The following is a 57,671-nucleotide window of genomic DNA, read 5'->3' as shown; positions in this document are numbered from 1 at the left end:
CGCTTGCCGTGGGTGCGCGCAACGCAATCAGGCGTGCGGTCTCCTCGTCGATCAGGTCTTCCAACGCGTCGATCGCCTTGTCGCTCTTGCGCACCTCTTGAGCCAGTTCTTCGTCGCGGGTTTCAAGTGCGCGTGCCGCGCTCATGATGGCGGCCTCGACCAGGCCGCCCATTTTCATGATATGCGCCTGGATCGCTTCGAGATCGCGATCGAAAACGGATGCAATATGTTGTTCGCTCATTGTCAGATACCTGTGCTCAGCCGATACGGCCAGTAATGTAGCTTTCCGTGCGCGGATCGACCGGATTGGTAAAGATCTGCCCGGTTTCGCCGAATTCAACCAGATTTCCCAGGTGGAAGAAGGCCGTTTTCTGACTCACACGCGCCGCCTGCTGCATCGAGTGGGTGACGATCACCACCGAATACCGCGAGCGCAACTCGTCGATCAGTTCTTCGACCTGTGCGGTCGCAATAGGATCAAGGGCTGAACATGGCTCGTCCATCAGCAGAACTTCAGGTTCGGTGGCAACGGCGCGCGCGATGCACAAGCGCTGCTGCTGGCCGCCGGACAGACCGGTACCAGGCGCATCCAGACGATCTTTGACCTCATCCCAAATTGCACCGCGGCGCAGGGATTTTTCCACGATTTCATCCAGTTCCGACTTGTTTCTGGCCAAGCCGTGGATACGCGGGCCATAGGCCACATTGTCATAGATCGACTTGGGAAACGGGTTCGGCTTCTGGAAGACCATGCCAACCTTGGCCCGCAGCTGCACAGGGTCGACGCGCTTGTCATAGATGTCTTCGCCATCCAGCAGGATATCACCTTCTACGCGGCAGATATCTATGGTGTCGTTCATTCGGTTCAGGCAGCGCAGGAATGTTGATTTGCCACAGCCCGACGGGCCGATGAATGCCGTGACGGTTTTGTCTTCGATCTCAACATCCACGTCCTTGATGGCATGGGTGGCGCCGTAATAAACCTGAACTTTCTTGGCGTTGATCTTGATGTCTTTGGAGTCCACGGCTCTCTCCACTCGTGTCATGTCGTTCATTGTTGCCCCCAATTACCAGCGGCGTTCAAAGCGGCGGCGCAAGATGATTGCGATGATGTTCATGGTCAGCAGGAACATCAAAAGTATGATGATCCCACCCCACGCTTTTTCGTAGAAACCCACGTCGGCGCGTGCGGCCCAGGTGTAGATCTGGGCAGGCATGGCCGAGTTCGGCTCGGTAAACCCGGCAAGGAAGCCGTCGGGATAGCCGCGAGCGACAAATCCCACCATGCCGATCAGGAGCAGCGGTGCGGTTTCACCCAGGGCTTGTGCCAGACCGATGATGGTGCCGGTCAGGATACCCGGTGCAGCCAGTGGCAGAACGTGATGGAACACGGCTTGCATTTTCGACGCCCCTACCCCAAGTGCCGCATCGCGGATCGACGGAGGAACTGCCTTCAATGAGGCCCGGGTCGAGATGATGATTGTCGGTAGTGTCATCAGGGTCAGAACCAGACCGCCGACCAACGGTGCCGATTGCGGCAGATGCATGAATTGGATGAACACCGCCAGCCCCAGTATACCAAAGACGATGGACGGAACCGCAGCCAGGTTCGAGATGTTTACCTCGATCAGGTCAGTGAACTTGTTCTGCGGTGCAAACTCCTCAAGGTAGATCGAGGCAGCCACACCAATCGGCAGCGACAGGCCCAGCACCACCACCATCATGAAGAACGACCCAACGACCGAGGCACCGATGCCGGCACCGCCCGGGTTGTCCACGCCCGAGTCAGCGCCGATGATGAACGGCCAGTTGAACGCTTGTTTGATAATACCAGCCTCTTCCAGCGCATCGACCAGATCCAGATCGCTTTTTTGCAGAAATCTGCTGTCTTGAATGGTGTCACGGGACACGCGCCCTTTGAAATACCCGTCCACCCGGCTGGAAGCGGTCAGATCGAACTTGATGGGCTCATTCAGTTTGCCAGGGTTTTCGGCATAGAAACTCCGGATCGTTCCACCAACCTTACCAAGAAGGCGTTCGATGGCAGCTTCGTCAAAGTCGACGCTGATCCCGCGCTCAGACAATTCCTTGCTCAATTGGGTGACGAACAGATTTGAATAGGCCTTTGTCTTGAACAAGGTCCCTTCGGCCTCGTCCCGCTGCGGTTCGGTCAGCGTGAAATCCACGCTGACGACCGTGCGTTGGAAGGCCGGGAGACCCTGCGACAGGATCGAGGTGAACAGAACGACCAGAAAGAACAGGCCGGTTCCAATTGCGGCGAGCCCGTAAGAGCGAAAGCGTTTTTCGGCTCTTGCTCGTTTCTGTGTGCGCTCATCAGTAGCCGTGAGTGAGATAGTATGGCGACCAGTTTCGGGGCTTTGCATGCTGGCGTCGGTCATTCGTACTGCTCCCGGTACTTGCGCACGATATAAAGGGCAAAAACGTTGAGCCCCAATGTGAGGATGAAAAGCGTCATGCCAAGTGCGAAGGCGACCAGGGCCTCGGGCGAGGCAAAGTCGGCGTCTCCAGTCAACTGACTGACGATCTTGGCTGTCACGGTTGTCATGGCTTCAAACGGGTTCAGGCTAAGGCGGGCTGCGGCCCCTGCCCCAAGAACCACGATCATGGTCTCACCAATGGCGCGTGATGCGGCCAGAAGGATCGCACCCACGATGCCGGGCAATGCGGCGGGCAGAACAACCTGACGGATGGTTTCTGATTGCGTGGCGCCAAGGCCATAGGACCCATCGCGCATGGCCTGCGGGACCGCGTTGATAATGTCATCGGACAGAGAAGACACAAACGGGATCAACATGATCCCCATCACCAACCCCGCGGTCATCACGGCGGTACCCGCTTTCATCCAACCCAGGCCACTGTCACCGAAAATGTCCAACAGCAGTGGGCCAACGGTCAACAGCGCGAAGAGACCGTAAACAATGGTTGGAATCCCGGCCAATACCTCAAGCAACGGTTTGGCTACAGATCGCAGGCGGGGCGAGGCGTATTCGCTGAGGTAGATCGCGGCAAACAATCCGATCGGCACGGCGACCAACAGCGCCACAATCGAAATGTAAAGCGTACCCCATAGCAACGGAAGGATGCCGAGTTCGGACGAACCGCCGCGACCCGAGAAGCTGGGCGCCCAGGTCATGCCAAAGAAGAAGTCAGACGCTGGGTATAGCTTGAAGAATTCCCAGGTGTTGAAAACCAGCGACAGGACAATGCCCACTGTTGTCAGAATGGCAATCGAAGCGGCAGCCAGTAGAAGTACACGAACACCCTGTTCGACAACGTTGCGCGCGCGATACTCGGCATTGGTTTGCAACCAGCCAATTACAGCGCCGATCACAGCGACCGCGAGAACGGCAACGGACATGATCGCATAGCCGGTCGCGCTCATGGCCCGATAGCTTTGAGCCGCGCGCAGAACAGGCTGAGTGATCTCCGACGTCACCACCTGCCCTGCATCCTTCAGGCGTTGGGTCACATCGATGACGTCTACTTGTGCATCACTGGCGGCACTCTCGGTCAGATTTCCCTGAGCGACCGCGTTGTCCAGACCGAAGGCTGTGCGACGCACCTCGGCCATAACCAGACTGCGGGAGGAGCCTTCCTTGATAGCCGATTCCGGGATCATGCCCGAGACTTGCGAGTTAACAAAGAACGGCTGCACCAACAGCCAGGCAATCAAGAGACCAAAGGCAGGAACAAGTATCTTCAGCGTAACGTTTGCACCATAAAATGATGGCAGCGAATGCAGGTTCCGACTGTCACCACCGGCGCTTTGCAAGGCGCGTGCGCGTCCAAGTACATAGCCGACTGCTGCGACCGCCGAAACGATCAGAATGAGCCATAGTATCGGCATGAAACCCCCGTTACTCTCGATTGCGGATAGAGAAAGAGACAATGAAGGGGCGACTGATCCGTCGCCCCAGTAGCATTACATCAGCGTCAGGTTTAGCTGCCCGAACCCATGGTTACTTCGTTTGCGATGGCGTCCTGAGTTTTTGTCAGTTCGGGATCTGCAACAAGGCCATAGTTGGCCAGCGGTCCCGAAGCGCCTGCGATTTCGTCATGGGTGAAGAATTGAGCGTATTCCTTCAGGCCGGGGATCACGCCGATATGCGCTTTTTTCACGTAGAAGAACAGCGGGCGTGAAACCGGGTATTCGCCGGTCGAGATGGTTTCGGTCGTCGGCGCGACACCTGACATGGTGCCTACTTTCAGCTTGTCGGTATTGTTCTCATAGAACGCCAGACCGAAAATGCCGATGCCGTTCGGGTTGGTGTCGATACGCGCCAGGGTCTCGGTATAGTCACCGTCGATGTCGACCGACTTGCCATCGGTACGAACGGCCAGACACGCATCTTCCGCATCGTCTTCGCTCATGCCGCCAGAAATCATGGCTTCCATGGCGCCGGTTTCTTCACAACCGATCAGCAGGACTTTTTCTTCGAACACTTCACGGGTGCCGTGCTTGGTGCCCGGGATGAAGCCAGCGATTTCAACATCAGGCAGTTCCGCATTGAACTCGGCCCAGGTGTTGTAAGAATTATCAACAACTTCGCCGTCCTTCAGAACCTTCGCGCCCAGAGCATTGAAGATGTCGGACGGTTCAAAAGCATTGAAAGCAGGGCCGGACTGCTGGCTTGCGAATACGATACCATCATAACCGATGCGGACTTCCATGATGTCGGTCACGCCGTTTTCTGCACAGGCCTTGATCTCTTTTTCGCGGATCGCGCGCGACGCGTTTGCTACGTCGATGGTGTTTTCGCCAACGCCTTCGCAGAAACGTTTCAGACCAGCCGACGAACCACCGGATTCAACAACCGGGGTCGGGAAATCTGTGTTTTCACCGAACAGTTCCGCAACGATCGAGGCATAAGGCAGAACGGTCGACGAACCGGCAACCTGAACGTTGTCACGAGCTGCAGCAGTGGTCGCCGAGACGGCAGCGATAGCCAGCGCAGATGCCGACAGTTTTACAAAGGACATTTCAGTCTCCCTGAAAAGATATGCTTGATCACCCCCATGATGATCCCGAAGGCACCCTTAGGGGTCGTGCGTAAGCCTTTTGTGACAAGCGTGTAACGCTTTTATGACAATGCGGGATTTGTCACGTTTTTTTGTCAAAAACTCTTGTGAGTGAGACGGATGAAATTCGAAAGACTGGTGCCGATCTAACCGCCTATCGCGGCAAAATCACAGTAAATACAGCGCCTTTGCCTAACTCGCTTTCAACGCGCAACCGACCGCGATGGCGATTGACGATGTGCTTTACGATCGCAAGGCCCAAGCCTGTTCCACCCAGCTGTCGCGATCTGTGACTGTCGGCACGATAGAATCGCTCGGTCAGGCGCGGCAAGTGGACCGTATCAATTCCAGGCCCTTTATCGATGATTTGAACCCTGACGGCCGGACCACGCATTGCGGTGTCACGATCCGAGGACACGACGTTTACAGCGACAGTGCCGCCGCTGGCACCGTATTTGATCCCGTTTTCCACCAGATTGGTAAATACCTGCCGCAGCTGGTCGCTATCTCCGGTCACGCACAGCGATTCAGCCGGGATATCCAACGACAGAACGACACCTGCGTCTTCCGCAATGGGGCGCAGAGAGTTCAGAATGGACTGCAGCAATCCCCCAAGCTCCAATTGTTCCTTCGGGCGAATCCTCTCTTGGCTTTCAACGCGGTTCAAGGACAAAAGATCCCCGACCAACCGGTTCATCCGGTTGGCTTCCTCGAACATAATCTCAAGGAACCGGTCGCGCGCGGCTTCATCATCTCGCGCCGGACCACGCAGGGTTTCGATAAACCCCATCACCGCAGTTAGCGGCGTTCGCAATTCATGGCTGACATTGGCGACAAAATCCCGCCGCATCTGGTTGGCGTCTTCCAGATGGGTGATATCCTCAAACGTGGCCAATACCACCCCACCCGACACGGCGCCCATTTCGTTCACATACCTGCAGTGAACTTCGAACGTTGTGTCCTGCGCGCCGTCATTGGAAAGGTGCCGGGTTTTCTTGGCATCTTTGGTCAAAAGGCTTTGCTCGATTGCCTCCAGAACCTGCGGCTGTCGCAGGATCGTCGCGAAATGACGCCCTACGACATTCTGTCCAAGCAAGGTGTTCGCATCAGTATTGGCAGCAACAATCCGTTCGGTCTGATCCACCATCAGAGCCGGCATCGGTATTGCGGAAACGAGTTCACCAAGTAGATCAGCAGACATGTTCAAAACCCAATCGACCCTGACGTCCTACGAAACGGGTTTTAAGGTTTCACGAAACAGACGCATGTTTTCCTGATAATGCATCGCACTCCATGTGATCCGTTGTGCTGCCGCGTCATCCAGTTGGCGCACGACTTTACCTGGAGACCCCATGACAAGCGAATTGTCAGGGATTTCCTTGCCTTCGGTGATCAGGGCCCCTGCCCCGATCAGGCAATTGCGTCCGATTTTGGCGCCGTTCAGAACAATTGCGCCCATCCCAATCAACGAGTTTTCGCCAATGGTACAGCCATGCAACATCACCTTGTGCCCGATGGTACAGTTCCGACCAATCGTCAAAGGATAACCGGCATCGATATGCATCACGCAGTTTTCCTGAACGTTACTTCCTTCACCAACACGGATTTCTTCGTGATCGGCACGAATCGTGCAACCGAACCAGACGGAAGAGCCCTGCTGCAGAACCACCTTGCCGATCAGATTGGCGTCGGGTGCGACCCATGTGTCTTCGTGAATTTGCGGCACGTGTTTGCCCAAAGCGAAAATGGTCATGATAGGCCCTCGAATTCATTCTGCAGCTTGCGTACGTGCTGTTGCAGCGTGGGCTGCTGAATACGGCGCATCCGTTCCGCACTGACGATGGTCTTCAGCTTCTCTTCGGTCGATTCCAGGTCATCGTTGATCAGGACATAGTCGTAATAGCCCCAGTGACTGATCTCATCCCAGCTTTTCAGCATCCGTCTTCCGATAACGTCATCACTGTCCTGTCCGCGGGTTTCCAGGCGGCGGCGCAGCTCTGGGATTGACGGCGGCAGAATGAAGATCGATAACGCGTGTTTGCCCAGATCCGAATTACGGATCTGCACTTCGCCCTGCCAATCGACGTCGAAAAGCACATCCTTGCCGGTGTTTATCGAATTTCTAACCGGGTCCGCTGGCGAGCCGTAGAAATTACCGAACACGTGGGCATGTTCCAGCATCTGGCCATCCGCGACTTGTTGTTTGAACGCGTCTTCGGACAAAAAGAAATAATCGCGCCCGTGCTCTTCCCCCGGACGCGGGGCGCGCGTCGTCGCCGAGATCGAGAATTCCAGATCCGAATCCCAGGCCATCAGCCGCTTGGCCAGTGTGGATTTGCCTGCTCCGGACGGAGAAGACAGAATGATTAATAGGCCTCGGCGATCTACCATTTCAGTCGTTCCCATGATTATTCTACGTTTTGCACTTGCTCGCGCATCTGATCGATCACCGCTTTGAGCGCGAGCCCAATGGAAGTCAGATCCGAGCTTTGCGCCTTGGAACACAGCGTATTGGCTTCGCGGTTGAACTCCTGCATCAGAAAGTCCAGCTTGCGCCCCACCGCCCCGTCCTGCCCCAGCAATTCTCGTGCTGCATCAACATGGGCGCTCAGACGGTCGATTTCTTCCGTGATGTCAGCCTTGACTGCGATCACTGCAAGTTCCTGCGCGACACGATCAGGGTCCGCACCCTGTGCGTTCTCCAGCACCCGCGCCAGATTCTCGCGCAAAGCCTGGGCCATTTTGTCCTTGCGTTGTTCAGCAATTTCCGCCGCCTGAGCCGTCAGTTCCGCAATCTGATCCAATTGCGTGTTCAAAACGATTGCCAACGCTTCACCTTCAGTCCGACGCATATCAACAAATGCCGCCAGCAAGCCGCTGAATTCGGATGTCAGATGCGCAACCAACGGAGCAGGATCGTCAGCGTCGGCACCTGCATCCATCATGCCCTTTAGGGCAAGAAGATCCGAAGCCCGCGACGGCGCCAACGTGATACCGCGCGCAGCGGCAAGCTCTTGTGTTTGCTCAAGAGCAGCCAGCGCGGCAGCCATTGCGGCTTCGTTCAAGGCCAGTTCAGGTGCCGCGTCTTCGCGGTTCAGTCGCATGGACAAGGTGACATTTCCACGACTCAGAGACTTGGACAATGTGGCCCGCAGCGCAGCTTCGAGGCCCGTAAGCCAGTCGGGCACGCGCAGACGCATGTCCAGACCCTTGCCGTTTACGCTGCGCAGTTCCCACGTCCAGCTGTGCGGGCCGTGGGTTCCTTTACCCGAAGCAAACCCGGTCATGGATCTTATCATCACTGCCCTTTCCTAAGTACCACCGTGTCGAACGTTTGCCGCACCTAATGCCATTGGCAGGTGCAGGGCAAGAGTTTGCTGATACTGCAATTGTTTGGCGCAAGTTAACCATTCGTTAAAGAATTACTCCAAAATTGAATCAACCCGAGTCAAACTGCCCGTGGCAATAGCTTGCAGGCCGCCGATGCTCTCGTTGCATTGCATTTTATGAAATAGCGGTCATTTGGCGTTAGGGTGATGAAAATGAAAACCTTTTTCGGGATTGGTTCCGGGTCAGAATTTGGAAAGATCGTCGCAATGGATCGCTTTGACAGTGGGCGCAGCCTTTCGCCGATCCGCCAGGCCGAAGCGTACTGGACCGCATTGTTGAGCGGTGACAGTGTTCCGATGCGGTCCCAAATCGACCCGCGCGGTCTTGATAACGTTCTTGAGTTCACGTTCATTCTGGAACGGATCGCACCCGGACTGGCCAGGTTTCGTCTAGCAGGCAGTCACATGAACACGCTTGCAGGGATGGAAGTCCGGGGAATGCCGCTGACTGCATTCTTTCAGCCCGACGACCGATCACAGCTACAAGACGTGCTCGAGCAGGTATTCGCAGCGCCCGCTGTCGTGGAACTGGGGCTGGTCTCTGGTGGAGCGCTGGGCCGAACCCGGATGCAGGCACGCATGATCCTATTGCCGCTGAAAAGCGATCTGGGGGACGTCAGTCGGGTACTAGGTGTCATGATTGCCGATGGCGCAATTGGAAAAACGCCACGCCGGTTCTCAATTTCGGACACGCGGATCAAACCGGTCTCGGAAATTCAAGTCCCGGCACCTGCTACACCACACCCCGTCGAAGGCTTCGCCGAAGAACAGACTGGTTTCAAACCCGCGGTCAGACACTTGCGTCTGGTCGTGTCACGCGACGACTAAAAAGAACCAGTGCTTAGAATGTAAGAACAGCGGACCTGATGGCCCGCTGTTCTTACATTTTTTATACGCGCTTAGCTTGCAGCGCGTTTTTTGCCATTGCGGCGCAGGTTGGTCAGTTCTTCGGCAACCAGGAAGGCCAGCTCCAGCGACTGTGATGCGTTCAGTCGCGGGTCACAGGCCGTATGGTAGCGGTCTGACAGGTCTTCTTCGGTCACAGCCCGAACGCCACCGGTGCATTCAGTGACATCCAGCCCGGTCATTTCGAAGTGAACACCGCCAGGGATCGTGCCCTCGGCCTGATGCACACCAAAGAAGTCGCGCACTTCGCGCAGGACCGAGTCGAACGGGCGGGTTTTGTACCCTGTAGCCGACTTGATCGTGTTACCGTGCATCGGGTCGCAGACCCATGTCACCTTGGCACCCTCTTCTTTGACGGTCTTGACCAGACGCGGCAGATGTTCACCAGCCTTGCCCGCGCCGAAGCGGGCGATCAGGGTCAAACGGCCTTCTTCGTTGTTGGGGTTCAGTTTGGACATCAGAACCTTGAGGTCTTCTGCAGTCGTTGTCGGGCCGCATTTCAGACCGATCGGATTCTGAACGCCGCGACAGAACTCGACATGTGCGCCATCAGGCTGGCGCGTACGGTCGCCGATCCAGATCATGTGACCAGAGCCTGCCAGCCAGTTGCCCGAGGTCGAATCCAGACGGGTCAGCGCCTCTTCGTATTCCAGCAACAACCCTTCGTGGCTGGTGTAGAATTCAACGGTCGAAAACTCGTGCGTGGTATCTGCAGTGATTCCAGCTGCTCCCATGAAATCGATGGAATCCTGAATGCGGTCGGCAATCTCGGAATACTTCTGCACATCCTGTTCATCGGCAAATCCCAATGTCCAGGCGTGCACCCGGCTCATGTCCGCGAATCCACCGGTCGAGAAAGCGCGAAGCAGGTTCAAAGTCGCCGCCGCCTGCGTGTAGGCCTGCAGCATCTTGTTGGGATTCGGTGTCCGTGCTTCGGGCGTGAAGGCCAGCTCGTTGATGATGTCACCACGGTAGCTGGGCAGCTCCACACCATCCACCACCTCGGTCGGGGCACTGCGAGGCTTTGCAAACTGTCCGGCCATTCGGCCAACTTTGACCACCGGCACCTTGGCGCCATAGGTCAGTACCATTGCCATCTGCAGCATCACCTTAAAGGTGTCACGAATTGCATCTGCACTGAATTGTTCAAAGCTTTCAGCGCAATCCCCGCCTTGCAAAAGAAAGGCTTCGCCACGACCGGCAGCACCCAATTGTTGTTTGAGACGCCGCGCCTCACCGGCAAAGACCAGCGGGGGATACTGTGAAAGCTGAGCCTCGACCTTGGCCAGAGCGGCCGCGTCGGTATACTCTGGCATCTGAACCCGGGGCTTGTTGCGCCAGTTCGATTTTTGCCACTCGGTCATAGCTTTGATCTCCGCTGAAGTTTTCAGGTGGCCTCTATACAAAATGCAAGGAAGAGTGACCATATCCCATTTGCGCCTCTTGACTGCGCAAACAAGCTTTGATCATGGTGGCTGTCAAATAAGCTGTTGGATGAGCTATGATCCGGCAGCGAAGTAAGGACATCTCGCCATGCAAGAGCAACGCCAAGTTGTCACGGTGGAAGACACTGAGGCTCCACCCCGGAATTTCGTTTTTGTCCTATTGGACAAATTCTCGCTGCTGTCGTTTGCTTCGGGGCTTGACAGTCTGCGCATTGCCAACCGCATGGCAAACAAACAGCTCTATACCTGGAGGCTGCTGGGCGAAGGCGGGGAATCGGTGACCTGCTCTGCCGGGACCGAGTTCAAACTGGACAGTGATCTGGAAGAGCTACAGCGCGACGACGTTATTCTGGTCTGCGGTGGTGTGGATGTTCAGGCGGCCACCTCCAAACGCGTCCTGAACTGGCTGCGGCGCGAAGCGAGACGTGGCTTGCGGATCGGTGGTCTGTGCACCGCAGCCTATACTTTGGCCAAGGCCGGGTTGCTGGACAACAAAAAAGCCACGATTCACTGGGAAAACTCGGACAGCTTCATCGAGGAGTTTGATGAGGTTGAGCTAACCAAAGCCGTTTTTCAGATCGATGGCAGCCGTATGACGACTGCGGGCGGCACCTCTTCGATCGACCTGATGCTCAAGCTGATTGCAGATGATTATGGCGAGGACCTGGCCAATGCGGTGGCGGATCAGATGATCTATTCCTCGATCCGCACCGATCAGGATACACAGCGCCTGTCGACGCCGACCCGGATCGGCGTACGGCATCCGAAACTGAGTCAGGTCATCCTGATGATGGAAAAGAACATCGAAGAGCCGATCTCGCCATCGATTTTGGCCACGGATGTGGGTATGTCGACCCGCCAACTAGAGCGCTTGTTCCGCCGATACCTCAGCCGTTCGCCCAAGCGCTATTACATGGAACTGCGCCTGCACAAGGCCCGAAACCTGCTGATGCAGACGGACATGAGCGTGATCAACGTGGCCCTTGCCTGTGGTTTCGCCTCGCCTAGCCATTTCTCAAAATGTTACCGCGCACATTACAACACCACACCCTATCGCGAACGTGGCGCGCAAAGCGGACGGTTGTCGGTTTAAGGTCCGAACTCAAAGGTCTTTCTGAAAATAGTGCAAGTAAGGCCGCAGCATGGGCTGCTCCAAGTAAGTCGTTGTCTTGATTGGGGTGTCCAATTCCACAAAGCCAAGCTTTGGGTATAAAGATCGCATTTCAACATTTGGTGTGAGAGTATCCGCGATAAGCCGTTTCAGCCCCATGTCTCGGGCGGCCTGTTCCCGTGCCTGGATCAATGCGCGCCCAGTACCGGTGCCCCGCGCTTTTTCGGTTACAAATACACGTTTCAATTCACCGGTTTGTTGATCGAAACGCTTCATCATTCCACATCCCACCATTTCGCCATCGCGCTGTCTTGCGACAATCAGGCATCCGTTCGGAGGCATGTAGCTATCAGTATTCGCCCAGAACTCCGCAAGCGCGCTTTGTGGTGCAGCCGAATCCAGCTCGAACCCCATGTCCTGCATTCTTTGAGCGATAAGCGCGTAATATTGCTCCAAAATCACATTTAGCTCAGATATCGGTGGCATGCTTGTGCATAACTCAATCTTGAAATCACCCATCGATAGACAATACCCAATCCCAATAGCCCGGTGAACAGAGCGGCCGTAAAGATCGACACGTTCTGAAGGGATAGTACAGTCTATTGTCTGCTTGCGCAGGTCAATTTGGGACAGACATCCTGTAAACCGCCCCCTGCCCGACCGAAATAAACCAGATCGAACCGTCAGGTGCTTCCACGATATCGCGAACGCGTTCGGTCTGAGGCGCTTTGATTTGCTCAACCTCGCGCCAGGGTGGACCTTCCAGACGCGCAATATAGTCGAACTTCAAGGATCCTACGAACATGCTTCCTTTCCATTCAGGCCAAAGCTTGCCCGAGTAAACGAGCAGCCCCGAAGGCGCGATCGACGGGTCCCAATAATGAACAGGTTGTTCCATTCCATCCTTGGACGTGCCCTCGCCGATCTTCTTGCCGGAATAATGCGTGCCATAAGAAATAACCGGCCAACCGTAATTCCGACCTGCGCGGGGTTGATTGATCTCGTCCCCGCCGCGCGCGCCATGTTCCGAAATCCACAGCCGGCCACGTGCGTCCAGCCCAGCTCCTTGAGGGTTTCTGTGGCCAAACGACCAGATTTCCGGTCGTATGTTCGACTGTTCGACAAACGGATTGTCTGCCGGGACAGTCCCATCCCGATTGATCCGAATGACCGAGCCCATGTGGTTGGATCGATCCTGCGCATTATCCGGCTGACCGCGGTCGCCAATCGTCACAAACAATGTTCCATCGTTCGCTTCAACCACGCGGCTGCCAAAATGGCGTCCTCCGGACCCGCCCGGAGACGCCTCGAAAATCACCCGCAGGTTGGTGAGGCGCTTGCCGTTTTCGGACAGGCGCGCGACTGCCACGGCGGTACCCGCGCCACCGCTTTGCGGTTTTGAGAAGGTCAGGAAAATCTCGCGGCTTTGATTGAAATCTCGCGGGATAGTGACGTCCAGCAATCCGCCCTGCCCCGATACTGCAACCTTAGGAACGCCCGATACGGCTTTCGCCTTTCCATTATGTACATACAGCAGTTCCCCCTCTCGTTCAGTGACGAGGAAACTGCCGTCTGGCAGGATACCAACTGCCCAAGGTGTATCCAACCTGCCAACCATTTCTGTTAGTTCAACATCCCCGGCAGCGGTCGACAAAGCCTGAGCACAGGCGCTACCGGCACAGAAGGTGAGTAACAGAATCGCAGCCGCTTTCAGCATGTTGGTCCCTTTCCGTGAAAATCACAGGTAAACCCTAACAAAACAGTTAGAATTCCAATCGGTAAAAGCACGTTTGCGTTAGGACTTTTCTTTTCCGAACAGCTTGCCTAGGTTCTTGGTCAGAACGAACACGTTCACAACAGGGAGTAACCATATGAAAAAGCTGCTTACTGCAACTGCAGCAACCGCTTTGCTATCGGGCACCGCCATGGCCGAAGACATTTCGCTGGGCGTTTTGTTCGGCTTTACCGGCCCGATTGAATCGCTGGCACCGGCAATGGGTTCGGGCGCAGAGATGGCGATGAGCGAAGTCACCGAATCCGGGAAATTGCTGGATGGATCCAAAGTAACCGCGTCGCGCGCTGACACCGGCTGCATTGACAACGGTCTGGCCACTTCGAACGGCGAACGTATGATCGCAGACGGAGTTGCCGGTATCATCGGCGGCGATTGCTCGGGCGTTACCGGTGCGATCTTGCAGAATGTCGCGATTCCGAATGGCATGGTCATGATCTCACCTTCGGCGACCTCGCCCGGTCTGTCGACCATGGAAGACAACGGCCTGTTTTTCCGCACCGCACCGTCGGATGCGCGGGAAGGTCAAGTGATGGCAGATATCCTGAACGATCGCGGCATCACCTCGATCGCTCTGACCTACACCAATAACGACTACGGCAAGGGTCTGGCGGACGCGATCCAGTCCTCGTTCGAGGCCGCGGGTGGCGAAGTCACCATCGTCGCCGCGCATGAAGATGGCAAAGCCGACTACTCGGCTGAAGTGGGTGCGCTGGCGTCAGCTGGTGGCGACATTCTGGTTGTTGCGGGCTATCTGGACCAGGGTGGTCTGGGCATCATCCAGTCGTCTCTGGACAGCGGAGCGTTTGACACGTTCGGCCTGCCCGGTGGTATGATCGGTGACTCGCTGCCAGCGAATGTCGGCGCCGACCTGAACGGTTCGTTCGGTCAGATCGCCGGTTCGGGTGGTGAAGGTGCAGAAAAGTACTTTGCAATGGCCGAAGCCGCAGGTTTCGACGGCTCGTCGCCCTATTCGCCCGAATCCTATGACGCTGCCGCTCTGTTCATGCTGGCGATGCAAGCGGCCGGCTCGACCAACCCTGCCGACTACGGCGGCAAGATCCTGGATGTCGCGAACGCTCCGGGTGAGAAAATCTATCCTGGTGAGCTGGCCAAAGGTCTGGAATTGCTGGCCAACGGTCAGGACATCGACTACGTCGGCGCGTCCGGTGTCGAGCTGATCGGCCCTGGCGAAAGCGCAGGTTCCTATCGTGAGATCGAAGTGACCGACGGCGAGAACAAGACTGTCAACTTCCGTTGATCAGGCTCTAACGGCTATAAGAATAAGCAGCCCGGGCCTTGTGTCCGGGCTGTTTCAATGAAAAAAGGCCGCACCCCGGAAAACGGGGATGGGAAAAGAACGCCGAAAACGGCGGCTAGGGGAAAAGATGATCGTCGTCGAGGGCGTGCACAAGCATTTCGGCGGGTTTCATGCGGTGGATGGGGCATCGCTGGAAATCCAGAAAGGGTCGATCACCGGCCTTATCGGGCCTAACGGGGCTGGGAAAACCACTCTGTTCAATGTGATCGCGGGTGTTCTGCCGCCGACCAGTGGCAAGGTCTTTATGGACGGTGAGGATATCACCGGCCTGCCCCCGCACGAGTTGTTTCACAAAGGCCTGCTACGCACGTTCCAGATCGCACATGAGTTCTCGTCGATGTCCTGCCGTGAGAACCTGATGATGGTGCCGGGTGTACAATCGGGTGAATCGCTTTGGAACACCTGGTTTGGTCGCAAGCGCATCGCCGATGAGGAACGCGCGCTGAAGGCCAAGGCCGACGAAGTGCTAGAATTCCTGACCATCGAACACCTGGCCGACCACAAGGCTGGTCAGGTCTCCGGCGGGCAGAAAAAGCTGCTGGAACTGGGTCGTACCATGATGGTCGACGCCAAGATCGTGTTTCTGGATGAGGTCGGCGCGGGCGTGAACCGCACCTTACTGATGACCATCGCCGACACGATCCTGCGCCTGAACAAAGAGCGCGGCTATACGTTCGTCGTCATCGAACACGACATGGATTTCATCGGCAAGATCTGCGACCCGGTCATCTGTATGGCCGAAGGCAGGGTTCTGGCCGAGGGCACTCTGGATGAGATTAAAGCAAACGAGCACGTGATCGAGGCTTATCTGGGCACCGGCCTGAAGAACAAAGACAAGCTGGAGGCTGGCGCGTGACCGATAACCCCTATCAGGACGACAAGGGCAACAAAGACGCCTCGATCACTAATCCGCACGGCGCAGGCACAATGACGCCTGCCCATCGCAAAAGCGGTAAAACGAAGGCGGTCGCGGGCGGTCCCTTCCTGATCGGTGACACCATGACCGGAGGTTACGGCAAGGGGCCGGATATCCTCCATGAATGCACAATCGCCGTGGACAAAGGTGAGATTGCTGTCATCGTTGGCCCCAATGGCGCAGGTAAGTCCACTGCAATGAAGGCCGTGTTTGGAATGCTGGACGTCCGCGCGGGATCTGTTCGGTTGGATGGTGAAGATATTACAAATCTTACCCCGCAAGACCGGGTGATCCGCGGCATGGGCTTTGTGCCGCAAACACAGAACATCTTCACCTCGATGACGGTAGAAGAGAACCTTGAAATGGGTGCCTTTATTCGCCGCGACGATATCAGCGAGACGATGGAGCAGGTCTTTGATCTGTTTCCGATCCTGCGCGACAAACGCAACCAACCCGCCGGAGAGCTTTCGGGTGGTCAGCGCCAACAGGTCGCTGTGGGCCGCGCACTGATGACCCAGCCCAAGGTGTTGATGCTGGACGAACCCACCGCCGGTGTTTCGCCCATCGTGATGGATGAGCTGTTCGACCGGATCATCGAGGTCTCACGCACCGGTTTGCCGATCCTGATGGTTGAACAGAACGCCCGTCAAGCACTTGAAATCGCAGACAAAGGTTATGTTCTGGTGCAGGGGCGGAATGCTTATACCGGTACCGGCAAGGAATTGCTGACGGACCCTGAAGTTCGAAAGAGTTTCTTGGGGGGATAAGTGAAAATCACCTTTTTGAAAATAGTCTTCACGCTCGCTCTTTCGCTGAATCTAATGTTGCAGAACCCTGCGCAAGCCGACTCGTTTCCTAGGACCTACTGTGAAATGAGAATGTGTGAAGTTAGAGCGATGTGCATGGGCGCTGACTGCCCTGCCACAAACTGTCCAGAAGGAAGCTTTCGGTTGGAAGTCTCAATGGCCGACGGTGAAATACATGCTTACGCGGTGCCGTCGACCAAAGAATCGAGAGTCCATTTCGGCGACTTTATGGTTGATAGAAGACTTTCTAATGAACGCTCAATTGTGGCGAATAGCCTTGTTGAGAACACACTGACGAATGCGATCATTGAATTGTGGACAGATGGTGAACCAATTGGAATTGCTTTTACAATCCAGCATCTTCCGAGGTCTAAATTTGTTGAGGTGGTGTACGGCTTCTGCGGAGACGAAAACTAATAGACGTCCTCAACACACTTGTGGCGCTCTCCCACATCGTCCTTGTTCCTTCAATCGCCTTTGGCAGAACCTGACCCTTCTTAAGAATGGCGAGCAAGAAGATTTGGCTGACGCACTTTGTCAGCACTCCCCGTTGTCGAGGCATTTGGGAAATTCGTCCCCCTCGTCCGGAGTTTTCAGACAAGCATTGAAGGCGGTTAAGACTTGCGTTTGACCACGGGCAACCGCCTTTTCCAAATTTATCCGACCGGATCGCTACAATAGCCTGAGTCATTCGCCGCGTGCGGGCCCTTGATCGACATGTCATAGTGCAGGTTGTCGAAGTCCACCACAAAGGTCACGACGTCCTGATCCATAATATGCAGGAAGGTCAGGGAGTTCAGGCCGGGAATGATCTGAGCTTCGCCCTTGATTTCATCGGCCACGATGAACCCTTTGTCGGTCTCACCCGATCGCGCCAGAATCACCGACCCACCGCTCTTGTCCGACTCGCAATTGACGACAAAATCCGCGCCATTCAACGGGTCTTCGGTCGCGGCTTGGGTGAGTGTCGGCAGCATCAAGCCGGCGGTGATAAGAGCGGCAAATTTCATGGTCTTTCTTCCTTTGTATCCCGCGTCCGCTTGGGGCTGAGTGATCCCCTGTGCGTACGGTCTGACGGTTTGTCATTTGCACCGGTCGCGTTCGACGATTTCAGTAGCCAGGTGACAGGCCCAACCTAAGAAAGGGTGTTGTATTTCACAGACCTAAGTCAGAATCTTCACCGGAACTTGAGGCGGGGTGAGGTCGCGTGGACCCAAGATGAGACTTAAAGAAGGTAACTTCAACCAACGGGCTTACGCAGATGATCATTGGGGTGACACCGCTGATTCACATCGTTCGGTGCCGCATTTTGTTAGCAATGTGTCAGGATCAAGAAACCCGGATCTCGGGCCGTTAAATATGGCTTCTAAATACTTGTTTCATTGCGGTTTTAGAAAAACAACCCAACACCCCTAGGGCTTGTCACGCAGTGTCAAAAAACACGTTCGGGCTCAATTTGCGACATAATGAGAGCTTAGGCGGTTCGTCATCGTCACCTGCACCGCATTTCAGAACGAACGGTTCCACACGCGGATGGCGCAAAAAAAACCAATTAAGGACCCGCCTAAAATGAAAACCTGGATCGCTCTGTCGTTTGGCTTGTTTGCCGCAACTCAGGCCTTGGCTGAAGAACGCCATTTTGTTTGCATTTCAGATCGTGATGGCAGCGAAATTCGTCTGAACCGTGCCACAGCCGGAGACAAGGGCAGCATTGAAACCCCCAAAATCACAGGCGATGCAGTTGTGTTCAAAGGTGTTGGCAGTATGACCTTCATGCATATTGAAGATCAGGATGTCATGACATTTGTGGTGCATTTCGAGGACATGTCTTACGACTTGTCCGTCAAAGGCCCCCATGCAGAAGAAGATCACGGCATGTGCGAAGAAGTGCAGGCTTAAGTTCCTTTCGGCCAGAAAATCAGCCGACACCCTGTGCGGGCAACCCGCGGCAGGGTGTTGGCGATCCACCTTTATTTCTCTAATGCCACTAATGACCAAAGCCAGGCGGTTTCATTTCTCAACAGGCCGGTGCGTGCTCCACTCATGCATAAAGGTGTGGGATCCACTAAGGCATTCGCTTCCAGCAGTATGACCAAGTCAAAACTGCGAAAAAAGGCGCGAACATATCACTGAAAACCGCGTCGTCATGTTGAAATCCTAACACCGCACATGCCATAAAGCCGCACCCGGACAGTGAGAAGAATTCATGGATTTACTGAACGCGTTGGTCGCCTTGGCCAACTTTGTCATCGTGCCAGCCGTTGCCTATGGCAGTCAGTTGGCGCTGGGGGCGCTTGGCGTGACCCTGATTTACGGCATCCTGCGGTTTTCGAACTTTGCCCATGGCGACACCATGGCCTTTGGCGCGATGATCGCGGTGCTGGTCACCTGGGGCTTGCAGGCTGCCGGTGTCAGCTTTGGACCCTTGCCAACTGCCTTGCTCGCCCTGCCCTTTGCCATCCTTGGCTGCATTATTCTGGTGCTGGTCACCGATAAACTGGTCTACAGATTCTACCGCGAACAAAAGGCAAAACCGGTCATTCTGGTTATCGTCTCGATGGGCGTGATGTTCATCATGAACGGTCTTGTACGGTTCATCATAGGACCGGATGACCAACGCTTCTCGGACGGCGCGCGGTTCATTGTTTCGGCGCGGGAATTCAAGGCGATGACCGGTCTGCGCGAAGGGCTGGCCATCAAGACATCACAAGGCATTACCGTGATCGTGGCTGTTGTTGCCGTGGTTCTGCTGTTCTGGTTTCTCAACAAAACACGCACGGGCAAATCGATGCGCGCCTATTCGGACAATGAGGATCTGGCGCTGTTGTCAGGCATCAACCCCGAACGTGTGGTCATGATCACCTGGATCATCGTAGCTGCGCTGGCAACCACGGCTGGAGTGCTGTACGGCCTGGACAAGAGCTTCAAGCCCTTCGTTTATTTCCAACTGCTGCTGCCGATTTTTGCTTCGGCCATCGTAGGCGGCTTGGGGAATCCTCTGGGCGCAATTGCGGGCGGATTCATCATCGCGTTTTCCGAAGTGACGATCACCTACGCGTGGAAAAAGGTCCTGACCTATCTGGCGCCGGAAAATCTGGAGCCGTCAGGTTTGGTCCAGTTCCTGTCCACCGATTACAAATTCGCCGTCAGCTTTGCCATCCTTCTGATTGTGCTTCTGTTTAAGCCTACGGGTCTGTTCAAGGGGAAAGCAGTATGACCGACTCTGTGAAAAACACGCTGCTGTTCGTAGTCGTCGGCGGCCTGATCCTGTTGACTGGATTCACGCAAAGCTGGAACAGCGCCATTCTGATCCTGAACATGGGCCTGATCTCGGCCATCATGTCGATCGGGGTGAATCTGCAATGGGGCTTTGCGGGCCTCTTCAACGTTGGTGTGATGGGCTTTGTCGCCTTGGGTGGTCTGGCGGTTGTGCTGGTTTCGACTCCGCCGACACCCGGAGCTTGGTCCAGTGGCGGCTATGGCGTCATCCTCGCGCTACTGCTGGGTGCTGCGACTGTGGTTTCCGCCGTAATAGTCGCGCAGAAGTTGCCCAAGGGACGCGTGCAAACGCTGACAATCGTCGGTATTCTGCTTGTGGGATTCTTTGTTTACCGCGGAATCTTCGACCCCAACGTTTCCGCGATTGAAGCGATTGATCCTGCCGTCGCAGGCAATATCGGAGGTCTGAACCTGCCCGTTCTTCTGGCCTGGCCCGCCGGGGGGTTGCTGGCCGCCGGTGCCGCTTGGCTGATCGGCAAAACCGCTCTGGGTCTGCGGTCGGATTATCTGGCGATTGCCACGCTGGGTATCGCCGAAATCATCATCGCGGTGATGAAAAACGAAGATTGGCTGGCACGTGGGGTCAAGAATGTCTACGGCATTCCGCGTCCCTCCCCCGTGGTCGGTTACGAAGTCGAATTGCAGAAGGACCCGGCCTTCCTGGCCCGCGCCGAATGGTTTGGCCTAGACCCGGTCACCGCCTCGACCTTGTCGGTCAAATTGGGCTATTCTCTGCTGTTTTTTATCGTGCTTCTGGTGCTGCTCTGGATGGCGCAAATGGCGTTGAAAAGCCCGTGGGGGCGTATGATGCGCGCGATCCGGGACAACGAAGTCGCGGCAGAAGCCATGGGCAAGGACGTTACCCGCCGCCATCTGCAGATCTTTGTGCTGGGCTCGGCCATCTGCGGCATTGCAGGCGCGATGATGACCACGCTGGATGGGCAGTTGACGCCGGGCACCTACAACCCTCTGCGCTTTACCTTTCTGGTCTGGGTGATGGTGATTGTCGGCGGATCGGGCAATAATTTCGGCGCCGTACTGGGCGCATTCCTGATCTGGTTCCTCTGGGTTCAGGTTGAACCGATCGGTTTGTGGCTGATGAATGTCATTACCACAGGTATGCCGGATGGAAGTGCGCTGAAAGACCATCTGATCAACAGCGCTGCGCATATGCGCCTGTTCACAATGGGATTGATCCTTTTGATTGTTCTCAGATTCAGCCCAAGAGGTCTGATCCCCGAAAAATAGATCAAACCCAACTTCAATGAGCGGAACCGTGCCTTTAATCCGGCACGGTTTCTTGATTCTTAAGGTTTTTTTTAATAAACAACCCCACCGTAGTGTTTTCACGTTGCGGTATGTTGTCGGCACTCACTCACACTCACTTGCGCCGATCTGTAACGATCATTCAAATGTGTTAAAAAGAGTAGAAAATGAACGCACCACGCATCAAAACACTTATTCTGTTGCCGGTTATTGCCGTTGTAACAGCCGCTTGTATTCCCACTCCGGAAGAACTTGAGACTCCCCCTGTTAAGGTTCAGACGCCCAAAGGTGTCGTGACCTGTCAATTGTATCGTCAGAACCGCGTAACCTGGGACCGTGCGATTGACTTTCCAGCGACCAAAATGTCGGTGCCTGAAGCTGACGCCTATTGTCGTCAGGAAGGCCAGCGCCGCCTGAAGTAGACACGACGGCGCCCGTCATGGGCGCCGCCTTCTTACCTGTTGCGGAATAGACCGCCCAGTATGCCGCGCACAATCCGGCGCCCGGTTGTGCCCTTCAGTTCCTTGATAACAGCGTCGGTCATCGCCGTCGCGAACGTGTCTTTCCGGCGTTGTACACGAGACGAGGATCGGCCCACCCTGCCTCCGGAGTATCTGCGGGCAGAAGAATACTCCCGTTCGATTGGCGTTTGCGCCTCAAGCACATCTTCGGATTCGGCCTGTTCAGCCGCTTTCGCAGCAGCCTGTGCCCGGGCCTGCAGGATTTCAAAGGCCGACTTTCGGTCTATTCCCTTGTCGTATTTTTCCGCCATCGGGGACGCGTCGAGAATCGACTGACGCTTAGCGTCAGAAATCGGACCCAACTGAGAACCCGGCGGACGAATCAACGTACGCTCAACAATTCCGGGAACACCCTTTTTCTGCAGCATCGACGTGACGGCCTCGCCAACACCTACCTCACGGATCGCGGCCTCGGTATCAAAAGCCGGATTCTCGCGATATGTTTCCGCCGCCAGACGCAGGTTCTTGCGATCACGCGCCGTAAATGCCCGCAAAGCGTGCTGGACGCGGTTGCCCAGTTGGCCCAGAATATCCTCGGGAATGTCGGCAGGGTTCTGAGTGATGAAATAGACCCCTACCCCTTTGGACCGGATCAGGCGGGCAACCTGTTCAACTTTGTCCACCAACACTTTCGGGGCATCATCAAACAACAGATGTGCTTCGTCGAAAAAGAAGACCAGCTTGGGCTTTTCGGGATCCCCGACTTCGGGCAGTTCCTCGAACAATTCGCTCAGCAGCCACAACAGGAAGGTCGCGTACAACCGCGGCGAGGCCATCAATTTGTCCGACGCTAGGATGTTCACCATCCCATGTCCATTTTCATCGGTGCGCATCAGATCGGCCAGATCCAACGCCGGTTCGCCAAACAGCTTTGTTCCTCCTTGGTTTTCAAGCACCAGCAACCGCCGCTGAATAGCACCGATCGAGGATGTCGAGACATTGCCGTATCGCAATGAGAGCTGAGCCCGGTTCTCTCCAATCCAGACCAGCAACGCCTGGAGGTCTTTGAGATCCAGCAGCGGCATCCCGTCTTCATCAGCCACACGGAACGCGATGTTCAGAATGCCTTCCTGCGCCTCGCTCAATTCCATCAACCGGGACAACAGCAAAGGCCCCATTTCAGTGACCGTCGTGCGCACCGGATGACCCTGTTCACCAAACAGATCCCAGAATGTCACCGGGCAGGCAGAATAGGCGAAGTCACTAAACCCTATGCGACCTGCACGATCCAGAAACGCCTGATGCAGTTTGTGTGTATCGCTTCCGGGCAAAGCCAGCCCCGACAAATCGCCTTTGATATCCGACAAAAACACCGGAACCCCAGCCTGAGAGAACCCTTCTGCCAAAATCTGCAGCGTCACCGTCTTACCTGTCCCGGTCGCACCGGCAATCAGCCCATGGCGGTTCGCGTAGTTCAGCGCCAGTTCCTGCGGCTGGCCATAGCCTTCGCCGCCACCGCCCAAAAAGATATTCTTGCTCATTAACACTGCCTTATTTTCACCGATCCGTGACCAGCATACAAAGTTAACCTTTGACGGCGATAGTCAATTTGCCCTGCGATTGTTTCCTTCACGTGGGGCAGACTTCCTCCCTGTCGACTGGCCGTGCCTTCGGGCACGGCTTTTTTCGTCCGTCCGAAAGATTTCAAAGTTCTGACAGACAGATTAAAATTTGAGGATAGCTGTTGACCCGTCAGCGCCCCTTTCGTAGGGTTTGCGCATAAATAAGTCGGCCAGTCCGACGGGGAGAACCTTTTGGGAAAGGGAGCTGAGTTATCAGCTCCCTTTTTCTATATCAGGACGGTTCCTTTTCAGTATTCCGGCAAGAATCTGTTCACGTTCAGACAAGCCGTTCCGTTAGTGCCTGACACCGGTTCAGAAGAATGTTAAACGAGGCAAAAAGCTCAATCATCAAACCGAGGCGTTCATGATCAAGAAAATCCTCTCGCTTAATACAATGGCTGCTGTACTGCTGTGCGGTGCAGCATATGCGCAAGACACATCGACTTCCGAACCCGATACCGGGCTCGACCTGGGTCAGGAAGGTCCGCGGGCCGGGGAGCAGTTCGTCAAGGAAGAATTCGGCGACTGGGACGTATCCTGCATCAAGGCGCAGGAAGGCGGCGATGATCCATGCGCCATCGTTCAGGTGCTGAACGGAGCTCAGGGCGAACCAATTGCCGAAGTATCGATCGGAAAGCTGCCCGAAGGCGGAGCAGCTGTAGCCTGGGCAAACGTGATCGTTCCTCTGGAAACGCTGCTACAAGCACAGCTCGCCCTGTCCATCGATGGCGCGCCGCGCAAGCTGTACAACTACCATCATTGTGTTCCGGTCGGATGCATCGCGCAGCTTGGCCTGAGCCAGGGTGATGTCGATGCAATGAAAGGTGGCACCAAGGCAACCTTCTCGCTGGTACCGGCCCGATTCCCGGATCAGGTTCTGGAAATGGAAATGTCACTGTCCGGCTTCACATCAGGCTTTGAGTCACTGACCGTCAACGTGAACTAACGGCGTGTTTCTGAATATGCCGCCGCATCACTTGCGGCGGCTCTTTTCCGGCTAAGTCCGTTTCAGAGCCAGAACTGCATTTAGCCCCCCAAATGCAAATGCGTTGCTGAGTGCGACGTCAACTTTGGCTTCCCGGGCCTCGTTCGGAACCACATCAAGCGCGCATTCCGGATCAGGTTCTTCGTATCCGATGGTTGGTGCAATCACTCCGTCGCGCAGCGCCATTATACACGCCAACAACTCTACTGCACCGGTTCCGCCGATCAGATGACCATGCATGGATTTGGTCGACGAGATCATCAAGTCATCGGCATGGGGGCCAAATACATCCGCAACTGCAGCGCATTCGGTCTTGTCGTTCGCAGCCGTTCCGGTGCCGTGCGCGTTGATGTAAGAGACATCGTTTGCATTCAACCGAGCATCTGCCAATGCGCCTGCCATGGCCCGCGAGGCACCTTGTTTACTGGGCATTACGATATCAGTAGCGTCTGACGACATGGCGAAACCAACGACTTCGCACATAATCTCAGCGCCACGGGCCCGGGCGTGTTCGAATTCTTCGAACACAAAGATACCGGCCCCTTCACCCTGTACCATTCCGTTACGATTGGCGCTGAACGGTCGACACGCATCTTTCGACATCACGCGCAAACCTTCCCAGGCCTTTACGCCACCAAAACACAACATGGATTCAGATCCGCCTGTGACCATAGCGGGTGCAACACCACTGCGGACCATCTGAAACGCCTGAGCCATAGCGTGGTTCGACGACGCGCACGCAGTCGATACGGTGAAGCTGGGGCCCTTGAGGTTGTGCTCCATGGACACATGGCTGGCCGCCGCATTGTTCATGAGCTTGGGAACAACAAACGGGTGCACCCTGTTCTTGCCGTCTTCATAAACCGAGCGATAGTTATCGTCCCAGGTCGACACGCCTCCGCCGGCAGTCCCTAACACGACCCCCGATTTCGCAGCAAGCTCGCCGTGAAATTCGATGCCTGACTGGTCGATAGCCTCTTTGGCAGCTGTCAGAGTGAATTGGGTGAACCTGTCATACAACGACATCTGCTGACGGTTAAACCGACCTTCGGCCTCAAAACCCCGAACCTGACCGCCAATCTTGATGGCCAAGCGGTCAACATCCCGGAATTCCAGCTCTGAGATACCGCAACGTCCTTCGCGCATGGCCTCCAGCGTGTCAGGGACCGAATGGCCCAGCGAATTGATAGTGCCTGCGCCCGTAATGACAACACGTTTCATGAGCGTTTGTCAGACCTTTTCCGACACGAGCTTTTCGATCCCGGCAATGATCGCAGCGACATTCGAAATGTCGAAATCGTTTGCTTCGGGTTCGTTGGCATTGAAAGGGATCGAGATGTCAAACTCTTCCTCGATGGCGAATATGCTTTCGACCAGACCCAGACTGTCGATGCCCAGATCTTCCAGAGTGCTTTCGGGCGTCACATCCGATGGCTCCAGCACGGCCTGCTCTGCAATGATTGCGATGACGCGGTCGCTGATGCTCATGTCGATCCCCTGATTGTCAGTTTGAGGGTGATTTAATCGCTCGGGGTCTGTTTGAAAACAGCCTTTTTGAGTGCCTCGACGTCGCGGGCCATGCGGGGCAGACGCCGCTGCGCCTTGTAGACATCGGTATGGGTATCCATTTTGATGCCCGGATAGCCCATGATAACGCGCCCGGCGGGAACATTCGACAAAATCTTGGTGCCTCCTCCCGAAATGACACCGTCCCCTATGAAAATATTATCGACCACCCCGGTCTGACCGCCCAGAACAACGTTGTTGCCAATTTCTACCGAACCCGACACACCCGTCTGACCGCACAACAGACAATCCTGACCCACGCGTGTATTGTGCCCGACATGGACCAGATTATCCAGTTTGGATCCGTCGCCGATTCTTGTGTTGCGAATGGTCCCATTGTCGATCGTGCAGTTGGAGCCAACTTCAACATCGTCGCCGATCTCAACTGCGCCCAAGGAATGAATACGCAACCAGTTTTGCGCTTTGGCGTCACCCTGATCACCCAATGTCTTGCGCGCATTTTCGGCTCCGGAAACCTCGGGCGTCACAAAACTGAACCCGTCACCGCCAATCCTTGCGCCGGGTTGCGCTATGAACCGCGCCCCAATCTGCGCCCGAGCTCCAATGCTGACCATTTCGCGCAAAAGCGCCTGTTCGCCCAGAACGGCGTCCATTCCGACCACGCAATGCGACCCGATCACAGAACCCGCACCAATTCGCACGCGGGCACCAATGACAGACAGCGGCCCGATCGCCACATCTGCGCCGATTTCGGCTGTTGGATCGATCACAGCCGATGGGTGAATGCCTGGCTCGATCCCTTGCCCGCGATCCAACATGGCGGTGATTCCAGCCATCGCCATTCGCGGTCGTTTTACGAAAATGGCCGCCCGTAACCCCATCGCCTGCCAATCCGCGCCCTCCCACAAAACGGCGGCACGTGCCTCACCGTTGGAAAGCGCTTCGGCGTATTTTGGAGACATGGCCATAGCCAGATCCGTAGGCCCTGCATCCCCTGGTTCGGCTGCCCGCACGATCGTCAGGCCACCATCACCGTGGCATTCAGCGTCCAGAGAGTCGGCGACTTGTTGTACGGTAAACTGCATGACGGGCTTCCTTTTGGCAGGATTTGCCCCGTGCTTACCCCTGAACATCCGGCAGGACCACCCCTGCCTTTTGCAGGGCTTCCCAAATCTTGCGATCCCTGTCGTAAACATCGCGGCGATACTGCACTTTGCCCTTCGGGCCGACATATGCCGTCCGATAGATCAAGTGTACCGGAACTTTTTGTTCCAAATTGACCTTGGTTTCTTTCCCTGACTTCAAAACCCGATGAAAGAACGCCTTTGGGTCTTCTTCCTGTTTCGCCAGTAACGCATAGGCAAACTCGAAGGGTTGAGCCAGTCGAATACAACCGTGCGAGAACGCCCGTACTTCACGCGAAAACAGACTTTTCTGAGGTGTATCATGCAGATAGATGTTGTACTTGTTGGGGAACATGAACTTTACCAGCCCCAAAGCGTTGCTTTTGCTGGGAGGTTGGCGCATCGCAAAAGGAAAGCTGCGCGCGGTGAACTGGTTGAAATCCACCGCCCCACGATTGACCTGCCGCCCTCTGCTGTCTGTGATCTGAATATGACCGACTGCATTGGGGTTCGCCTTCAGTTTCGGCAGATATTCCTTGGTGATGATCGAGCGTGGAACATACCAGCTGGGATTTATCACCATATGCTCCATCACATCCGAAAACTCCGGGCTGCGCCGATCATGCGTGTTCTTGCCGATCACCGTACGGGTTTCAAAAGTGACTTGTCCGTCATCCACAATCTTGGCCGAGAAATCGGCCTGGTTGACGAGGATATGACGTTCGCCTCGTTCACGTGGTAACCACCGTTCCCGCTCAAGCGCGACATAAACGGCCTTCAACCGGTCCGAAGCAGGGCGATTAAGTTCTGTGATCGTGCCTTTGCCTGCTACACCATCGGGTTCCAGACCATGCGCGGTTTGAAAAGCCCGAAGCCCTTCCAAAAGTGCATTGTCGAAAGACGGGCTGGCCGAAGGTTTCATGTACCCCATAACCACCAGTCGATTGCGCAACTTCACGACACTGGGTCCGGTATCACCGAATTCCAACTTGCTAACGGGAACAGTTACCCCCCAGCCGCCCTGATCCACCAAAGCCTCAAGAGCTAGTTTTTGTTTCATCAGCGCCCGGTATTGAGGCGTCTGCGGTGCCAATTGCTCAAGATATGCAGCACCTTGCGTGCTCAGGCCCTGTAAATGCTCGGTTGCGCTGCGCCGCGCCACCGTCCGAACAAGCCCATCATCGACAGTGCCGGGCCGAATTGCACCTGTGTACAATAGATCAGCGTATTCGACGAAAACCCGGCTCAATTCTGCTTCAACAGCGCCCAGATCACGAGACGAGCGCGCCGCTTCCATCTTCTCCAGCAAGGATGAAATTGTCGGGTTGGCCTGAGGCAACCCATGCAGTTGTGCGCGTGACATTGCCTTGATCAAAGCCGCCCGGCGCTGTGTGTGTTCGGCGGTTTCACCTACCCAGATTGGCGAGAAGCCGTTTGTGCGGTAAAACTCGGCGATCTGCGATGCCCGTGGTGTATGTTCGGCGATTGCCATCTGAAACGCCGTGTTTGGCGCGGGCTCCGAGGCAGTGTTCGCGATACTGGCCGTGGCCGCAAAACAGGCGGTAAACAGGATACTGGTGCTGGTTCGGAAAACAGAAAACATTGGATGGCCTTGGTAATCAATAGCTTGGATAGGTGATACGTGCGTCGAACAACTATGGAATTGAGCATTAAGGCTTGTCTATTCACAAATTCCTTACCAAATCTCTTCTGTCGAGGCCTGATGCGCGTTTGCATCGGCCGCGTGGCCCTAAACTCACAATTGCAAAATTTCTGTGATGGGCTGTGACATTTGCGCAAAAAATTGCCGAAAATTCCCCCTTGAAAAGGTGACTGTGAAACACTTCTTGGCCGCTGATTCCGATTGTGTCATATATTTCGCATCTGGGATGGGAAAAAATTAAGACAGCACGCGTAACATCGTGTGCAGGCAGGAACAGTACGGGACGAAACCAAATGACCAAGAGCAGTTCCTCGGGCTTGACCCGACGTGCCCTATTGGGCGCGTTTGCAGCAACCGCAGTCGTTGCAGCACCCACCTACTCCAATGCAGCAGGCTTTTTGCGCGGCGGCGGCGATATCCGTCGCATCCGTATGTATTCCGGTCGCACGGGCGAACGGTTGGATATGATTTATTGGGTCGATGGTAAGTATATCAAGGACGCTGTCAAAGAAGTGAACCACTTCATGCGTGATTGGCGTACAGATCAGGTAAAATCCATTGATTTGCGCACGATTGATATCATGGCGGCATCACACCAACTGCTGGATGCCAACGAGCCGTATATGTTGTTGTCCGGTTATCGCTCTCCTCAGACCAATGCGATGCTGCGGTCACGGTCTCGTCGCGTAGCCCGGAAATCGCTTCATATGGAGGGACAGGCGGCTGACTTGCGCCTCGGGTCCCGCTCAGTTTCCCAGATGGCCAAAGCGGCTATGTCCTGTCGCGCGGGTGGTGTCGGCCAGTATTACGGGTCGAATTTCGTGCATATGGATTGTGGCGTCGTACGCACCTGGCGCGGATAACGCTGAGGGCGTCGCATCCGATCTCCGCTTGTTTCAAGTTTTAGCTGGTTGTTTGTCCCAACTAGCCAAGTTCCCGTACCTCTATTGTTGTTCTCGCTACCACTGGAATCAGCTAAGCTGATCCCATGTCGTGCGGGCTGTTGCTCGTCCGAGTGTTCGATCGTGACGTTGCTATCGGGAACGCTTTCTTAAAAACCCCTACCGCGACAATTATGAACGCAATCTTCCGCGAAACGAATTACTCGCGATTTCCAAAGTTCTGATTTCCTGAAAATGGCGCACCTGAGAGGATTCGAACCTCTGGCCTCTGCCTTCGGAGGGCAGCGCTCTATCCAGCTGAGCTACAGGTGCCTTGGCCGTTAGCTAACCTTGTTCCAGTCCGGGTGCAACTGCAAATCGCGATTGCTGCGCCCAGACTAAGATCAAACTCAGGCAAACAGATCATGTGCCAATTCAAGCGCTTCGATCAGTGTATCGACCTCGTCAGTGGTGTTATAGAGACCGAAGCTGGCGCGGCAGGTTGCCGTGACGCCCAGATGGTCCATCAGCGGCCCGGCGCAATGGTGGCCCGCGCGGACAGCCACACCTTTTTTGTCCAGAATGGTAGACACATCATGCGCATGGCCTGCCCCGTCCAACGTAAAGCTGAAGATCGCCGCCTTGTCTGGCCGAGCTCCCTGAACCTGCAACCAGTTAAGACCGTTCAGGCGCCGCATGGCATAATCACGCAGGCCGGATTCGTGAGCGGCAATGTTCTCCATCCCCAGATCCATCATGTATTCAAGCGCTACGCCCAAACCAATGGTTTGCACAATGCCCGGGGTGCCGGCCTCGAACTTCATAGGTGGGTCATTGTAGATGACCTGATCCTTGCTGACTTCCTTGATCATATCACCGCCCCCGATAAAGGGGCGCATCTCAGCCATGCGTTCGGATTTGATGTAAATCGCGCCTGACCCGGATGGTCCATAAAGCTTGTGACCCGTGATTGCGTAGAAGTCGCAGCCAATCTCCTGGACATTTACCGGCATGTGAACCGCGCCCTGGCTGCCATCGACCAGAACCGGAACACCTTTGGCATGCGCGCCTTCCGTGATGGTTTTGACGTCCACGACCGTGCCCAGCACATTCGAACATTGGGTCACGGCAACCAGCTTGGTTTTCGGCCCGATTGCGTCAATCACCGCCTGTGGGTCCAACCCACCTTCCGCATCTACATCGACCCACTTCAGAATAACGCCCTGCCGTTCCCGCAGAAAATGCCAGGGCACGATGTTTGCGTGATGCTCCATCACGCTCAGGACAATCTCATCCCCGGCTTCGAGCCGTGGCATGGCCCAGCCATAAGCGACCAGATTGATCCCCTCGGTCGTGCCCGAATTCAGGACAATCTCATCCTCATTCGATGCGCCCAGAAACCGGGCAATGGTGCCGCGTACTGCTTCGTATTTTTCGGTCGCCAGATTGGACAGGTAATGCAAACCGCGGTGAACGTTCGAGTATTCCTCGGCATAGGCGCGGGTAACGGCGTCGATCACGACCTGAGGCTTCTGAGCCGAGGCGCCATTGTCCAGATACGTCAATGGTTTACCGTTCACCTGGCGCGACAGGATCGGAAAGTCAGAACGGATTTTCTGCACGTCATACATTGGATGGTTTTCCTAGACAGGCCCGGCTGGGGATAGAAACAGAACGAAAGAAACCGCTACAAGTGCGGAAAACACAATCACCGCAAAGGATTTCCAAAGCGATCCGAATTGATGCGCCACGTTCAGGAAATGAAGCGTGATGTATATGCTCAGAATCGCTGTTGCGAACAGCGTCAGCATCATCAGGAACGGCATAGTCAGGCTGAGCAGCAACATCACCACAAACCCCGCGATTTGCAGGAATTGTAACCAGATCGTCAGAACCATCAGGTCATCAAAGCTCGCCTTGCCGCCAATCGTTCGTCCTATGGCGAAGAATGCGACGATGCTCAGCATCATTGCCCCGGCGGATCGAAGCAGAACAACTGGCATGCTTTCGATAACCTGAGAGGGTTGGCCTTGCGGTACCACCGGCACCGCCATGTTGATCCCCAATTGGACGAGGCAGTTCAGGACGACAGCCAGCGCGAATGCCAGCCACAAGACCTCTCGACCCGGTTTCAGGGTCAACAATTGGCGTGCCGCTTCGGCCGGATTTCTGATCGTCAGAACCGCCAAAGCACCGAGGGAATTGATAGTCATGCAGCAGACCTTTGTACTTGTCTCAGACCGGATAACCAGAACCAGACAAAAACGGCAACCCAAACGATACCAACCAGCGTCAAAGTCGGCCCGGGTCCGATAAACCCCGCGACCAGACCGTTCAACAAAACCAGTGGGGCAGATGACAACAATGCCCAGAACAGTGCCAGACGTGCGCCATAGGCTGTGCCCTGGCCGCCCACCAACCGGGCAGCCCAATAAGAGATCAGCGCCAAGGTATAGAAAAACAAAGGCAAAATGAACACGGACCCCAGCAGTGCGCCGCCCAGAAGCATGTTCAGTTCAACACCTTCCAGATGCGCCTTTCGGGCAAGGCTGGGCATCTGGGCAACGAATGCCACAATGCAAAACGCCATCACGAAGATCAGTGCCCGATCTTCCCTTTGACCCATATCCAGAAGCCGACGCACCACGCGCCCCGGCCCCCGGTATGTTGCCAGTATGTCTGACGAAACTGCCATCTCAGCTACGACGCGCCAGCCACCCTTCCAGACGGCTTACGATCTCTTCCGCCAGAGCGCTGTCTTCGATCTCATCCACCGCTTCGGCCAGGAAGGCCAGTGTCAGCATGTTGGTCGCGTCTTTGGTCGGAACACCACGCGACCGTAGGTAGAACAGCGCGGTTTCGTCGATTGCACCCGAAGTCGACCCGTGCGAGCAGGCAACATCATCGGCGTAGATCTCAAGCTCGGGCTTGGCAAGGAACTGGCTGTCATCATCCAGAAGCAGCGATTGGCTGATCTGATAGCCGTCGGTTTTCTGGGCGCCTTGCTTCACAAGGATCTTACCCTGAAACACGCCGGTCGCCCCGTTGCGCAGCACTTTCTTGAACACTTGACGGCTTTCGCAATTCACTGCGTCATGCGTGACAAAAACCGTGTCGTCATGATGGAAATCACCATCACCCACACAGGCCCCGGCCACATGTGCCACCGCGTCATCTCCGGTCAGCTCAACAATCTGTTCATTGCGGGTCAGAACGCCATTCACGGTCAGGGTGAAGGATTTGTAGACTGATTCCGTGCCCAAGCGAGTGAACATGTGGGTCGCGGCGCGACGCTCATGGTCCCTGCCCTGCGCCCGCACGTGATGCAGCGTGCCTTTATCGGCAATGTCGATCTCGGTGCACTTGTTGAAGCGTGACGCTGCCGGACCGGTTTCCAGGATGGTTGCTTCGGCTCCGCTTTCCACGCGAACAACATGGTGCAGGATCGCATCAGAGGTCGGCGATGCATGGCGATAGATCAAGTTGATCGGTTTAGTCGGTTTGCCTGTGACATGAATGGCCACACCATCCGAGGCAAAGGCCGTATTCAACGCGGCCAACGGACGCTGCACCGGAGATTGCCCGCGCGTCTCAAGCACGCCATACAGATCTTTCGCCCAATGAATGTCCTTGCAGCAGATGTCCTCAAGCCGATCGATCGTCACACCTTCCATCGTCAGATCGTCCGATTCCTCGGCGTTGAACACCCCGTCCACAAAAACGATACTCAGGCGGTCAAGTTCGCTGAACATCAATGGTTCATCATCGGAAAAAACCGCAGCCGGGATCGCATCTGGCGAGACCAGCGTATCCGGTTGCGTGTATTTCCAGTACTCGTCACGGCGCCCAGGCAGGCCAGTTTCCAGAACACGCGCCAGCGCATCTTCACGCGCGGCGCGGGTGCAGCCGGCATCGGGCATGGTCAGGGCAGACAGCCGTGCTTCGGTGGCAGATTGTTTGACTTCGGGCAAGGCCATCAGTTCACCTCGGCAAGAATGTCGGCATAACCGTTGTTTTCAACCTCAAGCGCCAGCTCCGGGCCGCCGGTTTTGACGATGCGGCCATCGGCCATGATGTGCACCACATCCGGTTTGATGTGATCCAGAAGGCGCTGATAGTGCGTGATAACCAGGAACCCACGGCCTTCATCCCGAAGGGCGTTCACGCCTTCGGCCACCAGTTTCATCGCGTCCACGTCAAGCCCAGAGTCGGTCTCGTCCATGATGCACATCTTGGGTTCCAACATGGCCATCTGCAGGATTTCGTTTCGTTTTTTCTCACCACCCGAAAAGCCAACGTTGACCGGGCGCTTGAGCATATCGGCGTCGATCTTCAGTGTCTTGGCTTTGGCACGAACCTCTTTCAGAAAATCGGCGGCGGACAGTTCTTCTTCGCCACGTGCCTTGCGCTGGGCGTTCACTGCGGTGCGCAGGAACGTCATGTTGCCAACGCCCGGAATTTCAACCGGATACTGGAACGCAAGGAAGATGCCGGCCGCCGCACGCTCTTCCGGTTCCATCTCCAACAGGTCTTCGCCGTTCAGCGTGGCCGACCCTTCGGTAACGTCATAGCCATCGCGACCAGACAGAACATAGCTGAGCGTCGACTTGCCTGACCCATTCGGACCCATGATCGCGTGCACCTTGCCAGCTTCTACCGTCAGGTCTACACCTTTGAGAATTTGCTTGTCTTCTTCTTCAAGCTGTACGTGCAGGTTCTTGATTTCCAGCATTTTTTCCTCGGATCTAATCTTTCTTCGCGCGTCATTTGCGCGTGTGTCATTTGGATTGGAACGTTTCGGCCTTTTCAGCCGGAACGATCAGAAAGTTTTCATTGTCACGCTCTTGACCAAAGCTCCTGAGCGTCTCGTAGTTCTGTTCCGCCATCCATTTCAGAAATGTCTGGCGGTTGTTGTGATCGACCTCGACAAAGATAAGGGGGCGCGTTGTGGCCACGGTGCTGGTCAGCCCGGCCAGCACGTCCAGTTCCATGCCCTCAACATCGATCTTGATCAGGTCTGGTGTCATGCCTTCCAGCAGCGTATCACCGGGCGCGACCTGCAGGCTTCCTGTTCCCTGGGCCAATCGCGTGCCCCCCAGATTGCCGGCCTCGGGCTTGAGTCCAAAACCAGCGGCATTCTCGCGCCCTGCTCCAACGCCCAATTTCGAGCTATCAACAACATCCTCAAGACAATTCAGCCTGATGTTGCGCTTCAATATGGCAATGGCATCCGGGTTCACTTCGATCACGCGCACAATTTTGGTTGCGCAAACGCGCCCCCAATACACCGCATGATTGCCGATATTTGCTCCAATATCGGCAATCTGCGCATTTTGGGGCAGATAGCGCGAAATCTCCTGCAACAAACCCAGTTCATACACGTCGCCCCAAAAATGACGTCCCTGAATCACGTCGCGCGGATTCGAAATCTCGAACAGCAGAAACTGGCCACCGGCATCGCAATAGCGTACGAAAGGACCGCACAGGCTGACGAACACTTTCGCCACCGTGCGGTCAATAAACCTTCGGATCCCGGAGCGCGGACGCATGGTCAACCGACGCTCCCTTCCAGCGAGATGGCCACCAACTGCTGCGCTTCCATGGCAAATTCCATCGGCAACGCCTGCAGCACGTCCTTGCAGAACCCGTTCACAACAAGCGCCACGGCTTCTTCCTCGTCCATACCGCGCTGACGGCAGTAGAACAGTTGATCGTCATCCACCTTCGACGTCGTCGCCTCATGCTCAACGCGTGAGGAGTTGTTCTTGACCTCGATATAGGGAACCGTATGTGCCCCACATTTATCGCCAATCAGCAGACTGTCACACTGGGTGTAGTTGCGACTGTCCTTGGCTTTCGGGTGCATCGAAACCAGACCACGATAGGTGTTCTGCGCCTTGCCCGCGCTGATGCCCTTGGACACGATGCGCGACTTGGTGTTCTTGCCCAGATGAACCATCTTCGTGCCAGTGTCGGCCTGCTGATAGTTGTTGGCAATTGCGATCGAATAGAATTCACCCTGACTTTCTTCGCCCCGCAGGATGCAGGACGGGTATTTCCAGGTCACGGCAGAGCCTGTTTCAACTTGTGTCCACATCACCTTGGATCGATCGCCCCGGCAATCTGCGCGCTTGGTCACAAAGTTGTAGATGCCGCCCTTGCCGTTCTCGTCCCCGGGAAACCAGTTCTGAACGGTCGAGTATTTCACTTCTGCATCTTCTTCGAGAATGATCTCGACTACTGCGGCGTGCAGCTGCGCGGTGTCGCGCTGAGGGGCGGTGCAGCCTTCCAGATAAGACACGTAAGAGCCTTTGTCGGCGATGATCAGCGTTCGTTCGAACTGACCTGTGTTTTCCGCATTGATACGGAAATAAGTGCTCAACTCCATCGGGCAGCGGACGCCGGGCGGGATATATACAAAGGACCCATCCGAGAACACGGCCGAGTTTAGCGTCGCATAAAAATTGTCAGATACCGGAACAACGGTGCCCAGGTATTTCTTGACCAGTTCAGGATGCTCCTTGATCGCTTCCGAGATTGAACAGAAGATCACACCGGCCTTTTTCAGTTCAGCCTGAAAGGTCGTGCCCACTGATACCGAGTCAAACACCGCGTCAACCGCAACTTTGCGACCCTCGGCAGGTGCATCTTCAGCACCTTCAACACCAGCAAGAATCATCTGTTCTTTCAGTGGGATACCAAGCTTTTCGTATGTCGCCAGAAGCTTAGGATCGACGTCATCCAAAGACTTGGGTTTCTCTTCCATCGACTTCGGACGCGCGTAGTAATACTGGTTCTGAAAGTCGATCTTGGGATAAGAGACCATCGCCCAATTGGGTTCTTCCATCTTGGTCCAGCGTTCGAACGCGGCCAGACGCCATTCGGTCATCCATTCTGGCTCTTCATTCTTTTCCGAGATCAGACGGACGATGTCCGGGTTCACGCCCTTGGGCGCGTATTCCATTTCGATATCAGTGTCCCAGCCATACTTGTAAGTACCGGCTTCGCGCACCGCATCCACGGTTTCCTGATCGACACCTTCTTTAACCTGGGTCTGGTCCAAAGCGGCCATGACTTACCCTCCGTCAGATCACGCGGCGCGCGCGCGATGCTTTTTCTCTTTCTCAAGCCACGTTTCGGCGAAACGCAGCACATCTTCTTCCGTTGTCTGAGGTCCCAGCGACACGCGGATCGCGCTGCTGGCTGTTACCTCGTCATATCCCATTGCGGTGAGTACCGCGCTGGCACGAACTTTTCCGCTGGAACAGGCAGAGCCCGCACTGACCGCATAACCCGACAGGTCCATCTGCATGACCTGAGTCTCGCCCTTCCAGCCGGGCGCGGCAAAACACAACGTGTTCGGCAGGCGTTTTTGCCCTTTCCCGACAAAAATAGGTGATTTTACAGCGGCCTCAAGAGCGTTTTCTAGAATATTTCTAAATTCTTCAATCTGCTCCCAAACACCGTTGGCCAGATCCCGCGCAGCAGCTTCAGCCGCGGCTCCGAACCCCGCAATACCAATGACATTTTCAGTTCCGGACCGACGCCCCATTTCCTGACCGCCACCTTTGATTTGTGCAGCCAGATCGGTTCCACGCTTCATTACGACAGCGCCAACACCCTTCGGTCCCCCTAATTTATGCGCGGACACCAAAGCCATCTGTGCATACATCCAGTTGAACGCGATGGGCAGTTTCCCGAATCCCTGGGTGGCATCCGTCACAGCCAGACCAGGCGGCAGGGATTGGACAATTCCCGTCTCGGAGTTTGCAAACTGCAGCGTCGATTCTTCTGGCGCGTCCACCTCAACTCCGCCAACCTCGGAAACTGAAAGATCTTCAGTGATCCAAGCTCTTACGGCATCGTGCTCAATCGCCGCGCCATGCAGGTTACGCCCTGCCATTGTCAAAGCCGCGCCTTCAGTTGAACCCGAAGTAAAGACGATGTCCGCGCCGTCTGCCCCAAAAGCAGACGCAATCTGTGCCCGTGCGCGTTCGACAATCGCTTTCGCTGCGCGCCCTTCGGCATGGACAGAGGAAGGATTGCCACAAGCATCCATAGCGGCAATCATCGCGGATCGCGCATCGGGATGCAGCGGTGTAGTTGCGTTATGATCCAGATAAACACGCTTCATGGATACATCTTTTTGCCGACAGACTTCATTTCATACCCCGCCTGTCCAGATCATTCATCTACGACAGAAAACAAGCTTGGCACGGCCGGGCACGGTGCAAGGTCATTCTTGATGACATCAGACAACCGCGTTTGATGCAAAAACACATAGACATGCGCGCTGAGGCTTTCCCACAGCCGGTTCGTTAATGATTGCGCGCGACTGCCGGATGAAGCGCCAGAGGCTCCGGCCCCTTTTTGCAGGGCGTCAACGGTTTCATCCACTGCGGACAGTATTTCGACAACGCGAATTTCGGACGCAGCGCGCGCAAGGCGGTACCCGCCTCCGGGTCCACGTACCGAGGTTACCAGTTCCGCGCGGCGTAGTTTGACAAAGAGCTGCTCGAGATACGGCAGTGAAATGTCCTGCCTCTCGGATATTTCTCCAAGGGTCACAAGCCGGTCCGTCGGCTGCAGCGCAATATCCGCCAAAGCGACCATTGCGTAACGCCCCTTGGTCGACAGCTTCATTCTGTGTCCCCTTTTATCAGGATTTGCGCGAAATCATTGACGCCGACGCCGCCAGTGCGTATCTCCGACTGACAGCGCTGAAACGCCAAGTAATGTAATTAGAACCGTTCTAAGGTACCCGACGATTATCGTCAAGTATATCCGGGTACCCGCACGAAAAAGACAGGACCAAAGCACACATGCCCGAGGTGATTTTTCCCGGACCCGAAGGCCGCCTGGAAGGCCGTTACCACCCGCAAAAGGAAAAAGACGCACCGATCGCCATCGTGCTTCACCCGCATCCTCAGTTCGGCGGGACCATGAACAACAAGGTGGTCTATAACCTGCACTATGCTTTCTACAACATGGGCTTCACCGTGTTGCGCTTTAACTTCCGCGGCGTCGGTCGCAGTCAGGGCGAGTATGATCAGGGCGTAGGCGAGCTGAGCGATGCGGCGTCGGCGCTGGATTATCTGCAGTCGATGAACAACAACTCGAAGCACTGCTGGGTTGCAGGTTTCTCGTTTGGTGCGTGGATCGGGATGCAACTGCTGATGCGTCGTCCCGAGATCACCGGATTCATCAGCGTTTCGCCCCCCGCAAACATGTATGATTTTTCCTTTCTCGCTCCCTGCCCGTCTTCGGGCCTGATCATCAATGGATCAGCGGACCGTGTAGCGCCTCCGGCAGACACCACATCGCTGGTGAACAAGTTGCACGAGCAAAAAGGCATCACCATCACCCACACCGAAGTGGAAGGCGCTGATCACTTCTTCCAGGACCGCCACACGGACACGTTGATCACTGATGTCAGTGATTATGTGAAGCGCCGACTGACCGAGAACACCCGCTGATGTCCGACACCATCACATCTCTTGCGGCCAAACTGGCCGAGGATACGATGAAGGTTATGGACGAGACAGGCGAAGACCGGTTCTTTGTCGAAGTTGGCGACGTGCTTGGTGCGGCGTCACAATCACTGGAAGAAGCGTTTCTGACCGAAATTCGCGTTCGTCTGGCCGAGCGTAAGGCCCGGCAATTCGTGATTAAACGCCTTTCTACGCATCGCGCAAAACTCAAGGCGATCGAAAAACAATGACCGACCGTTTGTCGGCACAGATCGCTTTTTTGAAACGGGCTGACGCTTTGAAGATGGTCGAACGGGCAAATGTCCTGCTCGACCAGTCCAGACCCGAGAACTCTGCTGAACACAGTTGGCACCTAGCATTATGGGCTTTGGTCATGGCCCCATTGGCTGGGCCGGATGTGTCGATAGATAGGGTCATCCGCATGCTGCTGTTGCATGACCTGGTTGAGATCATCGTGGGCGACCACCCAATTCATATTGAGACAGATTGGGCAACGGTCGCAGAAGCCGAGCATTCGGCAGCATTGGAGTTGTTTGGGCTTTTGCCAAAGGATCAAACCGAAATGTTCCATGTGCTCTGGCGCGAATTTGAGGAGGATCAGTCCCCGGACGCTCGGTTTGCAAAGATACTGGATCGATGTCAGCCGCTGTTTCAGGTTCTGTGCGCCTCAAATCCCGATCTGGATCATGTCGACATTGTACGCTCCAACCTTGAAGGCGGTCGTGCTGCCTATCTGGCACAGGCTTTTCCGTTGGCCTACGACCATGCAATCAATCTGCTGGCTGGGACCGATACGCAAGACAACGGATTTACAACCCGACTGGCATTCCTGACCGAAGCCGATCAGTTGAAATCCGTTCTCCGTGCCTCGCGGCTGATGGCTGGAGATCGTTTCGAGAATTCAGCCGAACACTCGTGGCATATCATGCTCTACGCTTGGGTATTGACAGAGTATGCCCATACAGATGTCAGTCTGGATCGGATCCTTCAGATGCTGTTGTTGCATGACATCGTCGAAATCGACGCAGGCGACCATCCGATCCATGGGCAGGTTGACCACGACGCGCAAGCGGCGAAGGAACAAGCCGCCGCCGAGCGGTTGTTCGGCCTGCTGCCCGACACTCAACGGAAGTCCTTTACCAGTCTGTGGCAGGAATTCGAAACGGCGGAAAGCGCGGACGCACAGTTTGCTAAGGCCGTCGATCGTTTTCAGACACCGATCGCCAATCTGGAAACCGGGGGCGGTTCATGGACCGATTACAATGTCTCCTATGCGCAACTTGAGGCGCGCGTTCGACCAGCTATTGACACCGGAGCGCCTGAGCTTTGGAATTGGTTGCAACCTCAACTGGCCGCGCATTTTCAGTGTGCCGAGGCGCTCAGCTGTTAGCCAAAAGAAAAAAGGAGCCTGAAGGCCCCTTTTTCCCTGCTTAGTTCTGTGTGGCGTTAAAAAACACTACTACCATCTAACTGTTGGACCATATTGGCTGCATCAACTTCGACGGACCCCCCGTCAGCAAGCCACCCAATCGCCACAACAAGACCCGAAGCAAAAATGACGGATTTTGCAAACATCGTCATCACACAATACTCACTAACAAATAGAAATAAATATGATGGGAACATTACACTAATTGGACTTTCAAAATAGTCAGGTATACCTGACCCCAAGTCCAAGCAACGTCGCGTTGGCACATCGAATGATCTTGCTTGCAGCAATGCAATTTTTGTTCAACGCGTTGAAATCGACCTACTTCGAGGTTCTCACATGCCCCAAGCATATCTGTATTTGTTGTTGGCTGTAATTGCGGAAACCATTGGCACGACAGCCTTACAAGCCAGTCAGCAGTTCACGCGGTTCTGGCCGTCTGTCCTTGTTGTCATAGGGTATGGTTTTGCTTTTTACCTCATGGCACTGACCCTAAAATTCATGCCTGTCGGTATCGTTTACGCGATCTGGTCCGGTCTGGGCATCTTTCTGATCGCAGTGATCGGTTTCATCGTCTTTGGCCAAAGACTGGATTGGCCAGCGGTACTTGGGTTGACGATGATCTTGGCCGGAATCCTGATCATTCACCTCTTTTCCAAGACTGCTGGTCACTGATCCACGGTTAGGGCTGGTATATTTTGTCGCGCCGCGTTATGCGCGCGGCAACTTCCCGTTCAAAGGCTGACCTCTCATGGACCTGCGCAATATCGCAATCATCGCTCACGTGGACCACGGCAAAACGACCCTGGTGGACGAGCTGCTCAAACAATCCGGCGCGTTCCGGGAAAATCAAGCTGTGGCGGAGCGCGCCATGGACAGCAACGATCTGGAGCGTGAACGCGGTATCACCATTTTGGCCAAGGCAACTTCGGTCGAATGGAAAGATACACGTATCAACATCGTCGACACGCCGGGCCATGCCGATTTCGGCGGCGAAGTGGAACGCATTCTCAGCATGGTCGATGGCGTTGTCCTGCTGGTGGACGCAGCCGAAGGCCCGATGCCCCAAACCAAGTTTGTGACCTCCAAGGCGCTGGCGCTAGGTCTGCGGCCGATCGTGGTTCTGAACAAGGTCGACAAACCGGATGCCGAGCCTGACCGCGCGCTGGACGAATGCTTTGACCTGTTCGCAAACCTTGGTGCCGATGACGATCAACTGGATTTCCCGTCCATGTACGCCTCGGGCCGGTCGGGCTGGGCAGATATGGAACTGGACGGTCCCCGCAAAGACCTGAACGCATTGTTTGACCTGATCGTCGATCACGTCCCTGCCCCAAAACAGGTTGAGCACAAGGACGAACCTTTCCGTATGCTGGCAACGACGCTGGGTAGTGACCCGTTTATCGGCCGTATCCTGACCGGGCGCGTCGAAAGCGGTACGCTGAAAGCGGGCGACACCCTCAAGGCGCTCAGCCGCGATGGCTCAGTGATTGAAAACTTCCGCGCTTCGAAAATTCTGGCGTTCCGCGGCTTGGCGCAGCAGCCAATCGACGTGGCAGAAGCAGGCGATATCGTCACCATTGCCGGCATGAGCAAAGCTACCGTCGCGGATTCACTGGTTGCGCCGCAGGTTGAAGAGGCCTTGCCCGCGCAGCCCATCGACCCGCCAACCATCACGGTGACCTTCGGAATCAACGATTCCCCATTGGCCGGACGTGATGGTAAAAAGGTTCAATCACGCGTTATCCGTGATCGCCTGATGAAAGAGGCCGAATCGAATGTCGCGATCCGCATCACCGATACGCCCGGCGGCGAAGCCTTCGAGGTCGCTGGCCGTGGCGAATTGCAGATGGGCGTTCTGATTGAGAACATGCGCCGTGAAGGCTTTGAACTCAGCATTTCGCGCCCGCAGGTTCTGTTCCGTGAAGAAAACGGACAGCGTCTGGAACCCATCGAAGAAGTCACCATCGACGTAGACGATGAATATTCCGGGTCGGTGATTGAAAAGATCACCGGTGCCCGCAAGGGTGAGCTGGCCGAAATGCGCCCTGCAGGAACGGGTAAGACCCGCATCATCGCGCATGTGCCCTCTCGTGGGTTGATCGGTTATCATGGCGAATTCCTGACAGATACCCGTGGCACAGGCGTACTGAACCGCGTGTTCCACGACTGGGCGCCGCACAAAGGGCAGATTCCCGGCCGCCGTGCTGGCGTTCTGATCTCGATGGAAAACGGCCAGGCCGTCGCCTATGCACTCTGGAATCTGGAAGAGCGTGGTCGGATGTTTGTCGGCCCCCAAACGGATGTCTATCAAGGAATGGTGATCGGCGAGCACTCACGCGACAACGATCTGGAAGTGAACCCGCTGAAAGGCAAGAAACTGACCAACGTTCGCGCCAGTGGATCGGACGATGCGGTTCGCCTAACTCCCCATATTCAGTTCTCTCTGGAAGAGGCAATTGCCTATATCGACGACGACGAGTTGGTAGAAGTCACACCGAACGCGGTACGCCTGCGCAAACGCTTTCTTGACCCTCACGAACGAAAACGGATGGCAAGATCAGCCTGATCAACTGCAGGTCGCGCACGTCTAAAACGGAAACAATGGCGATTGTGTGGCACATTTGCTTCCATTAGAAATAAAGACGAGAAACGGAAACCCGGGCAAGTCGCCTGGGTTTCTTTTGAAAAGAATAGTTTTTCTTCTTTAGATTGTATTAATTCGTGACCACTCACCTTGGGCACATCTTGTGGTTTGGCTTTTATCAAGGTGTATTTGTGGCAATTGTGTGATGCTCTTCATACACATCCGAATTCAGATGGTGCATATGATCGGCATAGTTGAGTAAAAAGTACCAAGGAGTTCGACATGGGAGCGCTGTCTCGCAAGTTTCCAATTTACCTAGTAGCGACTACTTTTTTGGTCGCCTCTTCCCAAGAATCTTTCGCAGCCGGAGTTTGCAACGTTAAAACCGCGCGCCAGTCCGGTGCGTCGGCTCAGGTCTTGTGCGAATGTGACGCGGTCACCACCGGAATGATACGTTACGTCCAACGTCGCGCCGATTTTGATAAGATCTTGGCACGCCTGGGCGCAGAGTGTTCGCCGCTGGCGGCGCTGCTCACCGATTTCCCAACTGCGGCGACCGGTGCCGCCAATGAGAGATCCGGAGACGGCCCCTCTAACGAAGGTGGTGACAACGGTCCAACAGGTGGTGGTATTTTCGGGGGAAATGACGACCCTACTGATACAGACACCCCAGGCGACGATAATCCTTCTACAGAAAGTGAAGAACCCGAAGGTGAAGAACCGGAAGGTGAAGAGCCAGAAGGCGAAGAGCCAGAAGGTGAAGAACCGGAAGGTGAAGAGCCGGAAGGTGAAGAGCCAGAAGGCGAAGAGCCAGAAGGCGAAGAGCCAGAAGGCGAAGAGCCAGAAGGCGAAGAGCCAGAAGGCGAAGAGCCCGAAGAAGAGCCCGAAGAAGAGCGCCGGCAAATGGCTCCTGACACAAACAAAAAGGCCAAGGGAATGCGGGATACGTTAGGCGGCAAAAAATCCTCTAGCCGTGGTTTCGGAAAAAGAGAGCGGAAATAGGAAAGGCTTCAAGGCAGCAATTTCCGAGCTTTGCACACAAACAAATGACGAAATGTGGGTGCAGATCAAATCTGCGCCCACGGATGAAAAGACAGGCTGTCCAAAGTTTTTGCCAATATCAGCTATGACCGTATACACCAACCCAACGACTGGGTCGTTTAGGGTCTTGCATGCGAAGAAAAAGATACCGCGTCGCTGTCCAGGGTTTGATACGATTTGTGAGGTTATCCAAAACCAAATCACCGTTTGCCGTGCGGTATACCAGGACTGCATGAGGTACCCGGCGCCTATCCAGAACAGTCGCGATCAAAAGTTTACTTGGATCGACGCCAGCGTGGATCAAGTCGCGTTTTTTCAACAACGCAAAATCCTCGCAATCGCCGCCTATGGCAGTCGGCAAGGCCCATCGCTCGCGCGTTTTATACTGAGATTGATCGGTGACTTCGCGTGTCGATCTGTTCACGCTCCGATTCACCTGTTCCACAACCCGAAATTCCTGCTGGCTAGACATGGACACAGAACGTTTTCCTGCGCAGGCCCAATTGTATTGAGTGCATAGGTTGATGGCACCGGATGGAGGCGGTGAAGACGCGACACTTGGGATAAATCCGCCGTCGGATGCGCGTGCTGTTGGTGTTGAAGCAATCGTAAAGATACTCACGACGCAAACGCTCACGAGTCTCGCTGAAGCGGACAAAACCCCGGCACTGCAGCGTTCGGCCAGTTTTGTGAATAATGTCATGCCTGTACCCCAATCCGGTGTTTTTCGCGCGATCGCATATCAAACAGGGTCGCATTCCGTTTTGTGAAACTATCTGCGAACACCCTGCCTAGGCAATCATCTGAAAAACTGCAGTGGAAAAAGGGCGGAAATTCGTCCGTCAATCTGACCTTTTCGCGCAAGAATTTTGGTGACACGGCCACAATTGGGACGCGAAGTTCTCAAAATTGCGAGTCGCCGGTCAGGCAAGTAATTGACAATGCTTAAGTAATCCACGCGGCCCACGTTTGCGGACTGCGCTTTGCTGATCGCTTATGACATAAGCCAAAGATTGCCGATTTCTGAAGCACTCTGCGCTACGAATCGTGAAACCTGGCGGTCACTCCGTGATTTCAACCACAACCAATTCGCGTTCACTTGCATCGCGCGCATGATTCAGTGCTTGCTGATATTCTTCCGAGTTATAACACTCGACCGCTGCTTCGAGCGACGGGAACCGCGCCACGACATTGCGTGGTCGCTCCTTGCCTTCCAACTGGACATAGCGCGCGGCACGAGCGATGAACGCACCCCCGTGTTTGGCGATCGCCGGTCCGGCCAGTTCAGCGTATTTTCCGTATGCCTTGGTATCAGTCACCGTCACATGTGCAATCCAGAGTGCCGCCATCTTATCCTCCCAATACCTGTTCAGCGGCTTTGATCGCCGCATCTGCATTCGCTGCATCCTTGCCGCCGCCCTGAGCCATGTCCGGACGGCCGCCACCGCCTTTGCCGCCCAATTCAACCACAGCCGCTTTGACCAGATCCACCGCCGAAACAGTTCCTGTCAGGTCTTCGGTTACACCGGCCGCGACCGCAGCCTTGCCGCCGGTGTCCGCAATCAACAGGACCGCACCCGATCCAAGGCGAGCCTTGTGTTCGTCGATCAGGGCCGGAAGATCTTTGCCAGATACGCCGTTAAGAGCCTGTGCCAGGAACTTGACGCCGTTCACATCACGCGCCTCGGCACCGCCGCCCTGCCCGGCGCCGCCAGCCATGGCCAGATCGCGGCGCAGCTGGGCCACTTCGTTTTGCAGCGACTTGCGTTCATCCAACAGGCTCTTCACCCGTGCCACCACGTCATCCGGTTGTGCTTTCAGTTCCAGCGCCACCTGCCCCAGGCGTTGATCCTGAACCGAAAGATATCGGAACGCCTCATCTCCGGTCAGGGCTTCAATGCGACGCACACCGGCGCTACTTGCGCTGTCACCCAGCACGACAAATGTGCCGATGTCGCCCGTTTGGCGTACATGGGTGCCACCACATAATTCGATCGACCACGTTTCGCCGTCTTGGCCCTTGCCAGTAGGCGCTTTGCCCATCGAGACTACACGCACCTCGTCACCGTATTTCTCGCCGAACAGAGCTTGCGCACCCAATTCGCGGGCATCGTCAGGCGTCATGACGCGCGTCTCAACGGTCGAGTTTTGGCGAATGAACTCATTCACCTCACGCTCGACCTTCTGAATTTCCTCAGGGCTTAACCCCTTGGAGTGGCTAAAGTCGAACCGCAAACGATCCGCCGCATTCAACGAGCCGCGCTGCGCAACATGGTCGCCCAGTGTTTCCCGCAGCGCCTCATGCAAGAGGTGCGTGGCCGAGTGGTTGGCTCGGATAGAAGTACGGCGGGCATGATCGACTTCCAACTCGATGGCGTCACCCGTTGACACAGAACCGTTTTCGACCGTTACATTATGCGCATAGACCTTGCCATCAGCGAACTTTCTGGTGTCTTCCACCCGGCTCAAGTGGTTGCGATCCTCAAGGCGTCGCAATTCGCCGGTGTCGCCCACCTGGCCACCAGCCTCGCCGTAGAACGGGGTCTGGTTCACCACGACCCAGCCGCTGTCACCTGCTTCGATCTTGTCGACCAAAACGCCATCAACAACCAACGCTGCAACCTGTGCTTCGGCCTTCTCGGTATCATAGCCTAGGAAGTCTGTCGCCCCGGCCGTATCCAGAACATCGAACCAGATTGCCTGATCCGCAGCTTCGCCCGAGCCGGCCCATGCCGCTCGAGCTTTGGCCTTTTGTTCCGCCATCGCGGCATCGAATCCGTCCGTGTCCACCGTCCGGCCTTTCTCACGCAGTGCATCCTGCGTCAGGTCCAGCGGGAAACCATAGGTGTCATACAGCTTGAAGGCCGCTTGACCGGACAAAGGCGCTTCTTCGGAAAGGCCTGATATCTCATCATCAAGCAGCTTCAGACCCCGATCAAGCGTCTGCTTGAAACGGGTTTCCTCAAGCATCAAGGTCTCTTCGATCAGCGGCTGCGCCTGGGTCAGCTCGGAATAGTGCCCACCCATCTGTTGTACCAGTGTCGGTACAAGACGGTGCATGACCGGGTCTTTTGCACCCAACAAGTGCGCATGACGCATGGCACGGCGCATGATACGGCGCAGGACATAGCCGCGACCATCATTGCTGGGCATCACACCATCCGCAATCAGAAACGAGGTCGAGCGCAGGTGATCCGCAATCACACGGTGATGAACGTTCTGATCACCATAAGGATCTACGCCGGTTGCATCGGCCGACGCCTCGATCAATGTCTTGAACAGGTCCGTGTCATAGTTGTCATGGCTGCCCTGCAGCAGCGCACCGATCCGCTCCAGTCCCATGCCAGTGTCGATGGATTGCATGTCGAGTTCGACCATCGAACCGTCTTCGAACTGCTCGTTCTGCATGAAAACGACGTTCCAGATTTCGATGAACCTGTCGCCATCTTCCTCAGGTGATCCCGGAGGGCCACCCCAGATGTGATCGCCATGGTCATAGAAAATCTCGGTGCACGGACCGCATGGTCCGGTCGGCCCCATTTGCCAGAAATTGTCACTGGTGGCGATGCGGATGATCCGATCTTCGGGAACACCAACTTTTTTCCAGATTTCAAAGGCCTCGTCATCAGTATGGTAGACCGTGGCCAGCAAGCGGCTTTTGTCGATGCCGAATTCTCTGGTGATCAGTTCCCACGCAAATGGGATCGCTTCATGCTTGAAGTAGTCACCGAACGAGAAATTCCCCAACATCTCAAAGAAGGTGTGGTGACGCGCCGTGTATCCCACATTGTCCAGATCGTTGTGCTTTCCGCCAGCGCGCACGCATTTCTGCGCCGTGGTGGCTCGCTTATAGTCACGGGTTTCCAGTCCGGTGAACAGGTTCTTGAACTGCACCATGCCCGAGTTCACGAACATCAGCGTCGGATCGTTACGCGGCACCAGCGGGCTGGACGCCACGACCTCATGCCCCTGTTTTTCAAAGTAGTTCAGAAAGGTCGATCGGATGTCGTTCAGGGTTGGCATAGGGCTCTCTCGGCGCACAAAAATCTTGGTCTTCGCAGGTTTATCCCCCCGTCCGAGCAGTGTCCACAGTGGAGGCGCGCGGGAACGAAACAAGGCGGCCCGATGGACCGCCTCTTTCATAGTCTTTTCAATTTGCAACTGGAAACCAGGGAGCTTCCGAAGCTCTCGTCAGCGGTTGTTAGGCTTCGAGGATGTCATCATCCTCGGCGGCACTCGGAGGCATGTCAAATTCCAGCCCATGAGCGGCGCGAATCTTGTCTTCGATGTCCAGCGCAATACGGCTGTTGTCACGCAGGTATTGTTTAGCGTTCTCACGCCCCTGCCCAATTCGCTCGTCACCATAGCTGAACCACGACCCTGACTTCTCGACCACGCCAGCTTTGACACCCAGGTCCAGCAACTCGCCCATCTTGCTGATGCCTTCGCCATACATGATGTCGAATTCGACCTGCTTGAAGGGCGGTGCCACCTTGTTCTTAACGACCTTGACGCGGGTCTGGTTGCCGACAACCTCGTCCCGGTCCTTGATCGCGCCGATGCGGCGGATATCGAGACGGACAGAGCTGTAAAATTTCAGTGCGTTACCGCCGGTAGTGGTTTCGGGGCTGCCGAACATCACGCCGATTTTCATCCTGATCTGGTTGATAAAGATGACCATACAGTTCGAGCGGCTGATCGAGCCTGTCAGTTTCCGCATCGCCTGGCTCATCAAGCGGGCCTGTACGCCAACACTGCTGTCACCCATATCGCCTTCAAGCTCGGATTTCGGCGTCAACGCCGCAACCGAGTCGACGACGACCATATTTACCGCACCTGAACGAACCAGAGTATCGGTGATCTCAAGCGCCTGTTCACCAGTGTCAGGCTGTGAAATCAGGAGCTCGTCCAGGTCAACGCCCAGCTTGCGGGCATATTGCGGGTCCAGCGCGTGTTCCGCATCCACAAAGGCACAGACACCGCCGCGTTTCTGCTGCTCTGCAATACAATGCAGCGTCAGCGTCGTCTTACCCGAGCTTTCAGGGCCATAAATCTCGACAATACGCCCCATTGGCAGACCACCAATTCCCAGCGCAATATCCAGCCCCAGCGAACCGGTCGAGCTTGCTTCGATATCCTGCGTGGCACCTTCGCCCAGCTTCATGATCGAGCCTTTTCCGAACTGCCGTTCGATCTGGGCCAGCGCACTGTCGAGCGCCTTTTGCTTGTCTGCGTTTTTCTTGTCGCTCATTGTCAGAAGATCCGCCATTGTCCTGTCGCCTTCCCTTTTGTCACACCCTTGATCGGGCGGCAATCGCTGCTTTGTTCGCCTCTTGTTCCTTATGAGATCAAAAAGAGAACATTTCAACTAAAACTTACAAGATTCAGTCTTCCGCAATTGTGTTAAAGAGTCGTTTACGACAATCTTCCCAGATAAGCGGGTGAAAAGAGGGGCCCTTAAATGCTTGTTTTTTATGAAGAACGACTGGCTTTTCTTGCGGTCCCCAAAACGGGCAGCACAGCCTACCACACCGCATTGAAAGATCGGGCCGATCTTGTCGTCACCTATCCACCCGAGCTGAAACACGCACCTGTGCGCAGATATGACCGTTTCTTTCAGAACATGTTTCGCAAGATGTATGACACCGAGATGGAGATCATGGCAGTTGTTCGGGAACCTGTTGACTGGTTGGGCAGTTGGTATCGTTTTCGCGGCCGCGCAGAACTATCCGGTCACCCTCATTCAACCGGTGACATGAGTTTTGACGCATTCGTGCAGGCCTATATGAAAAACCCGCGTCCGGAATTTGCCGATGTCGGCAGCCAGAGCCAGTTCTTTCGCACCCGCAGCAATGGCCGCGGTGCCAACCATATTTTCAAGTACGATCATCAGGACAGGATTCTGGACTTCCTGCAAGCGCGACTAAACGTTCAAATTGACCTGCCGCACGAGAATGTATCACCATCGGGTGACCTGACATTAACGCCGGAAACACGGCGGAGGTTTCGAAACAGGCATGCCGAAGAATTCGCAATCCACGACACAGCCTTGTGAGGCAATCAGATCAATTGTTGAAACACGGCCTCAGTCAACTGGTTGAGTGAAAACGGCTTGGGCAGGAAGGTCGAATTTGGGATCTCCGGCCCCGAATCCCCAAATGCGCCTTCGGTATAACCTGACACAAAGACCACACGCGTGTCCGGGCGCGTTTTCTGTGCTTTGCGCACCCAGGTTGGCCCATCCATACCCGGCATGACCACATCGGTTACAAAAACGTCGACATTCAATGACGAATCCTCAAGCAGCCGCAGCGCTTCTTCCGCTGAATCCGCCTCAAGCACCGTATAACCCTTCAGCCGCAAGGCCCGGGTTGCGAAGGCGCGGACCGGCGCTTCATCTTCAACCAGTAGTACCACACCTTCCCCTTGCCGGGCGCTTTGTGCTTCGGGCTGAGCCGGAGTTTCCGGTTCAGCTCCTGCAACTGTTGCGCAGACCGGCAGAAAAACCGTGAAATCGGTGCCTCGACCTACCGCGCTGTCAACAAAGATGAATCCGCCTGTCTGCTTGACGATGCCATAGGCCGTTGAAAGCCCAAGCCCAGTGCCTTCACCTGTACGCTTTGTGGTGTAGAACGGTTCGAACACTTTTTGAAGCTTGTCTGCGGGTATTCCCACCCCGCTGTCCACGACCCTGACCGTGACATACTCTCCCGGCTGAACTGTCGCCCTGTCTCGTCTGAGCGGTTCCGAGACGTTCAGTACTTCGGTCTCGATACGAATCTCGCCCCCGTCAGGCATGGCGTCCCGCGCATTGACGACCAGATTCATCAACACTTGTTCCAACTGGCGTTTGTCTGCCCGTACCGACTTTAACACGGGATCATGGCTGAGGGTCAGCTGAACTTTCTCGCCAACCAAACGATTCAATAGATGAATAAGATCCGAGATTGTATCGCGGAGATCCAGAACCTCGGGTCTGAGGGTCTGTTTTCGAGAAAACGCCAAAAGCTGACTGACCAGCGCAGCAGCCCGGTTGGCGTTCTGATTGATCTGCACCAGGTCTCCATAATCAGGGTCATTCTGGTCATGACGCAACAAAAGCAAGTCGCAATGACCGGATATCGCCGTCAACAGGTTGTTGAAATCATGCGCGACACCGCCAGCCAACTGCCCCACGGCCTGCATCTTTTGTCCTTGAACGAACTGAGCTTCCAGGGTTTTCAGCTCGGTTGCATCATTCACCACGGCGATCAGGCAGATCTTTCCGTCTGCGATAACCCGGCTCAACGTAACCTGAACAAAAACCTCTTTGTCATCCCGAATCAACTGCAGAAACTCTGATCGTTGCGCTTCTTCATCCGCAGCGGTCCGCGCAAGCCAGTCCAGAATGGGATGCCCCAAACCCCGCATGATTTCACTGATATCGCTTCCCTCGAGGTGGTCATTCCCCAACAGTTTTACCGCCAGCCTGTTGGTATTCAGAATTGTACCCTCCGGAGAAAGGGTCAGAACCGGAACCGGAAGATCGGCAAAAGACGTGGTTGCCTCAGGCGCAGGCATGTGGTTGAGCGGCAACAAACCAAGGCTGCGCCCCGAATTCGATCTGGAAAGCTCAGCCACCGCGACCGGAACCAATCCATCAAGGGACTGGACTATATTGGCGGTTCCTATTTGTGGTTCGGCATCACAAAAGATATCGCCAATCCGACCGGGGCGCGATCCAAACAACCTTTCAGCGGCCGGATTAATGCGCACCACTTCGCCCGCTCTCCCCAAAGTCAGAACCGGAAATTCAAGCGTTTGCCAGCTTCCTTGTTCGGCCCGAAGAAACCGCCAGCTGAAGATCTCGGGGCTCAGTTGAAAAACAGAAACTGAAATTGTGTTTCCAGGGTTATGGAAATCTTCGTGCGCCCGTCCGAATGACTTGGCCTGAGTTTGCATCCTCAACAAAACCGCCGGAGGGTTAGAAAAGGTCGATCTGAGGCAAAACGCGAGGTTGCTGCCCTTCTCCGCTGCAAACTGTTTTCGCGCCAACGCGTTGGACGCCAAGATTTCTCCGTATGCATTTGTGATCAGATACGGAGAGTCGTTTTGTTCGGCGAACGCGGCCATAATGGCACTGGTTTGTTGCGCTTGCCGGCCCGCTATCTGCCCTTTGACGACAACGCACAGAGTTGCAATTAACAGGGATATGCCCGTCACAATCAGCCCTATAGTCCAGTCCGGTGGCAGTATCCCCATTGCTGGTGCCAAACTGATCAGAAGGGCCAAAAACACCAACGACCCAAGCCGAGATGTTGATGGCATATTGGCAAGGGACGGATCTCGGATGAATTCAGCTGTGTCAGTCATAAACGGCCCGGACGCAAAGATATCGCAATAACGATCAAAATTGGTTAATTCCCGCTTAACGTATTCCAGAAAGCGGTCATCTACCTCAGGTTGTTATTTACCAAAAGCTCAGCGCGTCAAGTGGGACGTAAAGAACCCATCGGACTCGTGTGTTACATGCCACGTATTGCGATAGGTCTCTCTCCAATCGGTGTGACCGGTCAAAAAGTTTTCGATGACAGAAGCATTTTCGTCTGTCAGAATCGAGCAGGTCGCATAAGCCAACACGCCGCCCATTCGAACCAAGGGCGCAACATCCTTCAGGATATCGCCCTGAATGGTCGTGAGTTCTTGCAAGCGGTCTTCGGTCAATGCCCATTTCCCCGCCGGCGCACGCCGCCACGATCCGCTGCCGGAACACGGCGCATCCACCAAAACCACGTCAAACGGTGCATGACGGGAGAGTTCGTCGGTGTTCACCTGGATTATCTTTGCCCCGGCTCTGTTCGCCCGGGCCGGGATATCTTTCATTCGGTCCTTATTCACATCATGCGCAAAAACCTCGACACCGTCGTTTGCTGCAAGCGCCAGCGCCTTGCCCCCGCCGCCCGCGCAATAATCCACAACACGCATCCCGGGTTGCAAGGCCAAGGCCGCTACAACCGCTTGACTTGCCGCATCCTGAAGCTCGACCAGACCCTGATCATACGCCTGACTGTGCGAGATACGTCTGGCCCCCTCTGTCACTTCCAGTGCGGTCTCGCACACATTGGTTGGTCGGGCGGAAACACCATCGGTCTCAAGAACGTCGATGGCTTGACTTACATCCGCTTTCAACAGATTGACTCGCAAATGGACGGGTGCGCGGCTCTGCAGTGCTTTCGCTGACAGGATCGTTGCGTCCTTCGTCGATGCGGCGAACCGGGACCACATCCATTCCGGTATGTCGTACCTTTCGGCGTCCGATACGAAATCCTGCGCTGTTTCCGTTTCCACCACAGGAGTCGGAGCGTGACGGTTGCCGGTAAACAGCTCGGCCGGATCTGCACCGATTGCACGAGTCGCTCCAATCATCAAACCGCGCCCGGTGGCCGAACCTCCGAGCGCTGCGTAAGAGCGTTTGCAACGCAGCGCGTCAAATACATGGTCACGAATAGCCGCCCGATCCTTGGACCCTGCAAAACGGCTGCGCCGCGCCCATCCGGTCAACGCTTTTTCAACCGGTGCCCCAGCCAGAATATCATTCAAAATTTCAATCGAGGCCTGAACACGGGCGGCGGGTGTCATCGCAGAATACCTCGGCAGAAGCGGGCCTCAATCGGCCAATCCAAAAGCAATACAGCACCCGAGCATGGGTGCCGCATCTCGCATTCAATGACTTACATAACCCGGTAGTTCGGGCTTTCACGGGTGATCTGAACATCATGAACGTGGCTTTCTTTTAGACCCGCGCCCGTGATCTTCACGAAGTTGCAGTTCTTGCGCATCTCTTCAACAGTCGCGCAGCCCGTGTAACCCATCGCAGCACGCAAGCCGCCAACAAGCTGGTGAATCACAGCACTGGCCGAGCCCTTGTAGGGCACCTGCCCTTCAATACCTTCAGGCACCAGCTTGTCATTGGCCGCGTCCTTCTGGAAATAGCGATCGGCTGATCCGCGCGCCATGGCGCCAAGGCTGCCCATCCCGCGGTACGACTTGAACGAACGACCCTGATACAGAATCACCTCGCCCGGGCTTTCATCGGTGCCTGCAATCATCGAACCAACCATGGCGCAAGAAGCGCCGGCCGCGATCGCCTTGGCGAAATCGCCCGAGAACTTGATGCCACCATCCGCAATGATCGGAACGTCGCCAGCAGCGGCTGCGCAATCACTAATCGCCGTCAATTGAGGAACTCCGACGCCCGCAACCATTCGTGTGGTACAGATCGACCCCGGGCCAATGCCCACCTTGATCGCGTCGGCACCAGCATCGATCAACGCTTTGGTTGCCTCGCCGGTTGCAACGTTTCCGGCAATGATCTGAACCTCATTCGACAGTGTCTTGACCCGCTTAACCGCATCAATCACACCCTGAGAGTGGCCATGCGCTGTATCAACAACAATGATATCAACTCCGGAATCCACCAGTTGCTCGGACCGTTCGAACCCGGCATCCCCGACCGACGTCGCCGCGGCCACCCGCAAGCGACCAAGGTGATCCTTGCAAGCAGTCGGATTCAATACGGCCTGTTCTGTGTCTTTCAAAGTCAGCAACCCAGTCAGCCTGCCTTCGCCATCGACAACCAGAAGTTTTTCGATGCGACGAGCCCGCATAAGGCTTTTTGCTTCTTCCAGATCGGCGGGTTCCTGCAGCATCGCAAGATTGTCCGAAGTCATCATCGCGTGAACCGGCGTGTCGTCCGAGGTCGCAAAGCGCATATCGCGGTTGGTCAGAATGCCTACCACACGACCTTGCTCGTCCACTACCGGGAAACCGGTGAAATTATAGCGCTGCACAAGCGCATCGGCATCGGCCAACGTCTGATCCACCCGCAATGTCACGGGGTTATAGACAATACCGGACTCAAACCGTTTGACCCGCCGGACCTCGCGCGCCTGTTCTTCCACCGTCAAGTTCTTGTGAACGACGCCAATACCGCCCGCTTGCGCCATGGCAATGGCCATACGCGCCTCGGTTACTGTGTCCATGGCCGAACTCAGCAGCGGGATGTTCATGGTGATCTCACGCGTCACGCGCGTGGTCGTATCCGCCGTTGCCGGCAGCACAGAAGATGCGCCCGGAACCAGGAGAACGTCGTCAAAGGTGAGTGCCTCACGAATCTGCATCTGAATACCCCATGCAAAAGCCCGTTTGGCGGTGACCCTATTACATGGATCGAAGCAAAGGAAAAGCCCTCCGGGTCAACTCTGTGGCTCCTGTTGCCAATGAGGTCGAAGAAAACGACGTTCGCCGCGCAAATCCTGCCGCTGTTAGCCCTTTCCCTTTACGCACAAACCCATATCTTGCCCGACATACGCGCGAATACAAAAAAGGCATGTCACTGATGACCACCGACCCACTTGTCGTCTTTACCCCGTCTGGCAAACGCGGACATTTTCCCGTCGGCACCCCGATTCTGACCGCGGCCCGCCAATTGGGAGTGGATCTGGATTCGGTCTGTGGCAGTCGCGGGATCTGTTCGAAGTGTCAGATCACCCCAAGCTATGGCGAGTTTCCCAAGCACGGCGTCACAGTGGCCGAGAACGCCTTGAGTGAATGGAACGCGGTCGAGCAGCGCTATGACGACAAGCGTGGCCTGAAACCAGGCCGTCGACTGGGATGTCAGGCCTCGGTTCAGGGTGATGTCGTGATCGACGTGCCGCCCGAAAGCCAGGTGCATCGTCAGGTTGTGCGCAAAGCAGCTGCGGCGCGCGCCATAACCATGGACCCGGCCACACGTCTGTACTTTGTTGTGGTGGAAGAGCCCGACATGCACTCGCCCACAGGCGATCTGGAACGGCTGGAGCGCGCGTTGCGTGAACAGTGGAACATCGAAGCCGTCACTGCGGACCTGACACTGATGTCCAAACTGCAACCGGTTCTGCGCAAGGGGAAATGGGAAGTCACCGTAGCGGTCCACAAAGATCATAAGGACAGCGTCGCGCGTGTCGTTGAAATCTGGCCCGGTCTGCATGAAAGCGGGCTGTACGGTCTGGCAATTGATCTCGGCTCGACCACTATTGCCGCGCATCTGACCGATCTGGAAACCGGAGAGGTCAGAGCATCCTCGGGCCTGATGAACCCTCAGATCCGCTTTGGTGAGGACCTGATGAGCCGTGTCTCATACTCCATGATGAACCCCGGAGGTGATCAGGAGATGACAAAGGCGGTGCGCGAAGCAATCAACGATCTGGCCACCACAATCGCCGATGAGGCCAAAATTGATGCCGCGCTGATCGTTGAATCGGTGTTTGTCTGCAATCCTGTCATGCACCACCTGCTGCTGGGTCTGGATCCGGTCGAACTGGGTCAGGCCCCGTTTGCACTGGCTACATCCGAAAGCATGTCCCTACTCGCCCGCGATATGGGCCTGACCACAATGAATCCACGCGCGCAGGTCTATATCCTGCCCTGTATCGCCGGCCATGTGGGCGCGGATTGCGCGGCCGTGGCTCTGTCGGAAGAGCCCGGCAAGTCCGAAGATTTGGTGCTGATCGTCGACGTTGGCACCAATGCCGAAATCCTGCTGGGCAATACAAGCCGCGTTCTGGCCTGTTCTTCGCCCACCGGGCCCGCGTTCGAAGGCGCTCAGATCAGTTCTGGCCAACGCGCCGCACCCGGAGCGATCGAGCGGATTGAGATTGATCCTGTCACCAAGGAACCCCGCTTCCGTGTCATCGGGTCTGAGAAATGGTCCAACGAGGATGGCTTTGACCGTGACATCGCAACGTCCGGCATCACCGGCATCTGCGGTTCGGGCATCATCGAAGCCGTGGCCGAAATGCGCATTGCCGGTCTGCTGGATGAAAGTGGCCTGATCGGATCGGCAGAACAGACCGGGACAGCTCGCTGTGTTCCCGAAGGTCGTACACACGCCTACCTGATCCATGATGCCAGCGCCGAAGGCGGTCCCCGCATCACAGTCACCCAGGGCGACATCCGCGCCATCCAGCTGGCGAAATCAGCATTGTATGCCGGAGCGCGTTTGTTGATGGATGAAATGGATGTCGAAAACGTGGATCGTGTGGTTCTGGCCGGTGCATTTGGTGCGCATATCTCGACCAAACACGCCATGGTTCTGGGTATGATCCCGGATGCACCACTTGAGAAGGTCTCAAGCGCGGGTAACGCCGCTGGAACCGGCGCACGGATTGCACTGTGCAATATCGGATCGCGCGCCGAGATCGAACGTGTCGTGCGCGAGATCACCAAGATCGAAACCGCCATTGAGCCGAAATTCCAAGACCATTTCGTGGCCGCCAACGCGATCCCGCACAAAACCGATCCGTTCCCGGAGCTAACGCAGGTGGTCACCCTTCCCAACCCAAGCTTCAACACTGGCGGCGATTCCGAAGCAGGCGGCGGACGTCGTCGCAGACGCCGCGGTTGAACCAATAGCGCAACGACCCTTGGGCACACCTCGGGTCGTTCGCCTCACAAATGTCAGGGAGTAGTCTGCAACTCGCCCAGCGAGGTGATTCCCATCTGGGCCATTGCGATGCTCATTTCTTCGGTAAGCACTGACCATAGCTGTTCGAGGCCCTCTTCGCCTTCAG

The 57,671-nt window shown here is 55.6% G+C and carries 54 protein-coding genes and 1 tRNA gene (1 of these 55 running past the window's edge); 20 read left to right on the top strand and 35 right to left on the bottom strand.

Features of this window, described 5'->3' with window-relative positions; translation table 11 throughout:
* The 9 genes from phoU to Q0816_RS04995 all read right to left on the bottom strand — a co-directional run.
* Positions 1-241, bottom strand: the 5' portion of a protein-coding gene (gene phoU, locus Q0816_RS05035; protein WP_298848267.1) for a phosphate signaling complex protein PhoU. 461 nt of this gene lie to the left of the window's left edge; only the first 241 of its 702 coding nucleotides appear in the window; the start codon lies at positions 239-241; the stop codon falls past the left edge of the window.
* A gap of 16 nt (positions 242-257) precedes the next feature.
* Positions 258-1,055: a phosphate ABC transporter ATP-binding protein PstB gene (gene pstB, locus Q0816_RS05030; protein ID WP_298848265.1), complete on the bottom strand. Its 798-nt coding sequence runs from the start codon at positions 1,053-1,055 to the stop codon at positions 258-260.
* Positions 1,056-1,067: 12 nt separating this feature from the next.
* A complete protein-coding gene (gene pstA, locus Q0816_RS05025) occupies positions 1,068-2,399 on the bottom strand; it encodes a phosphate ABC transporter permease PstA (RefSeq protein WP_298848263.1) in 1,332 nt (443 codons plus the stop codon).
* A complete protein-coding gene (gene pstC / locus Q0816_RS05020; protein ID WP_298848261.1) occupies positions 2,396-3,868 on the bottom strand; it encodes a phosphate ABC transporter permease subunit PstC in 1,473 nt (490 codons plus the stop codon). Before pstC ends, pstA begins: the two co-directional genes overlap by 4 nt.
* Before the next feature lie 92 nt (positions 3,869-3,960).
* On the bottom strand, positions 3,961-5,001 hold the full coding sequence (locus Q0816_RS05015; RefSeq protein ID WP_298848259.1) for a substrate-binding domain-containing protein: 1,041 nt from the start codon (positions 4,999-5,001) through the stop codon (positions 3,961-3,963).
* 193 nt (positions 5,002-5,194) lie between these two features.
* Positions 5,195-6,241, bottom strand: a complete 1,047-nt coding sequence (locus tag Q0816_RS05010; RefSeq protein ID WP_298848257.1) for an ATP-binding protein — start codon at positions 6,239-6,241, stop codon at positions 5,195-5,197.
* Positions 6,242-6,268: 27 nt separating this feature from the next.
* Positions 6,269-6,793, bottom strand: a complete 525-nt coding sequence (locus tag Q0816_RS05005) for a gamma carbonic anhydrase family protein (RefSeq protein WP_298848255.1) — start codon at positions 6,791-6,793, stop codon at positions 6,269-6,271.
* Positions 6,790-7,431, bottom strand: coding sequence for a guanylate kinase (gmk, locus tag Q0816_RS05000; protein ID WP_298848253.1), 642 nt, complete (start codon positions 7,429-7,431; stop codon positions 6,790-6,792). Before gmk ends, Q0816_RS05005 begins: the two co-directional genes overlap by 4 nt.
* 17 nt (positions 7,432-7,448) lie before the next feature.
* Positions 7,449-8,339, bottom strand: a complete 891-nt coding sequence (locus tag Q0816_RS04995; RefSeq protein ID WP_298848864.1) for a YicC/YloC family endoribonuclease — start codon at positions 8,337-8,339, stop codon at positions 7,449-7,451.
* Positions 8,340-8,582: 243 nt separating this feature from the next.
* Here Q0816_RS04995 and Q0816_RS04990 point away from each other — a divergent pair, with 243 nt between their 5' ends.
* The gene (locus Q0816_RS04990; RefSeq protein WP_298848251.1) at positions 8,583-9,257 is read left to right on the top strand and encodes a PAS domain-containing protein; all 675 of its coding nucleotides are present in this window, start codon (positions 8,583-8,585) and stop codon (positions 9,255-9,257) included.
* Between the two features lie 71 nt (positions 9,258-9,328).
* On the opposite strand, the gene Q0816_RS04985 is transcribed toward Q0816_RS04990, so the two are convergent.
* A complete protein-coding gene (locus Q0816_RS04985; protein ID WP_298848249.1) occupies positions 9,329-10,699 on the bottom strand; it encodes a class II 3-deoxy-7-phosphoheptulonate synthase in 1,371 nt (456 codons plus the stop codon).
* Between the two features lie 169 nt (positions 10,700-10,868).
* On the opposite strand from Q0816_RS04985, the gene Q0816_RS04980 reads away from it, so the two are divergent.
* Entirely contained in the window at positions 10,869-11,873 is a 1,005-nt protein-coding gene (locus Q0816_RS04980; RefSeq protein WP_298848247.1) for a GlxA family transcriptional regulator, read from the top strand.
* A 9-nt stretch (positions 11,874-11,882) separates the two neighbouring features.
* Here Q0816_RS04980 and Q0816_RS04975 read toward each other — a convergent pair whose 3' ends face one another.
* Together Q0816_RS04975 and Q0816_RS04970 are read right to left on the bottom strand one after the other, a co-directional pair.
* A complete protein-coding gene (locus tag Q0816_RS04975) occupies positions 11,883-12,377 on the bottom strand; it encodes a GNAT family N-acetyltransferase (RefSeq protein WP_298848245.1) in 495 nt (164 codons plus the stop codon).
* 133 nt (positions 12,378-12,510) lie between these two features.
* On the bottom strand, positions 12,511-13,608 hold the full coding sequence (locus Q0816_RS04970; protein WP_298848243.1) for a PQQ-dependent sugar dehydrogenase: 1,098 nt from the start codon (positions 13,606-13,608) through the stop codon (positions 12,511-12,513).
* 154 nt (positions 13,609-13,762) lie between these two features.
* Between Q0816_RS04970 and Q0816_RS04965 the strand changes: the two genes are divergently transcribed.
* The 4 genes from Q0816_RS04965 to Q0816_RS04950 all read left to right on the top strand — a co-directional run bounded on the left by Q0816_RS04965 (position 13,763) and on the right by Q0816_RS04950 (position 17,143).
* Positions 13,763-14,944 (top strand): ABC transporter substrate-binding protein, encoded by a 1,182-nt coding sequence (locus Q0816_RS04965; RefSeq protein WP_298848241.1) that lies wholly within the window; start codon positions 13,763-13,765, stop codon positions 14,942-14,944.
* Positions 14,945-15,071: 127 nt separating this feature from the next.
* On the top strand, positions 15,072-15,860 hold the full coding sequence (locus tag Q0816_RS04960; protein ID WP_298848862.1) for an ABC transporter ATP-binding protein: 789 nt from the start codon (positions 15,072-15,074) through the stop codon (positions 15,858-15,860).
* On the top strand, positions 15,857-16,687 hold the full coding sequence (locus Q0816_RS04955) for an ABC transporter ATP-binding protein (protein ID WP_298848240.1): 831 nt from the start codon (positions 15,857-15,859) through the stop codon (positions 16,685-16,687). The genes Q0816_RS04960 and Q0816_RS04955 overlap by 4 nt, the downstream gene beginning before the upstream one ends.
* A gap of 195 nt (positions 16,688-16,882) precedes the next feature.
* Entirely contained in the window at positions 16,883-17,143 is a 261-nt protein-coding gene (locus Q0816_RS04950; RefSeq protein ID WP_298848238.1) for a hypothetical protein, read from the top strand.
* A gap of 239 nt (positions 17,144-17,382) precedes the next feature.
* On the opposite strand, the gene Q0816_RS04945 is transcribed toward Q0816_RS04950, so the two are convergent.
* Positions 17,383-17,736 (bottom strand): hypothetical protein, encoded by a 354-nt coding sequence (locus tag Q0816_RS04945; RefSeq protein WP_298848236.1) that lies wholly within the window; start codon positions 17,734-17,736, stop codon positions 17,383-17,385.
* Between the two features lie 559 nt (positions 17,737-18,295).
* Here Q0816_RS04945 and Q0816_RS04940 point away from each other — a divergent pair.
* The 4 genes from Q0816_RS04940 to Q0816_RS04925 all read left to right on the top strand — a co-directional run bounded on the left by Q0816_RS04940 (position 18,296) and on the right by Q0816_RS04925 (position 21,693).
* Positions 18,296-18,625 carry a hypothetical protein gene (locus tag Q0816_RS04940; RefSeq protein ID WP_298848233.1) on the top strand — a complete coding sequence of 110 codons (330 nt, stop codon included), beginning with the start codon at positions 18,296-18,298 and terminating at the stop codon, positions 18,623-18,625.
* A gap of 307 nt (positions 18,626-18,932) precedes the next feature.
* Positions 18,933-19,943, top strand: coding sequence for a branched-chain amino acid ABC transporter permease (locus Q0816_RS04935; RefSeq protein WP_298848231.1), 1,011 nt, complete (start codon positions 18,933-18,935; stop codon positions 19,941-19,943).
* Positions 19,940-21,253 carry a branched-chain amino acid ABC transporter permease gene (locus Q0816_RS04930; protein ID WP_298848230.1) on the top strand — a complete coding sequence of 438 codons (1,314 nt, stop codon included), beginning with the start codon at positions 19,940-19,942 and terminating at the stop codon, positions 21,251-21,253. Before Q0816_RS04935 ends, Q0816_RS04930 begins: the two co-directional genes overlap by 4 nt.
* Positions 21,254-21,438: 185 nt before the next feature.
* Positions 21,439-21,693, top strand: coding sequence for a hypothetical protein (locus Q0816_RS04925; protein WP_298848228.1), 255 nt, complete (start codon positions 21,439-21,441; stop codon positions 21,691-21,693).
* A 32-nt stretch (positions 21,694-21,725) separates the two neighbouring features.
* On the opposite strand, the gene Q0816_RS04920 is transcribed toward Q0816_RS04925, so the two are convergent.
* Positions 21,726-23,273 (bottom strand): helicase HerA-like domain-containing protein, encoded by a 1,548-nt coding sequence (locus Q0816_RS04920; RefSeq protein WP_298848226.1) that lies wholly within the window; start codon positions 23,271-23,273, stop codon positions 21,726-21,728.
* A gap of 445 nt (positions 23,274-23,718) precedes the next feature.
* Between Q0816_RS04920 and Q0816_RS04915 the strand changes: the two genes are divergently transcribed.
* Complete coding sequence (locus Q0816_RS04915; protein WP_298848224.1) at positions 23,719-24,300, top strand: invasion associated locus B family protein; 582 nt, start codon at positions 23,719-23,721, stop codon at positions 24,298-24,300.
* A gap of 51 nt (positions 24,301-24,351) precedes the next feature.
* Here Q0816_RS04915 and Q0816_RS04910 read toward each other — a convergent pair whose 3' ends face one another.
* Genes Q0816_RS04910 through Q0816_RS04895 form a run of 4 tightly spaced genes read right to left on the bottom strand, consistent with a single transcriptional unit; the run spans position 24,352 to position 28,593 of the window.
* Positions 24,352-25,560 (bottom strand): beta-ketoacyl synthase, encoded by a 1,209-nt coding sequence (locus Q0816_RS04910; protein ID WP_298848222.1) that lies wholly within the window; start codon positions 25,558-25,560, stop codon positions 24,352-24,354.
* A 9-nt stretch (positions 25,561-25,569) separates the two neighbouring features.
* A complete protein-coding gene (locus Q0816_RS04905; RefSeq protein ID WP_152458003.1) occupies positions 25,570-25,827 on the bottom strand; it encodes an acyl carrier protein in 258 nt (85 codons plus the stop codon).
* Between the two features lie 32 nt (positions 25,828-25,859).
* Positions 25,860-26,951: a UDP-3-O-(3-hydroxymyristoyl)glucosamine N-acyltransferase gene (lpxD, locus tag Q0816_RS04900; RefSeq protein ID WP_298848219.1), complete on the bottom strand. Its 1,092-nt coding sequence runs from the start codon at positions 26,949-26,951 to the stop codon at positions 25,860-25,862.
* 34 nt (positions 26,952-26,985) lie between these two features.
* A complete protein-coding gene (locus Q0816_RS04895; protein WP_298848217.1) occupies positions 26,986-28,593 on the bottom strand; it encodes a L,D-transpeptidase family protein in 1,608 nt (535 codons plus the stop codon).
* A 353-nt stretch (positions 28,594-28,946) separates the two neighbouring features.
* On the opposite strand from Q0816_RS04895, the gene Q0816_RS04890 reads away from it, so the two are divergent.
* A complete protein-coding gene (locus Q0816_RS04890; RefSeq protein ID WP_298848216.1) occupies positions 28,947-29,516 on the top strand; it encodes a DUF882 domain-containing protein in 570 nt (189 codons plus the stop codon).
* Between the two features lie 274 nt (positions 29,517-29,790).
* On the opposite strand, the gene Q0816_RS04885 is transcribed toward Q0816_RS04890, so the two are convergent.
* The 10 genes from Q0816_RS04885 to Q0816_RS04840 all read right to left on the bottom strand — a co-directional run bounded on the left by Q0816_RS04885 (position 29,791) and on the right by Q0816_RS04840 (position 38,177).
* Positions 29,791-29,867: transfer RNA gene (locus Q0816_RS04885), tRNA-Arg, on the bottom strand.
* 77 nt (positions 29,868-29,944) lie between these two features.
* Positions 29,945-31,165: a cysteine desulfurase gene (locus Q0816_RS04880; protein ID WP_298848214.1), complete on the bottom strand. Its 1,221-nt coding sequence runs from the start codon at positions 31,163-31,165 to the stop codon at positions 29,945-29,947.
* Between the two features lie 12 nt (positions 31,166-31,177).
* A complete protein-coding gene (locus Q0816_RS04875; protein ID WP_298848212.1) occupies positions 31,178-31,747 on the bottom strand; it encodes a YIP1 family protein in 570 nt (189 codons plus the stop codon).
* The gene (locus tag Q0816_RS04870) at positions 31,744-32,229 is read right to left on the bottom strand and encodes a YIP1 family protein (protein WP_298848210.1); all 486 of its coding nucleotides are present in this window, start codon (positions 32,227-32,229) and stop codon (positions 31,744-31,746) included. Before Q0816_RS04870 ends, Q0816_RS04875 begins: the two co-directional genes overlap by 4 nt.
* A gap of 1 nt (position 32,230) precedes the next feature.
* On the bottom strand, positions 32,231-33,511 hold the full coding sequence (locus Q0816_RS04865) for a SufD family Fe-S cluster assembly protein (RefSeq protein ID WP_298848209.1): 1,281 nt from the start codon (positions 33,509-33,511) through the stop codon (positions 32,231-32,233).
* Positions 33,511-34,266, bottom strand: coding sequence for a Fe-S cluster assembly ATPase SufC (gene sufC, locus Q0816_RS04860; protein ID WP_298848208.1), 756 nt, complete (start codon positions 34,264-34,266; stop codon positions 33,511-33,513). The genes Q0816_RS04865 and sufC overlap by 1 nt, the downstream gene beginning before the upstream one ends.
* A gap of 46 nt (positions 34,267-34,312) precedes the next feature.
* Positions 34,313-35,083 (bottom strand): FkbM family methyltransferase, encoded by a 771-nt coding sequence (locus Q0816_RS04855; RefSeq protein WP_298848860.1) that lies wholly within the window; start codon positions 35,081-35,083, stop codon positions 34,313-34,315.
* Between the two features lie 2 nt (positions 35,084-35,085).
* Entirely contained in the window at positions 35,086-36,606 is a 1,521-nt protein-coding gene (sufB, locus tag Q0816_RS04850; RefSeq protein WP_298848206.1) for a Fe-S cluster assembly protein SufB, read from the bottom strand.
* An 18-nt stretch (positions 36,607-36,624) separates the two neighbouring features.
* Entirely contained in the window at positions 36,625-37,668 is a 1,044-nt protein-coding gene (locus Q0816_RS04845) for a cysteine desulfurase family protein (protein WP_298848204.1), read from the bottom strand.
* 50 nt (positions 37,669-37,718) lie between these two features.
* Entirely contained in the window at positions 37,719-38,177 is a 459-nt protein-coding gene (locus Q0816_RS04840) for an Rrf2 family transcriptional regulator (RefSeq protein WP_298848202.1), read from the bottom strand.
* Positions 38,178-38,356: 179 nt separating this feature from the next.
* Between Q0816_RS04840 and Q0816_RS04835 the strand changes: the two genes are divergently transcribed.
* The 6 genes from Q0816_RS04835 (at position 38,357) to Q0816_RS04810 (ending at position 44,043) form a co-directional block, all read left to right on the top strand.
* A complete protein-coding gene (locus tag Q0816_RS04835; RefSeq protein WP_298848200.1) occupies positions 38,357-39,010 on the top strand; it encodes an alpha/beta hydrolase in 654 nt (217 codons plus the stop codon).
* Positions 39,010-39,255, top strand: a complete 246-nt coding sequence (locus Q0816_RS04830; RefSeq protein ID WP_298848198.1) for a hypothetical protein — start codon at positions 39,010-39,012, stop codon at positions 39,253-39,255. Before Q0816_RS04835 ends, Q0816_RS04830 begins: the two co-directional genes overlap by 1 nt.
* A complete protein-coding gene (locus Q0816_RS04825; RefSeq protein WP_298848196.1) occupies positions 39,252-40,415 on the top strand; it encodes an HD domain-containing protein in 1,164 nt (387 codons plus the stop codon). Before Q0816_RS04830 ends, Q0816_RS04825 begins: the two co-directional genes overlap by 4 nt.
* Positions 40,416-40,793: 378 nt before the next feature.
* On the top strand, positions 40,794-41,129 hold the full coding sequence (locus Q0816_RS04820) for an SMR family transporter (protein WP_298848194.1): 336 nt from the start codon (positions 40,794-40,796) through the stop codon (positions 41,127-41,129).
* Between the two features lie 76 nt (positions 41,130-41,205).
* Positions 41,206-43,023: a translational GTPase TypA gene (typA, locus tag Q0816_RS04815; protein WP_298848192.1), complete on the top strand. Its 1,818-nt coding sequence runs from the start codon at positions 41,206-41,208 to the stop codon at positions 43,021-43,023.
* A 300-nt stretch (positions 43,024-43,323) separates the two neighbouring features.
* Entirely contained in the window at positions 43,324-44,043 is a 720-nt protein-coding gene (locus Q0816_RS04810) for a hypothetical protein (RefSeq protein WP_298848190.1), read from the top strand.
* A gap of 118 nt (positions 44,044-44,161) precedes the next feature.
* Here the strand turns inward: Q0816_RS04810 and Q0816_RS04805 are convergent, their stop codons facing one another.
* The 4 genes from Q0816_RS04805 to recA all read right to left on the bottom strand — a co-directional run bounded on the left by Q0816_RS04805 (position 44,162) and on the right by recA (position 49,351).
* Positions 44,162-44,785, bottom strand: a complete 624-nt coding sequence (locus Q0816_RS04805) for a transglutaminase-like cysteine peptidase (RefSeq protein WP_298848188.1) — start codon at positions 44,783-44,785, stop codon at positions 44,162-44,164.
* Between the two features lie 358 nt (positions 44,786-45,143).
* Positions 45,144-45,431, bottom strand: a complete 288-nt coding sequence (locus tag Q0816_RS04800; protein ID WP_298848186.1) for a DUF1330 domain-containing protein — start codon at positions 45,429-45,431, stop codon at positions 45,144-45,146.
* A 1-nt stretch (position 45,432) separates the two neighbouring features.
* Positions 45,433-48,105, bottom strand: a complete 2,673-nt coding sequence (alaS, locus tag Q0816_RS04795; RefSeq protein ID WP_298848184.1) for an alanine--tRNA ligase — start codon at positions 48,103-48,105, stop codon at positions 45,433-45,435.
* Between the two features lie 178 nt (positions 48,106-48,283).
* On the bottom strand, positions 48,284-49,351 hold the full coding sequence (recA, locus tag Q0816_RS04790) for a recombinase RecA (protein ID WP_298848182.1): 1,068 nt from the start codon (positions 49,349-49,351) through the stop codon (positions 48,284-48,286).
* A gap of 192 nt (positions 49,352-49,543) precedes the next feature.
* Between recA and Q0816_RS04785 the strand changes: the two genes are divergently transcribed.
* Complete coding sequence (locus Q0816_RS04785) at positions 49,544-50,137, top strand: sulfotransferase family 2 domain-containing protein (RefSeq protein WP_298848180.1); 594 nt, start codon at positions 49,544-49,546, stop codon at positions 50,135-50,137.
* A gap of 5 nt (positions 50,138-50,142) precedes the next feature.
* On the opposite strand, the gene Q0816_RS04780 is transcribed toward Q0816_RS04785, so the two are convergent.
* The 3 genes from Q0816_RS04780 to guaB all read right to left on the bottom strand — a co-directional run bounded on the left by Q0816_RS04780 (position 50,143) and on the right by guaB (position 55,241).
* Positions 50,143-52,434: an ATP-binding protein gene (locus tag Q0816_RS04780; RefSeq protein ID WP_298848178.1), complete on the bottom strand. Its 2,292-nt coding sequence runs from the start codon at positions 52,432-52,434 to the stop codon at positions 50,143-50,145.
* A gap of 108 nt (positions 52,435-52,542) precedes the next feature.
* Positions 52,543-53,700, bottom strand: coding sequence for an RsmB/NOP family class I SAM-dependent RNA methyltransferase (locus tag Q0816_RS04775; RefSeq protein ID WP_298848176.1), 1,158 nt, complete (start codon positions 53,698-53,700; stop codon positions 52,543-52,545).
* 92 nt (positions 53,701-53,792) lie between these two features.
* Entirely contained in the window at positions 53,793-55,241 is a 1,449-nt protein-coding gene (guaB, locus tag Q0816_RS04770; RefSeq protein ID WP_298848175.1) for an IMP dehydrogenase, read from the bottom strand.
* 218 nt (positions 55,242-55,459) lie between these two features.
* Here guaB and Q0816_RS04765 point away from each other — a divergent pair, with 218 nt between their 5' ends.
* On the top strand, positions 55,460-57,505 hold the full coding sequence (locus tag Q0816_RS04765; RefSeq protein WP_298848858.1) for an ASKHA domain-containing protein: 2,046 nt from the start codon (positions 55,460-55,462) through the stop codon (positions 57,503-57,505).
* The last annotated feature ends 166 nt before the right edge of the window (positions 57,506-57,671 follow it).

This window comes from uncultured Ruegeria sp. (assembly GCF_947497005.1).
Classification (GTDB): domain Bacteria; phylum Pseudomonadota; class Alphaproteobacteria; order Rhodobacterales; family Rhodobacteraceae; genus Ruegeria.
Note: the sequence above shows the minus strand (reverse complement) of the source record. Positions and strands in the feature narration are given on the sequence as shown.

Coding starts and splice junctions, on each gene's coding strand:
- pstB (WP_298848265.1), bottom strand. CDS start 1,055: ATGAACGACATGACACGAGTGGAGAGAGCCGTGGACTCCAAAGACATC.
- pstA (WP_298848263.1), bottom strand. CDS start 2,399: ATGACCGACGCCAGCATGCAAAGCCCCGAAACTGGTCGCCATACTATC.
- pstC (WP_298848261.1), bottom strand. CDS start 3,868: ATGCCGATACTATGGCTCATTCTGATCGTTTCGGCGGTCGCAGCAGTC.
- Q0816_RS05015 (WP_298848259.1), bottom strand. CDS start 5,001: ATGTCCTTTGTAAAACTGTCGGCATCTGCGCTGGCTATCGCTGCCGTC.
- Q0816_RS05010 (WP_298848257.1), bottom strand. CDS start 6,241: ATGTCTGCTGATCTACTTGGTGAACTCGTTTCCGCAATACCGATGCCG.
- Q0816_RS05005 (WP_298848255.1), bottom strand. CDS start 6,793: ATGACCATTTTCGCTTTGGGCAAACACGTGCCGCAAATTCACGAAGAC.
- gmk (WP_298848253.1), bottom strand. CDS start 7,431: ATGGTAGATCGCCGAGGCCTATTAATCATTCTGTCTTCTCCGTCCGGA.
- Q0816_RS04995 (WP_298848864.1), bottom strand. CDS start 8,339: ATGATAAGATCCATGACCGGGTTTGCTTCGGGTAAAGGAACCCACGGC.
- Q0816_RS04990 (WP_298848251.1), top strand. CDS start 8,583: ATGAAAACCTTTTTCGGGATTGGTTCCGGGTCAGAATTTGGAAAGATC.
- Q0816_RS04985 (WP_298848249.1), bottom strand. CDS start 10,699: ATGACCGAGTGGCAAAAATCGAACTGGCGCAACAAGCCCCGGGTTCAG.
- Q0816_RS04980 (WP_298848247.1), top strand. CDS start 10,869: ATGCAAGAGCAACGCCAAGTTGTCACGGTGGAAGACACTGAGGCTCCA.
- Q0816_RS04975 (WP_298848245.1), bottom strand. CDS start 12,377: ATGCCACCGATATCTGAGCTAAATGTGATTTTGGAGCAATATTACGCG.
- Q0816_RS04970 (WP_298848243.1), bottom strand. CDS start 13,608: ATGCTGAAAGCGGCTGCGATTCTGTTACTCACCTTCTGTGCCGGTAGC.
- Q0816_RS04965 (WP_298848241.1), top strand. CDS start 13,763: ATGAAAAAGCTGCTTACTGCAACTGCAGCAACCGCTTTGCTATCGGGC.
- Q0816_RS04960 (WP_298848862.1), top strand. CDS start 15,072: ATGATCGTCGTCGAGGGCGTGCACAAGCATTTCGGCGGGTTTCATGCG.
- Q0816_RS04950 (WP_298848238.1), top strand. CDS start 16,883: ATGGCCGACGGTGAAATACATGCTTACGCGGTGCCGTCGACCAAAGAA.
- Q0816_RS04945 (WP_298848236.1), bottom strand. CDS start 17,736: ATGAAATTTGCCGCTCTTATCACCGCCGGCTTGATGCTGCCGACACTC.
- Q0816_RS04940 (WP_298848233.1), top strand. CDS start 18,296: ATGAAAACCTGGATCGCTCTGTCGTTTGGCTTGTTTGCCGCAACTCAG.
- Q0816_RS04935 (WP_298848231.1), top strand. CDS start 18,933: ATGGATTTACTGAACGCGTTGGTCGCCTTGGCCAACTTTGTCATCGTG.
- Q0816_RS04930 (WP_298848230.1), top strand. CDS start 19,940: ATGACCGACTCTGTGAAAAACACGCTGCTGTTCGTAGTCGTCGGCGGC.
- Q0816_RS04925 (WP_298848228.1), top strand. CDS start 21,439: ATGAACGCACCACGCATCAAAACACTTATTCTGTTGCCGGTTATTGCC.
- Q0816_RS04920 (WP_298848226.1), bottom strand. CDS start 23,273: ATGAGCAAGAATATCTTTTTGGGCGGTGGCGGCGAAGGCTATGGCCAG.
- Q0816_RS04915 (WP_298848224.1), top strand. CDS start 23,719: ATGATCAAGAAAATCCTCTCGCTTAATACAATGGCTGCTGTACTGCTG.
- Q0816_RS04910 (WP_298848222.1), bottom strand. CDS start 25,560: ATGAAACGTGTTGTCATTACGGGCGCAGGCACTATCAATTCGCTGGGC.
- Q0816_RS04905 (WP_152458003.1), bottom strand. CDS start 25,827: ATGAGCATCAGCGACCGCGTCATCGCAATCATTGCAGAGCAGGCCGTG.
- lpxD (WP_298848219.1), bottom strand. CDS start 26,951: ATGCAGTTTACCGTACAACAAGTCGCCGACTCTCTGGACGCTGAATGC.
- Q0816_RS04895 (WP_298848217.1), bottom strand. CDS start 28,593: ATGTTTTCTGTTTTCCGAACCAGCACCAGTATCCTGTTTACCGCCTGT.
- Q0816_RS04890 (WP_298848216.1), top strand. CDS start 28,947: ATGACCAAGAGCAGTTCCTCGGGCTTGACCCGACGTGCCCTATTGGGC.
- Q0816_RS04880 (WP_298848214.1), bottom strand. CDS start 31,165: ATGTATGACGTGCAGAAAATCCGTTCTGACTTTCCGATCCTGTCGCGC.
- Q0816_RS04875 (WP_298848212.1), bottom strand. CDS start 31,747: ATGACTATCAATTCCCTCGGTGCTTTGGCGGTTCTGACGATCAGAAAT.
- Q0816_RS04870 (WP_298848210.1), bottom strand. CDS start 32,229: ATGGCAGTTTCGTCAGACATACTGGCAACATACCGGGGGCCGGGGCGC.
- Q0816_RS04865 (WP_298848209.1), bottom strand. CDS start 33,511: ATGGCCTTGCCCGAAGTCAAACAATCTGCCACCGAAGCACGGCTGTCT.
- sufC (WP_298848208.1), bottom strand. CDS start 34,266: ATGCTGGAAATCAAGAACCTGCACGTACAGCTTGAAGAAGAAGACAAG.
- Q0816_RS04855 (WP_298848860.1), bottom strand. CDS start 35,083: ATGCGTCCGCGCTCCGGGATCCGAAGGTTTATTGACCGCACGGTGGCG.
- sufB (WP_298848206.1), bottom strand. CDS start 36,606: ATGGCCGCTTTGGACCAGACCCAGGTTAAAGAAGGTGTCGATCAGGAA.
- Q0816_RS04845 (WP_298848204.1), bottom strand. CDS start 37,668: ATGAAGCGTGTTTATCTGGATCATAACGCAACTACACCGCTGCATCCC.
- Q0816_RS04840 (WP_298848202.1), bottom strand. CDS start 38,177: ATGAAGCTGTCGACCAAGGGGCGTTACGCAATGGTCGCTTTGGCGGAT.
- Q0816_RS04835 (WP_298848200.1), top strand. CDS start 38,357: ATGCCCGAGGTGATTTTTCCCGGACCCGAAGGCCGCCTGGAAGGCCGT.
- Q0816_RS04830 (WP_298848198.1), top strand. CDS start 39,010: ATGTCCGACACCATCACATCTCTTGCGGCCAAACTGGCCGAGGATACG.
- Q0816_RS04825 (WP_298848196.1), top strand. CDS start 39,252: ATGACCGACCGTTTGTCGGCACAGATCGCTTTTTTGAAACGGGCTGAC.
- Q0816_RS04820 (WP_298848194.1), top strand. CDS start 40,794: ATGCCCCAAGCATATCTGTATTTGTTGTTGGCTGTAATTGCGGAAACC.
- typA (WP_298848192.1), top strand. CDS start 41,206: ATGGACCTGCGCAATATCGCAATCATCGCTCACGTGGACCACGGCAAA.
- Q0816_RS04810 (WP_298848190.1), top strand. CDS start 43,324: ATGGGAGCGCTGTCTCGCAAGTTTCCAATTTACCTAGTAGCGACTACT.
- Q0816_RS04805 (WP_298848188.1), bottom strand. CDS start 44,785: ATGACATTATTCACAAAACTGGCCGAACGCTGCAGTGCCGGGGTTTTG.
- Q0816_RS04800 (WP_298848186.1), bottom strand. CDS start 45,431: ATGGCGGCACTCTGGATTGCACATGTGACGGTGACTGATACCAAGGCA.
- alaS (WP_298848184.1), bottom strand. CDS start 48,105: ATGCCAACCCTGAACGACATCCGATCGACCTTTCTGAACTACTTTGAA.
- recA (WP_298848182.1), bottom strand. CDS start 49,351: ATGGCGGATCTTCTGACAATGAGCGACAAGAAAAACGCAGACAAGCAA.
- Q0816_RS04785 (WP_298848180.1), top strand. CDS start 49,544: ATGCTTGTTTTTTATGAAGAACGACTGGCTTTTCTTGCGGTCCCCAAA.
- Q0816_RS04780 (WP_298848178.1), bottom strand. CDS start 52,434: ATGACTGACACAGCTGAATTCATCCGAGATCCGTCCCTTGCCAATATG.
- Q0816_RS04775 (WP_298848176.1), bottom strand. CDS start 53,700: ATGACACCCGCCGCCCGTGTTCAGGCCTCGATTGAAATTTTGAATGAT.
- guaB (WP_298848175.1), bottom strand. CDS start 55,241: ATGCAGATTCGTGAGGCACTCACCTTTGACGACGTTCTCCTGGTTCCG.
- Q0816_RS04765 (WP_298848858.1), top strand. CDS start 55,460: ATGACCACCGACCCACTTGTCGTCTTTACCCCGTCTGGCAAACGCGGA.